The following is a 56,983-nucleotide window of genomic DNA, read 5'->3' on the forward strand; positions in this document are numbered from 1 at the left end:
GATCCGGCGGGCACACCCCGAGGTGTGGCTGTCGGTCTCGGTGACCACCCGCAAGCCCCGGCCCGGCGAGAGCCACGGGGTCGAGTACTTCTTCGCCGACGACGCCGAGTTCGACCGGCTCGTCGCCGAAGGCGAGCTGCTGGAGTGGGCCGAGTTCGCCGGCAACCGCTACGGCACCCCGCGCCGTCCCGTCGCCGAGCGGCTGGCCGCCGGCGCCCCCGTCCTGCTGGAGATCGACCTCCAGGGCGCCCGCCAGGTACGGCGGAGCATGCCAGAGGCCCTGCTGGTCTTCCTCGCCCCGCCCTCGTGGGAGGAGCTGGAGAAGCGGCTGCGCGGCCGCGGCACCGAGCCGGAGGACGTGATCGCCCGCCGCCTGGCCGCCGGCCGGATCGAGATGGCCGCCGAGCCCGAGTTCGACACGACCCTGGTCAACACGAACGTCCATGACGTGTGCCTGCGGCTGATAGCCTTGATGACTGACCCTCAGGGGGTCACCCCAGTTTCCAACCGAGAGGTCTGACTGACGTGGCTGGCATTGCCCCGTCGGCGGAGGGCATCACCCACCCGCCGATCGACACGCTGCTCGACATCGTCGACAGCAAGTACTCATTGGTGATCATGGGCTCGAAGCGGGCGCGCCAGATCAACGCCTACTACTCCCAGCTCGGCGAGGGCCTGCTGGAGTACGTCGGCCCGCTCGTCGAGACGCACGCCCAGGAGAAGCCGCTCTCGATCGCGCTGCGCGAGATCTCCGAGGGCCTGCTCAACGCCGAGCCCATCGAAGGCGCGGTCTGAGCCGTCCGTGAACGTCGTCCTGGGGGTCGGCGCGGGCATCGCCGCCTACAAAGCGTGCGAGCTGCTCCGGCTCTTCACGGAGTCCGGGCACATCGTCCGCGTGGTGCCCACCCGCGACGCCCTGCGCTTCGTCGGTGAACCCACCTGGGCGGCGCTCTCCGGAAACCCGGTCACGACCGACGTGTGGGACTCGGTGCACGAGGTCCCGCACGTCCGGATCGGCCAGAACGCCGATCTCGTGGTGGTCGCCCCGGCGACCGCCGACATCCTCGCCAAGGCCGCGCACGGCCTGGCCGGTGACCTGCTCACCAACACCCTGCTCACCGCCCGGTGTCCCGTGGTGTTCGCTCCCGCGATGCACACCGAGATGTGGGAGCACCCCGCCACCCGCGCCAACGTCGAGACCTTGCGCGCGCGGGGCTCGATCGTCATCGACCCGGCCGTCGGCCGGCTGACCGGCGCCGACACCGGACCCGGGCGGCTGCCCGACCCCGCCGAGATCTTCGCCGTCTGCGCGCGGGTGCTGCGCGGCCGGCCCCGCGACCTGGCCGGGCGCACCGTCGTCGTCTCCGCGGGCGGCACCCGCGAGGCGATCGACCCGGTGCGCTACCTCGGCAACCGCTCCTCGGGGCTGCAGGGCTACGCCCTCGCCCGGACCGCGGTCGCCCGGGGGGCCGAGGTCGTGCTCGTCTCCGCCAACGCCGCGCTGCCCGACCCCGCCGGGGCCAAGGTGGTGCGGGTGGAGTCGGCCGTCGAGCTGCGCGAGGCAGTGCTGGCCGCCGCCGGGTCGGCCGACGTCGTGGTGATGGCCGCGGCCGTCGCCGACTTCCGGCCCGCCACGGCGCTGGAGTCGAAGATCAAGAAGACTGACGACGCCCCCGCCGCGATCTCGCTGGTCAAGAACCCCGACATCCTCGCCGAGCTCGGCGAGCGCCGCCGCTCCGGGGTGGCCGGGCCGTCGGTGATCGTGGGCTTCGCCGCCGAGACCGACGACGTGCTGGCCAACGGGCAGGCCAAGCTGGCACGAAAGGGCTGCGACCTGCTCGTGGTCAACCAGGTCGGGCGCGGCCTGGCCTTCGGCACCCCGGACAACGCGGCCACCGTGCTGGTCGCCGGGGGCGCGCCGGTCGAGGTGCCCCGTGGTCCCAAGGAAGACGTGGCCGACGCGGTCTGGGACCTGGTCGCCCCCCGCCTGCCCTGACCCTCCCCGGCGAGCCGGCCATACGGGATATACGGCTTGTCTGATCACCTGTTGCGACATTTGGTGTGGCTGCGGATACTGGCCCCACATGGGGGGAGTACGTGCATGCCGTTGAGTTCGACCGTTCGTGACCGCTGCCGGATCCTGCTCGGCGAGGACGAGAGCATCCGCTACGTCTTCCCCGCCCTGTCGGTGGGCCCGCCGGGCGTCGCCAACTTCCTCATCGTCGTCACCGACCGGGCGATCCGGGTGCTGGCCACCAGGATGTTGCGCAGCGATCGCCCCGTGTCGATCTACGCGACCTACCCCCGGGCCACCCGCCTGGGGCCGATCATGTACGGGCCGGGTCCCCTCATCGAGCTGGGCTCCATGACGCTGGAGTTCGACGAGGAGTACGCTGCCGTGGTCTCGGCGGCCGACGCCGAGGTCTTCGCGCCGGAGACCCTGCCACCCGACCCGCTGCCCGACCTGTGATCAGTATGTGAACGATTTCGCTACCTGGACACGGGTAGGGCTAGACTTCGGCGAAGCCTGCCGAGAGGCCGTCGCAAACCCCGCCGCAGGCGGATACACCGTCAGCAGCCGCTGCATAGGAGCCACTGAGTTGTCACGTCGCTTGTTCACCTCCGAGTCGGTCACCGAAGGCCACCCGGACAAGATCGCCGACCAGATCAGTGACGCGATTCTCGACGCCATGCTCAAGGACGACCCCAAGAGCCGGGTCGCCGTCGAGACGCTGATCACCACGGGCCAGGTCCACGTCGCGGGCGAGGTGACGACCGAGACCTACGTCGACATCCCCGCGCTCATCCGCGAGAAGATCCTCGAGATCGGTTACGACGCCTCCCACAAGGGCTTCGACGGCGCCTCCTGTGGTGTGTCGGTCTCCATCGGCGCGCAGTCGCCCGACATCGCGCAGGGCGTCGACGACGCCTACGAGCACCGCGTCGCCGGCGACACCGACGAGCTCGACCGGCAGGGCGCCGGCGACCAGGGCCTCATGTTCGGCTACGCCACGAACGAGACGCCCGAGCTCATGCCGCTGCCGATCCTGCTGGCGCACAAGCTCGCCCGCCGGCTGTCGGAGGTCCGCAAGTCCGGCACGGTGCCCTACCTGCGTCCCGACGGCAAGACCCAGGTGACCATCGAGTACGACGGCGACAAGCCGGTCCGCCTCGACACGGTCGTGGTCTCCACGCAGCACGCGGCCGAGATCGACCTGGCCGAGATGCTCACCCCCGACATCAAGGAGCACGTGGTCGACCCCGTGCTCGCCGGGCTCGAGCTCGACACCGACGGCTACCGCCTGCTGGTCAACCCGACCGGCCGCTTCGAGATCGGCGGCCCGATGGGCGACGCCGGCCTCACCGGCCGCAAGATCATCGTCGACACCTACGGCGGCATGGCCCGCCACGGCGGCGGCGCCTTCTCCGGCAAGGACCCGTCGAAGGTGGACCGCTCGGCCGCCTACGCCATGCGCTGGGTCGCCAAGAACGTCGTCGCGGCCGGCCTCGCCGACCGCTGCGAGGTCCAGGTCGCCTACGCCATCGGCAAGGCCCAGCCGGTCGGCCTGTTCGTCGAGACCTTCGGCACCGAGAAGGTCGCGGTGGAGAAGATCCAGGAGTCCGTGCTCGCGGTCTTCGACCTCCGCCCGGCCGCGATCATCCGCGACCTCGACCTGCTGCGGCCGATCTACTCCGAGACCGCCGCCTACGGGCACTTCGGCCGCGACGGGTTCTCCTGGGAGTCCACCGACCGCGCCGCCGCCCTGCGCCAGGCCGCCGGCCTGTAGGTCAGCTTCCGGACGGGCCGCACCCCCACTGGGGGGTGCGGCCCTTTCCGAGGTTTCCGGTACGGCAGGCGTGGCGTCCGGGGTGGTGCCGTCGTCCTGGCAATCGATCATGAGCGGTTCTGGTAGACCTGTGGCGTGACCGACGACGCCCTCCTCCCGCTCGACGCCGTCCGGGGGAAAACCCCTGGCAGGAGCGCCAAAGGTGCGCCGGTCGCCGCTCCTTCGCAGCCGGTCGCGCGGGTCGCGGTGGACACGCCGTTGCCGCATCTCGACCGGCTCTTCGACTACCTTGTGCCCGAGCAGTTCCACGACAGCGCGGTGCCCGGGGTGCGGGTGCGGGTGCGGTTCGCGGGCAAGCTCGTGGACGGGTTCCTGCTCGGCCGGGCCGAGCGCAGCGAGCACGAGGGGCGGCTCACGCCGCTCGAACGGGTGGTCTCGGCCGAGCCGGTGCTGACCGAGGAGGTCGCCGGGCTCGCCCGGGCCGTCGCCGACCGGTACGCGGGCACGCTGGCCGATGTCCTGCGCCTGGCCGTCCCGCCCCGCCACGCCAAGGTCGAGGCCGAACCCCGCCCCGAAACCCCCGAACCCCGCCCCGAAACCCCCGAACCCCGCCCCGAGACCCCCGAACCCCGCCCCGAGACCCCCGAACCCCGCCCCGAGACCCCCGAGCCCGCCTCCGCCCAGCCGGAGGGCTCCCCTTCTTCCGATGCCCAGCGCGATCCCGCCTTGCTGCCGGACGCCGCACCCGAAGAGACCACCGGTGCCTGGGCCGACTACCCCATGGGTCCGTCGTTCCTCGACGCCCTGGAGCACGGCCGCGCCCCCCGGGCGGTGTGGAGCGCCCTCCCCGGAACCGCGTGGACCGGCCCGATGGCCCAGGCGGTGGCCGCGACGCTGGCCGGCGGCCGGGGCGCGGTGGTGGTGGTCCCCGACGGCAAGGACGTCGAACTGCTCGACCAGGCCCTGCTCGCCCACCTCGGCCCCGGCCGGCACGTGGCCATCACCGCCGGCCTGGGCCCGTCCGAGCGCTACCGCCGCTGGCTGAAGGTCCTCAGAGGCGAGGTGCGAGCCGTCGCCGGCACCAGGGCCGCGATGTTCGCCCCCGTGCGCGAGCTCGGCCTGGTGGCGATCTGGGACGACGGCGACGACCTGCACGCCGAGCGCCTGGCCCCCTATCCGCACGCCCGCGAGGTGCTGGCCCTGCGCGCGCACCGCACCGGCGCCGCCATGCTGATCGGCTCGCACGGCCGTACCGCCGAGGCGACGCAGCTCATCGCCTCGGGCTGGGCCCGGCCGATCCTGGCCAGGCGCGAGACGATCCGCGCGGTGGCCCCCCGGGTGCGCCCGGCGGGGGAGGACGCCGAACTGGCCAAGGACCAGGCGGCGCGCGCGGCCCGGCTGCCGAGCATCGCCTGGCGGGTGCTAAAGGAGGGGCTGGAGCACGGGCCGGTACTGATCCAGGTGCCCCGGCGCGGCTACGTGCCGGTGATCGCCTGCCAGAACTGCCGGGAGCCGGCGCGCTGCGCCCTGCCGCCGACCCGCTCGGTCCCGGCGTCCGGTCCGGGGGAGAGCGGGCCGCAGGCGAGCATGGAAGGGATGATGCTGGAGCCGCCCGCCCGCGCGCTGACCGACCTGGTGTGCCACGGGCCGCTCGCGTTGCGTTCCGGGCATGCCGCGCCGTACTGCCGCTGGTGCGGGCGGGTGGACGCGGCCTGGCGGTGCCCGTCCTGCGGCGGCGGCCGGGTGCGGGCGGTGGTGATCGGCGCCCGCCGTACCGCGGAGGAGCTGGGCCGGGCCTTCCCCTCGACGCGGGTCAAGACCTCCGGCCGCGACGGCGTGCTGGCGACGGTCGGCGGCAAGCCCGCGCTGGTGGTCGCCACGCCCGGGGCGGAGCCGGTGGCAGAAGGCGGCTACGCGGCGGCGGTGCTGCTCGACGGCTGGGCGCTCCTGGGCCGCGCCGACCTGCGCGCGGCCGAGGAGGCGCTGCGCCGGTGGATGAACGCCGCCGCCCTGCTCAGACCCGCCGCCGAGCTGGTCGTGCTGGCCGACGGCGCGCTCCCGGTGGTGCAGGCGCTGCTGCGCTGGGACCCGGTGACCCACGCCGAGCGCGAGCTGGCCGAACGCGCCGAACTGGGCTTCCCGCCCGCGGTGCGGATGGCGACGCTGACCGGCGCGCCGGCGGCGGTCCGGCAGGTGCTGGAGGAGGTACGGCTGCCGCCGTCCGCCCAGGTGCTGGGCCCGGTGCCGGTGGGCGACGGGGGCCAGGAGCGGGCGATGGTGCGCGTCCCGAGGCCCGACGGCGCGGCGCTGGCCGCTGCGCTCAAGGGGGCCAGCGGGGTGCGTGCGGCGCGTAAGGCGCCGGATATCGTGCGGGTGAGTGTCGACCCGCTCGACCTGATTTAGCCCATTTCCCCGATTCGCGGGGCTGCCTGTAACCCGTTAGCGTGCCTCTGTGTCCATCGATTGGGTGAACCAGGCCATAGACGACCTACGTTCCTGGGGCCGTGCGGAGCACGTCGAGGTGGATGCCGACGAGATCCGCCTGCTGTGCGACTACGCCAGCGACTACCTCGGCGTGAGCCGGGTGGGCGAGTTCACCCCGGACGTCTTCGACGAACTGCTGCTGTCGATCTACCCACGCCGGGTCATCACGCCCCCGGAGAGCGCCGCCGAGACCGTCGCGGCGGCCCGCACGCTCGTCGCCTACCTGCGCGCGATCGGCGAGGTGAGCGCCGAGACCGCGGCGGAGATGGACGAGCGGCTGGCGGGCCTGGCCGGGAAGATGGCCGAGGCGCTGGCCGACCCGGGCAACTTCAGCATGACCAAGAGCCTGTTCAGCTCGATCGGGCCCGAGTCGCTGGAGCAGCCGGTCTCGATCCCGTCGGGGGAGCGGCAGCCGTCGGCGCCGGCCGACGAGGCCATGTGCGACTGCCCGGGCTGCTCACCGCTGCCCGCCGTACGGCTGGCTCCGCCGGAGGAGCTGGCGGCGGCGGTCGCGGAGGTGCCGCTGCTGGCCGGCAAGCTGCCGCCGGGCCTCGACCGGCTGCTGGCCGAGCGCGGCGACGACCCGCTCGACCGGTGGGCGGCGACGGTGGAGTGGCTGCTGGAGCACGACACCGGCGGCGAGATCACCGGCAGCCCGCAGGCCGACGCCGAGCTGTTCGACCTGTTCGACATGCTCTTCCGGCTGCAGCTCCCGGTGCCCGTGGCGCTGGTGGCCGAGTACCTGGAGGAGATCGTCGAGGCCGGGCCGGTGGAGCTCGACCGGGCGGTCGGCGGCCTGGAGTACGCCGGGCTGGTCGAGGTGGCCGGCGACACCGTGACGCTCACCCCGCTGGCGATCTGGGGACTGCGCGAACTCTACCTGGAGCGCGGGCTGCACTCCCCGCAGGCCCCCGACCTGGCCGACGCCGACGCGATGGGCCTGATCGAGGGGCTGCTGCAGGGCATCCCGACCGAGCTGGCCGAGGAGGACATCCGGCGCTGGCTGGAGGGCCGCACCTCCGCCGAGGCCGCCGCCGAGCTGCTCGGCACCGCCTCCGGCGCGCCCGCGGTGGCCCGCGGCATCGCGATCACCATCGTCGACCGCCTCGACGCCGGCGCCGAACCGGCCGTCCGCGCCTGCCTCGACGACCCCGAGCTGCGCCCGCACGCCATCCACTGGCTGACCGCCCGCCGCCTGCCCGCCCCCGCGCTGACCCAGGCCGAGCTGCTGTGGGTGAGCGTCGACATGCTCGCCCTGGCGATGCCCGCGGCCGAGGACGACCCCGAGATGTTCGCCGAGAACATGGCGGCCTCCGGACCGCCCGCGCATCTGATCGAGGAGATGTGGCGGGTGGACCACCCCGACGTGGTCGAGGTGCTCGAACTGCTCGGCCGCTCGCTGCCCGACGGTACCCTCGCCAAGGCCGCCCGCAAGGCCGCCTTCAAGGCCCGGTCCCGCGCGATCGGGTGAAGCTGGGACTGGTGTGCAGTAAGTTTCCTGAGTGGCAAACAACGTCATCGATCTGAGACCCCCCGGGCAGTCCTGCGGCTGCCCGGCCTGCGAACGGCTGAGCTTCCCCCCGGTGGCGCTGGCCGCCGACGCCGAGCTGGCCGCCCGGGTCCCCACGGTGCCGCTGGTGGCCGACGCGGTCGCGCTGGCCGCCTGGACCGGCTCGCGGGCGGTCGACGCGCAGGCGATGCTGGAGCCCGCCGACGCCGCGGCGGCGGTGGCCGAGCTGGGGCTGCGCCCCGAGCGGCTGCGCCTGCTGTGGATCGTCGCGGTCAACGGCGGCCTGCTGCGCATCACGCGGGAGCGCGCCGAGCCCGGGCCCTTCACCTTCGAGCGCGGCGTGGAGTCCACGCTGGAGTTCTGGGACGGCGTGGTCATGGACGTCCTCGACCGCGCCGACGCCGAGGGCCTGACCGGCTCGGCGGTGCTCGACGAGCACCTCGCCGAGACGCTGGCCACCGTCTACTCCGTACGCTCCGGCGTCTCGGCCGCCACCCTCGCCAAGGGCATCCTGCAGTCGCACGAGGTCGCCTGCGGCCCGCACACCGGCGGCCCGATCCTGACCGAGCTCGAAGCCGCGCTGGAACTGCTCGCCTACTGCGGCCTGGTCGAACGCACCGCGCACGGCGGCGTGCGGCTGACCCCGCTCGGCGTCTGGGCCATCCGCCAGGACCTGCGCCGCGAGGGCCACGACGCGCCCAGCGCCGCCCAGGTCGAGGTCTTCGCCGAGCTCGACGCCGCCGAACTGGTCGCCGCCATGGTCGCCGGCGGCGTCACGCCGAGCGCGGTCGGCACCTGGCTGGAACGCCACCACCCGGTCGAGGCGGCGTGGGCGCTGACCAGGATCGCCGCCGCCGGCAACGCGGGCGAGCGCGGCGCCTGCGGCACCGTCCTCGACGAGCTCGGCCCGGTCGCCGAGCCCGCCCTGCGCGCGGCGCTGAGCGAGCCGCTGCTGTGGCGCTACGCCGCCTCCTGGCTGCACATCCGCGACCTCGACGCGCCCCCGCTCACCCCGGCCGACCACGCCTGGATCGCCGTGGACACCCTCGCCGCGCTGCTCTACCTCTCCGACGCGCCCGGCACCCTGCCCAGCCTCGACGAGGACCTCAACGGCCTGGTCGGGCAGATGCAGCAGGTTGACCACCCCGACACCGTCGCGGTCCTTGAGCTGCTCGCCGCCCACCACGACGACGCCACGGTCGCCAAGGCGGCGCGCAAGGCGGCGATGAAGGCCAGATCGCTCGCGGCGCGTAATCTGTAGGACATCCCCTAACGCACGACGGAGAGGTTCACCTTGGCGATCCAGGCGATCAGGTTGTTCGGCGACCCGGTGTTGCGAACGCCCGCGGCACCCGTGGTCGACTTCGACAAGGAGCTGCGCAAGCTGGTCAAGGACCTCACCGACACGATGATGGACGCGCCGGGCGCCGGCCTGGCCGCCCCGCAGATCGGCGTCGGCCTGCGGGTGTTCACCTACTACGTCGACGACCAGCTCGGCCACCTGATCAACCCCGACCTCGACCTGTCGAGCGAGCTCGACGAGGAGGGCGAGGAGGGCTGCCTGTCCTTCCCCGGCCTGAGCTACCCCACCCCGCGCGCCGTGCGCGCGGTGGCCAAGGGCTTCGACATGTACGGCGAGCCGGTCGTGCTGGAGGGCACCGACCTGATGGCGCGCTGCTTCCAGCACGAGACCGACCACCTCGACGGCATCCTGTTCATCGACCGCATGGACATCAAGCAGCGCAAGCTGGCCATGAAGGCGATCCGCGAGGCGGAGTGGTCCGGGCTCCAGGCGCCCACCGTCCGCTTCTCGCCGCACGCGACCGGCGGGAAGGCCCTGTGAGACTCGTCTTCGCCGGCACGCCCGAGACGGCGCTGCCCTCGCTGCGTGCCCTGCTCGACTCGCCCCGGCACGAGGTCGTCGCCGTCGTCACCCGGCCCGACGCCCAGTCAGGCCGCGGGCGCAAGGTCCACCCCTCGCCGGTGGCCCAGCTCGCCGAGGAGGCCGGGATCGAGGTGCTGCGGCCGGCCAAGGCGGGCGACCCCGAGTTCCTCGCCAGGCTGACCGAGCTGGCCCCCGACTGCTGCCCGGTCGTCGCCTACGGCGCGCTGCTGCCGCAGTCGGCGCTCGACATCCCCCGCTTCGGGTGGATCAACCTGCACTTCTCCCTCCTGCCGGCGTGGCGGGGGGCCGCTCCCGTGCAGCACTCCATCCTGCACGGGGACGAGATCACCGGGGCGTGCACCTTCCAGATCGTCAAGGAGCTCGACGCCGGGCCGGTCTACGGCGTGCTCACCGAGGCCGTCCGGCCCGACGACACCAGCGGGGCTCTGCTGGAGCGGCTGGCGCAGTCGGGGGCCGGGCTGCTCGCCGCCACCCTCGACGGGGTCGAGGACGGCGCGCTGGAGGCCCGCCCGCAGCCGCTCGACGGCGTCTCCTACGCGGCCAAGCTCACCGTGGACGACGCGCGGGTCGACTGGAGCGCGCCCGCCATGCGGGTCGACCGCCTCGTGCGCGCCTGCACCCCGGCGCCCGGGCCCTGGACCGAGTTCCGTGGGCAGCGGGTCAAGCTGGGGCCGGTACGGCTTGCGCCGGAGGGTGGTCCGCTGGCGCCTGGTGAGGTGTCGGCGTCCAAGACCGCCGTCCTCGTCGGCACCGCCACCCACCCGGTCGAGCTGGGTGAGGTGCAGCCGCAGGGCAAGCGGCTGATGAGCGCGGTGGACTGGGCGCGCGGCGTGCGCCTCACGGCTGAGGATCGGCTCGTCTGATGCGCGAGGGGGGACACCAGGGGGGTTCTGGCGACCGCCGCTCGGGCGGCACGGGTCGTAGTGCGGGCGGTTCGGGTGGGTCCGGGCGGGCGTCTAGCGGTGCTGGGCGTGGCTCGGGGCGGGGGCCGGGGCGGCCGGTCAAGGACGAGGCGCGGCAGGCGGCCTACGACCTGCTCCGGGCCGTCGACGAGCGCGACGCCTACGCGAACCTGCTGATGCCACGGTTGCTGCGCGAGCGCGGGCTGGGCGGCCGGGACGCCGCCCTCGCCACCGAGCTGGCCTACGGCACCCTGCGCGGCCTCGGCACCTACGACGCGATCATCGACCTGTGCGTCGACCGCCGCCCCGACCCGGAGGTGCTCGACGCGCTCCGGCTGGGCGCGCACCAGCTCCTGCGCATGCGCGTCCCGCCGCACGCGGCCGTCGGCACCACCGTCGACCTCGTACGGCTCCGCATCGGCCCCGGCCCGGCGAAGTTCGCCAACGCGGTGCTCCGCAAGATCTCCGGGCGGACCGCCGAGGAGTGGATCGCCATCGCCGCCCCGCCCGCCGACCAGGACCCCCTCGGCCACCTGGCGGTCGCGCACAGCCACCCCCGCTGGATCGTCGGCGCCTTCGCCGACGCCCTCGGCCGGGCCGAGCTGCCCGACCTCCTGGCGGCCGACAACGCCCGCCCCGTGGTGACCCTGGTCGCCCGCCCGGGCCGCAGCGACGTGGCCGAGCTGCAGGAGTGGGGGGCCGAGCCGGCCCGCTTCTCGCCCTACGGCGCGTACCTGCCCGAGGGCGACCCAGGCAAGATCCGGCCGGTGGCCGACTACCGCGCCGCCGTCCAGGACGAGGCCAGCCAGCTCGTCGCCCTCGCCCTCACCCGCGTGCCGATCGAGGGCCGGGACGAGTTCTGGCTGGACATGTGCGCCGGCCCAGGCGGCAAGGCCGGCCTCCTCGACGGCATCGCCGCCTATGGCGACGAAGCCGGCTTGGCCGCCCAGACCGCCTCGGGCTCCTCTGAGGGCTCGGTCGGTGCGGGGGAGTCGGCTGACGTGGTTGGCCGGGATGGTGGGGCCCGGGCTGAGGCAGGGCCGGGGGTTGCTGGCCGTACGTTCGCCTTCCCTGGTGGGGCGCATCTGCTGGCGGCGGACGTGCAGGTGCACCGGGCCCGTCTGGTGTGGGAGACCACCCGGGAGGCCGCGGTGATCACGGCGGACGGGACGCGGCCCGCGTGGCGGGCTGAGGCGTTCGACCGGATCATGCTGGACGCCCCCTGCACCGGCCTGGGCGCGTTGCGGCGGAGGCCGGAGGCGCGGTGGCGGCGGGATGCCCGCAGCGTGCCGGACCTCACCAAGTTGCAGCGCAGCCTGGTGGACACCGCGGTCGAGGCCCTGCGCCCCGGTGGTGTGCTGGCGTACGTGACGTGCTCGCCCCACCTGGCCGAGACCCAGGTGATCGTGGCCGACGCGCTGAAGAACCACCCCGAGCTGGAGCAGCTCGACGCACGAGAGTATCTGCCTGAGATGTCCGGTCTCGGGGAGGGTCCGCACGCGCAGTTCTGGCCGCACCGGCACGGGACGGACGCGATGTTCCTGGCTCTGCTGCGCAAGCGCGGCTGAGGCGGGTGAGCGGCCCGTCCGGCCTGGTGCTGGACGGGCCACGGGCGAGCGGTCAAGCTGTGGGTGATCAACCACGACAGCGAAGACGAGGTGCTCGTGGACATCACCGTCGAGGACCCCGGGCCTGACCTCGGCCCACCCCACACCCGCTGGCTCGGCTCCACCGCCCCGCCCACCCCGCCGGCCACCCCCGTCTCGGCCGCCCGCGGTCGGCCGCCGGTGGTGCGCGGGCGGCAGGTTCGGGTGCCGCGTGTCCTGGAAGTGGTGCCCGGATGACGGGGGTGGGTGGAGCTGGTGAGTGGCTGGGGGAGTGGCTCGGGCGGGCGGTAAGGGCGGTCGGGGCGTGGGAGGAGCGGTTCGGCGGCTATGTCCGGCATCCGGCGCTGGCCGTCGGCGGCGGGGAACTCGAGTCGGCGTTCGAGCGGCTGGTGGAGCGGCTGAGCGGGAACTATCCCTTCTTCCACCCCCGCTACGCCGGACAGATGCTGAAGCCCCCACACCCGGCCGCCATCCTGGGCTACGTCACGGCGATGCTGATCAATCCCAACAACCACGCCCTCGACGGCGGGCCGCCGACGGCGCACATGGAGCGGGAGGCGGTCGCCCGGCTGGCGGACATGTTCGGGTACGGCACGCACCTGGGCCACCTGACCAGCAGCGGCACGATCGCCAACCTGGAGGCGCTGTTCGTCGCCCGCGAGCTGCACCCCGGCCAGGGCATCGCCTACAGCGCCGAGGCGCACTACACCCACGCCCGGATGTGCCGCGTCCTCGGCGTCGAGGGCCACGCCGTACCGGCTGACCAGCGCGGGCGCATCGACCTGGACGCGCTGGAGGACCTGCTGCGCACCGGCCGGATCGGCACGGTCGTGCTCACCGCCGGAACCACCGGGCTCGGCGCCGTCGACCCGATCCACGAGGCGCTGGGGATCTGCCGCCGGTACGGCACGCGCATCCACGTGGACGCCGCCTACGGCGGCTTCTTCACGCTGCTGGCCGGGCAGGAGCTCGACCCGGCGCCGTGGCGGGCGATAGCCGAGTGCGACTCCGTGGTGGTCGATCCGCACAAGCACGGGCTCCAGCCGTACGGGTGCGGCGCGGTGCTCTTCCGCGACCCGGCGGTGGGCCGCTTCTACGTGCACGACTCGCCGTACACCTATTTCACCAGCGACGAGCTGCACCTGGGGGAGATCAGCCTGGAGTGCTCGCGGGCGGGGGCCGCGGCGGCGGCGCTGTGGTTCACCTTCGAGCTGCTGCCGCCGACCCGGCAGGGGCTGGGAGAGGTGCTCGCGGCGGGACGGCGGGCGGCGCTGGCGTGGGCGGGGCTGCTGGAGAAGTCGCCGGTGGTGGGGCTGTACCAGCGGCCTGAGCTCGACATCGTGGCCTACTTCCCGAACCTGCCGTCGCTTTCGGAGATCGACCGGAAGTCGGCGGAGATGATGGAACGCGGCATGACGGACGACCCGGCCCGGGCCGTTTACCTCAGCACCTTCCAGGTCGCCGCTCCGGCCCTGGTCGCCCGCCATCCCGGTGTGCATGCCGATGCGCCCGGCGGGCGGGTGCTGCGGAGCGTGCTGATGAAGCCCGAGTCCGAACACGCCGTGGAACACCTGCATGCCCGCGTCGAGGAGCTGGCGGCCGGGATCTAGACTCTGGGGCATCATGGCCGTTCAGATCTCGCCCAGCATCCTGTCCGCCGACTTCGCCCGGCTCGCCGACGAGGCCGCCCGCGTGCCCAATGCCGACTGGCTGCACGTGGATGTCATGGACAACCACTTCGTCCCCAACCTCACCCTCGGCCTGCCGGTCGTCGAAGCCCTGCGCAAGGCGACCAGCACGCCGCTCGACTGCCACCTCATGATCGAGGACCCCGACCGGTGGGCCCCGGCCTACGCCGAGGCGGGGGCCGGGAGCGTCACCATCCACGCCGAGGCCGCCAAGGCGCCGGTCCGGACCCTACGGCAGATCCGGTCGCTGGGGGCTCGGGCTGGGTTCGCGCTCAATCCGGGGACGGCTGTGGAGCCGTATGCGGGGTTGCTGGGGGAGATCGACATGTTGTTGATCATGACCGTGGAGCCCGGGTTCGGGGGGCAGCGGTTTTTGGACCTGGTGTTGCCGAAGGTTCGGGCGGCTCGGGAGCTGATCTCTCGGCATGGGGGGGAGGTTTGGCTTCAGGTGGATGGTGGGGTTTCTGGGGAGACCATCGAGCGTTGTGCTGCTGCGGGGGCGGATGTGTTCGTGGCGGGGAATGCGGTTTATGGGGCTGAGGATCCGGGGGCGGCCATTGACCATCTTCGGGGGCTTGCTGGGGGGGTTTCCAGGTAGTCGGTGGGGTTGGCGGCTGTGCAGGGGCATGTGCCTCTGCGGGGGTGCTCGCCGCATAGGTGGGTGGGGTGGGCTGGGGTTTCGTGGGAGCCGTCTCGGCTCCCCTTCCTCCGGCCCGCTCGAGTCCGCCCGCTCCAGTTCGTCCGCCCGCCGGAGCTCGGCCGCCCGGCCGCGGTTCGCCCGCGCTCGCCGGACTCCGGGCGTCCGCTCGCCCCCGGGTCCGTCCGTGCTCGCTCCTGTGCTTCCGACTCGCGCCCGCTTGGTCCCGGTCTTCTATGCGGTGGGAAGTTGTGAAGGCGGGCATGATCCTGTGTGGCGGGTGGGGCCTATCCGGGGAACAACTTGAAGGCTTAACATGAGAAGCGCTCACGTTGCCCCCAAAGGAGGCGTCGATGTCGCAGTTCCCCCCGTCGTTCGTGTGGGGCGTGTCCACCGCTGCCTTCCAGATCGAGGGCGCCACCAAGGAAGACGGCCGCGGCCAGTCCGTCTGGGACACGTTCACCGCCCGCGAGGGGACCGTCCGTGACGGGCACACCGCGGAGCAGGCGTGCGACCACTACCACCGGCACCGTGAAGACGTGGCGCTGATGGCGGAGCTGGGGCTGACCGGGTACCGGTTCTCGATCGCGTGGCCCCGGGTGCAGCCGGAGGGCAAGGGGACGCCCAACCCCAAGGGGCTGGCGTTCTACGACCGGCTGGTGGACGAGCTGCTGGAGCACGGGATCGCCCCCACCCCGACGTTGTTCCACTGGGACCTGCCGCAGGCGCTGGAGGACGAGGGCGGCTGGATGGCCCGCGACACCGCGCTGCGCTTCGCGGAGTACGCGGCGATCGTCGGCGAGGCGCTGGGCGACCGGGTCCGGCGGTGGATCACGCTGAACGAGCCGTTCATCCACATGGCCTGGGGCTACGGCACCGGCGAGCACGCTCCGGGCCGGACGCTGCTGTTCGACTGCCTCCCGGTCGCCCACCACCAGCTCCTCGGGCACGGCCTCGCCGTACGGGCGCTGCGGGAGCACGGCGCGGCCGAGGTGATGATCTCCAACAACTGCACCCCGGTGCGGGCCTTCTCCAGCGAGGCCGCCGACCAGGAGGCCGCGCGCCAGTACGACATCCTGCACAACCGGCTGTTCACCGACCCGATCCTGCTGGGCGCCTACCCCGACCTGAGCGCCTACGGCTCGACGGAGGGGGTGGTGCGCGACGGCGACATGGAGATCATCGCCACCCCGCTCGACGCGATCGGGATCAACTACTACAACCCCACCCTGATCGCCGCCCCCGCCGAGCCCGGTTTCCTGCCCTTCGAGGAGCGGCCGATCGAGGGCGTGCCGCGCACCGCCTTCGGCTGGCCGGTCGTCCCAAACGGTCTGCGCGAGCTGCTGACCGGCCTGAAGGCCCGCTATCCGAACCTGCCGCCGGTCTACATCACCGAGAACGGCTGCTCCACGGCCGAGGGCCTGGACGACCAGGAGCGCATCGCCTTCCTCGACGGCCATCTCGCCGCCGTGGCGAGGGCCGTCGAGGAGGGCGTGGACGTGCGCGGGTACTACACCTGGACGCTCATGGACAACTTCGAGTGGGCCCAGGGCTACCACCAGCGCTTCGGCCTGGTCCACGTCGACCACGAGACGCAGGTCCGCACGCCGCGCGCCTCCTTCGCCTGGTACCGCGACTACATCGCCGCCCGGCGCGGCTAGTGCCGCAGGGCGGGGTCGAGCACCACGTCCCGCCCGTGCACGGTCGGCGCCTCGGGGAAGTGGCAGGCGGTCAGGTGGCCGTCGTCGTTGCCGGGCGTGCGCACCAGCGGCGGCTCCTCGGTGGCGCACCGCTCCTTCGCCTTCCAGCACCGGGTGCGGAAGCGGCAGCCGGAGGGCGGATCCACCGGGGAGGGCACGTCGCCGGCCAGCCGGATGCGCTCGCGCGGCGGCGCGTCCACGTCGGCGTCCGGCACGGCCGACAGCAGCGCGTGCGTGTAGGGGTGGCGCGGCCGTTCGTACAGCGACACGCGGTCGCCGATCTCGACGATCTTGCCGAGGTACATGACCGCCACCCGCTGGGAGAAGTGCCGCACCACCGCCAGGTCGTGCGCGATGAACAGGAAGGCGATGCCCAGGTCACGCTGGAGCCGCTGGAGCAGGTTCAGGACCTGAGCCTGGATGGAGACGTCCAGCGCCGAGACCGGCTCGTCGGCGATGATCAGCCGCGGTTCGAGTGCCAGCGCCCGCGCCACGCCGATGCGCTGGCGCTGGCCGCCGGAGAACTCGTGCGGGAAGCGGTTGATGTGCTCCGGGTTGAGCCCCACGATGTCCAGGAGCTCGCGGATCCGGTCGTCGGTCGGCTTGAGCCCGTTGACCTCCATCGGCCCGCGGATGATCGCGCCGACGGTGTGCCGGGGGTTCAGCGACGAGTACGGGTCCTGGAAGATCATCTGGATCTGCGCGCGGACCGGCTTCAGCGCCCGCCGGGAGGCGTGCGTGATGTCCTGGCCCTCGTACAGGATGCGGCCCGCGGTCGGCTCCAGCAGCCGCGCCGCCAGCCGCCCGGTGGTCGACTTGCCGCAGCCCGACTCGCCGACCAGCCCCAGCGTCTCGCCCGCGCCCACGCTCAGGTCCACCCCGTCCACGGCCCGTACGGCCAGCCCCCGGCGCAGCGGGAAGTGTTTGGTCACGCCCTGCAGGGTGATCATCGCAGTGCCGCCTTCTGGGTCAGGGTCAGGTAACAGGCGTCGGCGTGCCCCCGGTGCGGCGACAGCTCCGGCCGCTCCCCGGCACACATCCCCGGTACGGCCAGCGACACGAAGTCGCACCGCGGGTGGAAGGCGCATCCCTCCGGCACGTCGGCCAGGCTCGGCGGCGTCCCGCGCACCGGCTGCAGCGGCTCCTCCAGCGGCGAGTGCAGCCGGGGCAGCGAGTTGAGCAGCCCCCAGGTGTAGGGGTGGCGCGGCGAGCCGAGCACCTCCCGGGTGGTGCCGCGCTCGACCGCCCGGCCGGCGTACATGACCAGCACGTCGTCGGCGGTGGAGGCGACCACGCCCAGGTCGTGCGTGATGAGGATGATGGCCGTGCCGTACTGCTGCTGGATGTCCTTGAGCAGGTCGAGGATCTGGGCCTGGACGGTCACGTCGAGCGCGGTGGTGGGCTCGTCGGCGATGAGCAGGGCCGGGTCGCAGACCAGCGCCATCGCGATCATCGCGCGCTGGCGCATGCCGCCGGAGAACTCGTGCGGGTAGGCGTTCACCCGCAGCTCGGGCCGCGGGATGCCGACCCGCTGCAGCAGGTCGATCGCCCGTTCGCGCGCCTCGCGCTTGGAGGCGCCGGTGTGCTTGACGAACGACTCGCCGATCTGCCGCCCGATGGTGTGGAAGGGCGACAGCGAGCTGAGCGAGTCCTGGAACACCATGGCCACGCGCCGGCCGCGGATGCGTTCCATCCGCGGCTCGGGCAGGGTCAGCAGGTCCTCGTCCTCCAGCCAGATCTGGCCGGACAGGGTGGTGTAGCGGGGGTCGTGCAGGCCGAGGACGGCCAGGCTGGTGACGGACTTGCCCGACCCGGACTCGCCGACGATGCCGAGGGTGCGGCCTCGCTCCAGGTCGAAGGACAGGCCGTTGACCGCGTGCACCACACCGTCCTCGGTGGCGAAGCGCACGTGCAGGTCGCAGACCGACAGGAAGCTCATGAAGGTCCTTTCACGCCAGCCGTACGCGGGGGTCGATCACGGCGTAGAGGGCGTCGACCACCAGGTTGGCCAGCACGATCGCGCCGGCGCCGATGACGGTGACGCCGAGCAGCATCGGCAGGTCGGTGTTGACGAAGGCCTGGACGGTCAGCTCGCCGAGGCCGTGGAAGCCGAAGGTGGACTCGGTGATGACCGCGCCGGTGAGCAGGACGCCGAGGTCGATGCCGACCTGCGTGACGATCGGGATCATCGCCCCGCGCCAGGCGAAGCGGAAGAAGCTCGCGCGCCTGGACAGGCCCTTGGCGCGTGCCGTACGGACGTAGTCCTCGCCGAGCTGCTCCAGCAGCATGGACCGGGTCAGCCGGGTGTAGTTGGCGTAGAAGATGATGGACAGCGCGAGCCAGGGGATGAGCAGCCCGACGAACCACTTGCCGGGACTGGCGGTGATGTCGGTGTAGGTGGGCCGGGGCAGGATGCCCAGGGTGTCGGAGAGCACGTAGACCAGCAGCGGGCCGACGAAGAAGATCTGCATCGCGCCGCCGACGTTGGAGGTGGAGGTGGCCACCGAGTCGAGCCAGGTGCCCCGGCGCGCGGCGGCCAGCATGCCCGCGCCCACGCCGACGGTCAGGATGATGATGATCGCGCCGGCGGTCAGCGAGACGGTCACCGGCAGCCGGTCGACGATGGTCTCCCGGATGAACTCCCCCTTGGCGAAGGAGTAGCCGAAGCACGGCGCCTCGCAGCGCCCGATGTCCGGGATGTCGCGCCCGGCGAAGATGCCCTGGATCCAGACCAGGAACTGCTGCCAGACCGGCAGGTCCATGCCCATCTGGTGGCGCAGGATGGCCAGGTTCTCCGGCAGGCAGAGCCGGCCGCAGAAGGCGCGGGCCGGGTCGCGGGGCAGGGCGTAGAAGAGCTGGAAGACCACGGCGGTGACGACCGTGACGATCACGGCCGCGCTGATCAGCCGGCGGATGAGGAAACGGATCACGAAGGCGCTCCGGTAAGGGAGGTCCCGGGGCACGCGGCCCCGGGACCGGCCTGTCAGGTCACTCGGCGACGAAGGCGGTCTTCAGGTTGGTGGAGCCCCACCAGTTGTCCATCTCCGCCCAGACCTTGGAGCCGCGAAGGTCGAGGTAGGTGAGGTAGAAGCCGGGGATGACCGCGGCCTGCTTGATCACCTGCTCGTCGATCTTGGACCAGGCCTCGCCGCGGGCCTCCGGGTCGGTGAGCTTGTTGGCCTCGTCGATCGCGGAGTTGACCGCCGGGTCGTTGAACTGCGAGTAGTTCGTCGAGCCCTCGGCGATGAGCCGGCCGTCGAACAGCGGCGCCATCACCGTGGAGCCGTCGGCCCAGTCGGCCGCCCAGCCGGAGCGGAAGACGTCGAAGCCGTTGTCGAGCTGGCCGACGGAGTCGTACCAGGTGCCGCTGTCGATCTTCTTGCCGACGTACTTGAAGCCCGCCTTGGTCAGCGCCTCCTGCACCAGCAGCGCGACCTTGCCGGGCAACGGCGTGGAGCCGTAGGCGTACACGATGGTCGGGTTGGGCTCGCCGGACTCCGCCAGCAGCTTCTTGGCCGCCTCGATGTCGCCCTCGGGGTTGTCGAGCTGGCCCCAGACGTCGAACTTGCGGAAGCCGGGCACCGTCGGGCTCATCATGGTGGAGGCGCGGTGGCCCCAGCCGGCGTCGCCGCCGCTGAGCTTGTGGATGGCCTCGATCGGCCAGGCCTTGATCAGCGCCTCGCGGACCTTCGGGTTCTTCACCCGGGAGGTGTTGATCACCCAGTAGTCGGTGAACGGGGTGTAGCCGGAGATCGAGCGCTTCATCAGCTCGCCGTCGGCGACCACCTCGGGGATGCGCTCCGAGCCCAGGCCGTTAATGCTGATCGTGGTCTGGTCGTCGCCGCTGTCGGCGATGAGCCGGTCGGTGGACTGCTGGGCGGTCACCCCGAACTCGAAGCGCCACTTGTCGGGGTAGGCGTTGCGGATCGGGTCGGTGGCCGGGTCCCAGTGCGGGTTGCGCTCCAGGTCCATCGACTTGTCACCGATGTGCGAGACGACCCGGTAGGGGCCGGAGGCGACCGGCTTCTTGTCGTAGTCCTTCTGCTTGGACTTGTCCATGGTGTGCTTCTTGGGCACGATGCCGTAGCCCGACATGGCCAGCGCCATGTTGAAGTCGGGGTGGGCGCTCTTCAGGTTGAAGACGACGGTCTTGGCGTCGGGCGTCTCGATGGTGTCCAGCCGCTTGCCGCTGTAGGCGCCCGGATAGGTCTTGCGGTAGTCGCCGTCGACCAGCCACTGCTGCACGTAGGTCGGGCCCTGGTTGATGATCGGGTCGTAGAGGCGCTCGAAGCTCCACTTGACGTCCTCGGAGGTGACGGGCTCGCCGTCCTCCCACTTGACGCCGTCCTTTAGCTTGAAGGTCCAGGTCTTGCCGCCGTCGGTGGTCGTGCCGGTGTCGGCCGACAGGTCGCCGACGACCAGCACGTCGCCGTTGCGGAGCTGCTTGTAGCCCATCAGGCCGCGGTTGATCAGCTCGCTGGCCTGGGCGTTGTTGGAGACGTAGATCTGGCCCGGGTCGAGGTGGGAGAAGTCGCTGGAGGCGATCACCCGCACCGTGCCGCCCTTCTTGCTCCCTGGCACCTCGATGGCCGGTCCCTGCGAGTCCTGGGGGGTGCCGGCCTTGACCTTCGCCTGCTTGGACTCGCCGGCCTGCGTCGGCATCGCCACGGAGGGGGACTGCGAGGCCTGCCCCGGTGCGGACCCGCCCGCACCTCCCTTGGCACAGCCCGTCAGCACTAACGCGCCGGCGGCGAGCACCGCCAGGGCTCGTCGATTCACCGTCATGATGTCCTTCCGGATTTCGGGTCGAGAGCGTCGCGGACGGCGTCGCCCATGAGGTTGAAGGAGATGATGAAGATCACCATGGCGAGTCCCGGCCACAGCAGGTACGGGAAGTCCAGGTGGTAGTACTGCACGCCCTCCTGGAACATGCGCCCCCAGTCGGGCACGTCCGGGCCCAGGCCGACGCCGAGGAAGCCGAGCCCGGCCTCCACCCCGACCAGCGCCGGCAGGATGCCCGTGGCCAGCACGATGATCGGCGACCACAGGTTGGGCATGATCTCGCGGAAGATGATCCGCCTCGGTGAGGCCCCGCTCACCTTCGCGGCCTCCACGAACTCCCGCTCGCGCATCGAGAGCACCTGCGAGCGCAGGATGCGGGCCGATCCCATCCAGCCCAGCGCGATCAGCACGATGCACAGGGTGGTGAAGCGGAGCGAGTTGGGCGTGGCCTCCTCCGGATCCACCAGCATCGCGTCCACCACCGGCACCAGCGCGATGAGGAAGAGCTGCCCCGGGAAGGCGAGCAGCACGTCGATCACCCGGCTGATCCAGTAGTCGGTCCTGCCGCCGACGTAGCCGGCCGTGATGCCCAGGGTGATGCCCATGAGCATCACGCCCAGCGTCGCGATCAGCGCGATCGTCAGCGAGGTCCGGATGCCGAACACGAGTTGCATGAACACGTCACGGCCGAGCCCCGGTTCGATCCCGAGCCAGAATTCCGCGCTCATTCCGCCGGTCGGCGGCGGCGGATATCCGCTCGCGTCGAGCAGTTTGTAGCCGTAGCGTTCCTCGGCGTTCTTGCCGTAGAGCCACGAAATCAGCGGCGCTCCGGCGGCGATCAGGAAATAGCACGCGACCACTAATGAGCAGGCGACGCCGACCTTGTTGCGTTTGAAGCGGCGCCAGGCGATCTGGCCGGGTGAGCGTCCGGCCAGGGGAACGGTAGCCATCGAGCTCCCTGCGGGAAAAGGGGAATGCATCGCACGATGGCATTCGGCGCCGACCGCTGACAATAGCGCCGAATTTTCGTTGTAGAAGGTGGATCGAAATGTTCTGCGCGCGGCGTTGACCCGGGAATGCCGATGAATCAGGATGTGCGGGAGTCGGGTTTTGTGTTTCACGGATTCGTGACACACCCATTACCTGCCCAAGGCAACGTCCGCGTTCTGTGACGCTACGCGGATCGTAGTGTGATCTGGCGCGGGACGGGGTAGACCCTCCTCGTGGACCACGGTCTGTTCGGCCCGGGATCGATCACCTGGCGGGTGATGGGGGAGCCGATCCTGGTCGTCGGCGGCTTCCGCGCCCTGCTCATGCAGGGCCTGCACCCCCTGGCCATGCGCGGCGTCCTGCAGAACTCCTCCTTCATGGACCCACGGGAGGCCTGGTCGCGCTTCGTGCGCACCACCGAGTTCGTCCGCGTCCGCACGTACGGCACGCGGGCCGAGGTCGAGGAGGCCGGCCGCCGGGTGCGCCGGATCCACGCGACGCTCACCTTCACCGACCCCGACACCGGCCGCACCCACCGCCTGGACGAGCCCGAGGCGCTGCGCTGGGTGCACGTCGGCGAGGTCGACTCCTACCTGTCGGTCGCCCGCCGGGCCGGCGTCCGGCTCACCGACGCCGAGGCCGACCGCTTCGTGCTGGAGTGGCAGGCCGCCGCCGAGGTCGTCGGCCTCGATCCCGGCTCGGTGCCGGCCAGCGTGGCCGAGCTCCGGGCCTGCATCGACGCCTACCGGCCCGGCCTGCGCCTGGTCCCCGAGGCCGAGCATCCGCTGCGCCTGGCGCTCAGCGCGCCGCTCCCCCTCCGGTTGACGCCGCTGCGCCCCCTGCTGCCCGCGGTGACCGTGCTCGCCTTCGCCACCCTGCCGCGCTGGGCCCGCCGCCGGTACGGCCTGCCCGCCACCCCGGTCGGCGACCTGTGGGCGAGCGCCACCCTGCGCACGCTGCACGCGGGGCTGCATCTCGTGCCCGCCCAGATGCGCTACAGCCCCGACGCCCGCCGGGCCCGCCGGCTCACCGCCGCTTGACCAAGTTACCGCTTGGTAGCAACAATGGGCAGGGTGGTCACGACCGGCTTTCGCGGCGTGGCACACTGGTAGGAAGAACAGAGCTAGCGTGCTCCGGGGTCGGTGAAAGTCCGAACCGGCGGTGACAGTCCGCGACCCGGCCGATGCCATCGGCCGGTTGACCCGGTGGAATTCCGGGACCGACGGTTAAAGTCCGGATGGGAGGAAGCGCGCGGGTGTCCGGGCTGTCCTAGGCCGGGCGCCTCTGTGGTGCGTACGCGCCTGCCGTAAAACCCCCGGGGCTGCTCCTTGCGAACGAGGAGGTCCACGGGGTGCACCCGCCGGACGCCGCCCACATGGCCAGGGCCGTCGAACTCGCCGCGCTCGGCCGCGGCCGCACCAGCCCCAACCCGGTCGTCGGCTGCGTCGTCCTCGACGCCTCCGGCCAGGTCGCCGGCGAGGGATTCCACGCCAAGGCCGGCGGCCCGCACGCCGAGATCGCCGCCCTCGCCGCCGCCGGACCCCGCGCCCGGGGCGGCACCGCCTACGTCACCCTCGAACCCTGCGCGCACACCGGGCGCACCGGGCCCTGCGCCGGCGCCCTGATCGAGGCGGGGCTGGCCCGGGTCGTCTACGCCGTGCCCGACCCCAACCCCCGGGCGGCCGGCGGCGCGGCACGGCTCCGCTCGCACGGCCTCGCCGTCGAGTCCGGCCTGCTCGCCGAGGCCGCCGAGGCGGTGAACCGGGAGTGGCTCACCTTCGCCCGGCTCGGCCGCCCGCACGTCACCTGGAAGTACGCCGCCACCCTCGACGGCCGCTCCGCCGCCGCCGACGGCACCAGCCAGTGGATCACCTCGCCCGAGGCCCGGGCCGACGTCCACCGGCTGCGCGCCGCCTCCGACGCCGTCGTCGCCGGCATCGGCACCGTCCTCGCCGACGACCCCCGCCTCACCGCCCGCCCCGCCACCCCGCTGGACGGGACGCCGCCGTTGCGGGTGGTCGTCGACTCCAGCGCCAAGACCCCGCCGGCCGCCCGCGTGCTGGACGGCGAGGCCCCGACCCTGCTCGCGGTCGCCCGCGACGCCGACACCGCCGCCCTGCCGGGCGGCACCGACCTCGTCCGGATCCCGCGCGCCGAGGGCGGCCTCGACCTGCCCGCGCTCCTGCGTGAGCTGGCCCGCCGCGAGATCGTCACCGTCTTCCTGGAAGGCGGAGCGACCCTCGCCGGTTCCTTCCTGAGGCAAGGGCTGATCGACCGGGTCGTCGCCTACCTGGCGCCGGCGTTCCTGGGAGCGGGAGCGGCGGCACTGGGGGAGGCGGGCGTGGCGACGATCGCCGAGGCGCACCGCTGGAGCTTCACCGACTGCACCCCCCTCGGCCCCGACCTGCGGATCACCGCGGAGCCGGCGGCCCACCGACCCGCAACCCCGCACCACCCCAAGGAGCGCTGATGTTCACCGGCATAGTCGAGGAGCAGGGCGAACTGGTCGCCCTCGAACCCCTGGGCGACTCCGCCCGCCTGACCGTCCGCGGAAAACTGGTCACCGAGGACGCCGGGCACGGCGACTCGATCGCGGTCAACGGCGTCTGCCTGACCGTGGTCACCATCGAGGGCGAGGAGTTCACGGTCGACGTGATGAGGGAGACCCTGGAGCGCAGCTCCCTGGGCTCGCTCGAGACCGGCTCCAAGGTCAACCTGGAGCGTGCCGTACGGGCCGACCAGCGCCTGGGCGGCCACATCATGCAGGGCCACGTGGACGGGGTGGGCACGATCGTGCACCGCGTCCCCGGCGAGCGGTGGGAGGACGTGCGCATCTCCCTGCCGCCGCAGTTGAACCGCTATGTCGTGGAGAAGGGATCGATCGCCGTCGACGGGGTCAGCCTGACCGTCACCACGGTCGACGAGGACGGCTTCGGCGTCAGCCTCATCCCCACGACGCTCGCCCTGACCACACTGGGCGCCCGGCAGCCCGGCGACCCGGTCAACCTGGAGGTCGACGTGATCGCGAAGTATGTCGAGAAGCTGGTGACCCGATGAACTGGGCGGAGGCGGGCTTCCACCTGTTCGGCGTGAAGGTCCTCTGGACCGACCTCGTCGGCAGCCTGGCGGCGCTGGTGCCGGTGTTCCTGGCCATGCGCAAGTCCATCTGGAACTGGCCCATCCAGTTCGTGGGCGCGATCCTGCTGCTCATCGCCTACGCCAACGCCCACCTGACCGGCAGCGCGCTGAAGAACGCGATGATGGCCATCCTGGCGATCTACGGCTGGTGGAAGTGGCACCAGGGCACCCAGGGCGACCAGGAGCTGGTGATCCGCCAGGCCACGCCGCGCGAGCGGACCGGGCTGATCGCCGCGGTGGTCGGCGGGACGGCGGTCTTCGGCGTCTTCCTCTACCTGACCGGCCTGTCGTGGGGCGCGCACGCCCCGGCGCCGGAGAGCTACTTCCTGGTCGCCGCGGACGCCTACATCTTCGTCGGCGGCGCGGTGGCGACCTACGCGATGAGCAAGGCCCTGGTCGACTTCTGGATCATCTGGCTGCTCGTCGACCTGGTCGGCGTGCCGCTGGCCTTCAAGTCCGGCCTGTACTTCAACGGCTCGGTGTACGCGATCTTCTTCGTGATGGTCCTGTACGGCTTCGCCAACTGGCGCAAGCAGTCGCGCCTGACCCAGGAGGCGGTGGCCAAGTGAGCGCCGACCCGATCCGGCTCGACTCCATCGAGCGCGCCATCGCCGACATCCGCGACGGCCGCCCGGTCATCGTGGTCGACGACGAGAACCGCGAGAACGAGGGCGACATCGTCTTCGCCGCCGCCAAAGCCACCCCGGAGCTGCTGGCCTTCACCATCCGGCACACCAGCGGGGTGATCTGCGTGCCGATGGAGGGCCGCGAGCTCGACCGCCTCGGCCTGCCGCTCATGGTCCACCAGAACCGCGAGCGGCTGCGCACCGCCTACACGATCAGCGTGGACGCCCGCGACGGCGTCACCACCGGCATCTCGGCCGGCGACCGCGCCCGGACCATCCGCGCCCTGGCCGACTCGGCCACCGAGCCGCAGGAGCTGATCCGCCCCGGCCACATCTTCCCGCTGCGCTACCAGCCGGGCGGGGTGCTGGTCCGGCGCGGCCACACCGAGGCCGCGGTGGACCTGGCCAGGCTCGCCGGGCTGAGCCCGGCCGGCGCGATCGCCGAGATCGTCAACGACGACGGCACCATGGCCCGGCTGCCGGAGCTGCGCGTCTTCGCCGACGAGCACGGCCTGGCGCTGGTCTCCATCGAGCAGCTCGTCGACCACCGCCGGCGCACCGAGCAGATGGTCACCCGCGTCGCCCGGACGCGGCTGCCGAACCGGCACGGCACCTGGCAGGCCTACGGCTACGCCAGCGCCCTCGACGGCGGCGAGCACGTCGCCCTGGTGCTCGGCGACCTGGAGGGCGGCGAGAACATCCTGGTCCGCGCGCACTCCGAATGCCTGACCGGCGACGTCTTCGGCTCGCTGCGCTGCGACTGCGGCGTGCAACTGGAACACGCCATGGCGGCCATCGCCGCCGAGGGCCAGGGCGTGGTCGTCTACCTGCGCGGCCACGAGGGCCGGGGCATCGGCCTGCTGGCCAAGCTCCGGGCCTACAGCCTCCAGGACACCGGCAGCGACACCGTCGACGCCAACCTGGAGCTCGGCCTGCCGGTCGACGCCCGCGAGTTCTCCAACGCCGCCCAGATCCTGGCCGACCTGGGCGTCAAGTCGATCCGGCTGCTCACCAACAACCCGGCCAAGCTGCGCGGCATGGACGGCTACGGCATCAAGGTGCTGGGCCGCGAGCCGATGCCGGTGGCCGTCAACCCGTACAACGAGAAGTACCTGGCCGCCAAGCGCGAACGATTGGGGCACCACACATGAGCGGAGCAGGACGGCCGGCCGCCGCGGCGGTCGAGGCCGAGGGGCTGAGCGTCGGCATCGTGGCCGCCTCCTGGCACGCCGAGATCACCGACCAGCTCGTCGCGCGTGCCGTACAGGCGTGTGCCGACAGCGGCGCCACCGCCACGGTGGTGCGGGTGCCGGGGTCGCTGGAGATCCCGGTGGTCGCGCAGGCGCTGGCCCGCACGCACGACGCCGTGGTCGCGCTGGGCGCGGTGATCCGGGGGGAGACGGCCCACTTCGACTACGTCTGCGACTCGGTCACCTCGGGGCTGACCCGCGTCTCGCTCGACGAGCGCAAGCCGGTCGGCAACGGCGTGCTCACCTGCGAGAGCATGGAGCAGGCGGTGGCCCGTTCCGGCGTGCCGGGCAGCAGCGAGGACAAGGGGTACGAGTCGGCCGTCGCCGCGCTGGAGACCGCCCTGGTCCTGCGGGGTCTGGGGGCGGTGGCCGCCACCGGCCCCGGCCCGCGCACCCTGTAGGTTTGCCTGCGTGAGAGCTCCCGAGCTGCCGGTCACCTGGCGCCCGCGCCGCACCCGGCTGGTCGCGTACGGCTTCGCCGTCGTGATCATGGCGGGCGCGGTGGTGCTGGCCCTGCTGATGGGCGAACCCTGGACCTGGGGCGACCGGATCGCGCTGATCGTCTTCGCCGCCCTGGTCTGCGGTCTGCTGCACCTGCTCGCCCGGGTCCGGATCGTCGCCGACCGGCAGGGCCTCACCCTGGTCAACGCGGTCCGCACCCACCGCCGCTCCTGGGCCGAGGTGGTCGACGTCGGCATGGCCGAGGGCGACCCCTGGCCCAAGATCGACTTCTCCGACGGCACGACCGTCGGCGCGATGGGCATCCAGGGCTCGGAGAAGGCCGCGGCCCACCGCGCGCTGGCCGAGCTGGAGGCGCTCATCCACCAGCACGCCGAGGCCCCTGGCGGCCCGGACGACATCCCTCCGCACGACACCAAGGAAGACCCCGCATGAGCAACTCCCTCGACCTGTCCGCCTGGCCCCTGGTCCAGGCCGCCCAGGCCGGGCGCATGACGCTGGACGACGCGGCCGAGCTGGAGACGGGCATGCGCGCCCTGCTCGCCCGCGCCCAGGCCGAGAACCGCCGCTTCGCCCTCGTCGTCGACCAGCGCGAGCGCCGTGCCCCGGAGAAGGGCGCCCTGGAGGGCGTGCACGCCTTCTGGGACGCGCACGCCGAGGAGATCGCCACCTGGTGCCTGGCCTACGCCAGCGTCGTGGCCACCCCCGACCTGGCCGCCCTCGTCGTCAACCCGGGCCCCGGCGGCCTGGTGGTCTTCGGCACCACCGACCACGAGGAAGCCGTCTCCTGGGCCAAGGAGCGCCTGGCCGCCTGACCCCGCCCCTGCGAGCCCGCCGGGCGTGGAACCTGGCGCTCCGGGCTCGCACAGCGGACAATCAGGGCGATGGACATCGAGTCGCCGAAGCAGCTCGCCGAACACCTCGACCGGCACGCCTACCTGGCCGACGCGGGACTGGCCACCGCGGCCTTCCTCGCCCTGCGCATGGGCCGCCCGCTCTTCCTGGAGGGCGAGGCCGGGGTCGGCAAGACCGAGCTGGCCAAGGCGATGGCCGCCCTGCTGGAAGCCCCCCTGATCAGGCTGCAGTGCTACGAGGGCATCGACGCCGCCCAGGCCCTCTACGACTGGGACTTCGCCCGCCAGCTCCTCCACCTCAAGGCCGCCGAAGCGGCGGGCCGGCACGACGTGGGGGCGCTGGAGGCGGAGGTGTACGACCGGCGCTTCCTGATCGCCCGGCCGCTGCTGAAGGCGATCGAGACCCAGCCGAGTGTGCTGCTGGTCGACGAGGTGGACCGCGCCGACGACGAGTTCGAGGCGTTCCTGCTGGAGGTGCTGTCCGACTTCACCATCTCCATCCCCGAGCTCGGCACGATCCGCGCCGCGGCGCCGCCGGTGGTGGTGGTGACCTCCAACCGCACCCGCGAGGTGCACGACGCGCTCAAGCGCCGCTGCCTCTACCACTGGCTGGAGCATCCCGGCTTCGACCGGGAGGTGGCGATCCTGCTGCGCCGGGTGCCCGGCTGCGCCGAGCGGCTGGCCGAGCAGGTGGCGCGGGCGGCGGGACGGATGCGCGCGGCCGACCTGGTGAAACCGCCGGGGATCGCCGAGACGATCGACTGGGCCGAGGCGCTGCTCACCCTCGGGGCGCGCGACCTCGACCCGGATCTGGCCGCGGCGACGCTGGGCGCGGCGCTGAAGTATCGCGAGGACGTGCGCGCGGTGCTCGACTCGGGGCTGCTGGCCGGATGAGCCTCGCCGCGACGCTCGTCGGCTTCGCCCGCACGCTGCGGGCGGCGGGGGTCGCGGCCGACCACGAACGCACCCAGAACCTGCTGCGGGCCATGGCCTGCCTGGACGCGACCGACCCCGAGCAGGTCTACTGGGCCGGCCGCCTCACCCTGTGCGCCACCCGCGACGACCTGCCGCGCTACGACCGCTGCTTCGCCGCCTACTTCGCCGGGCGGCGGGCGAGCCGTACCGCGGCCAAGGTCACCCGCGCGAGCGTGACCGCGGCCGAGACCGGCGACGGCGAGGGGGAGGGGCGGGCGCTGCAGGTCAGCGCCAGCCGCCTGGAGGTGCTGCGGCAGCGCGACGTGACCCGGCTCAGCGCGCGGGAGCGCGCCGAGGTGCACCGGATGCTCTCGCTGCTGGCCGCCGGACGCGCCCAGCGCCGCTCCAGGAGATTCCGTACGGCTCGCAGAGGCGCCCTGGACCGGCAGCGCACCATCCGGGCGGCGCTCAAGCGCGGAGAGGTGGCCAGGCTGCTGCACCGCCGGCACGCCACCCGCCCCCGGCCGGCCGTGCTCCTGGTGGACGTGAGCGGCTCGATGAGCGGCTACGCCGAGACGCTGCTGCGCTTCGCCCACGCGATGGTGCGCCGCGAACCCAGGGCGACGCGGGTGTTCTCGGTCGGCACGCGGCTGACCGAGCTCACCGCCGGGCTCCGGCACCGCGATCCCGGCACCGCGCTGGCCGAGGTCTCCAGGACCATCCCCGACTGGAGCGGCGGCACCCGGCTGGGCGAGGAACTGCGCCACTTCCTGCGCCGGCACAGCGCCCGTGGCGCGATCGTGGTGATCGCCTCGGACGGCTGGGAGCGCGGCGACCCAGCCCTGCTGGGCGAGCAGGCGGCCCGGCTGGCCCGGCAGGCGCACCGGGTGATCTGGGTCAACCCGCACAAGGGGCACGAGGGGTTCCAGCCGCTCACCGGGGGGATGCGCGCGGCTCTGCCGTACGTGGACGATCTGGTCGCCGGGCACAGCCTGGCGGCCTACGAGGAGCTCGCCGGGAGGTTGGCGCATGCGTGACGTGCTGCCCGAGATCATGCGGTGGTGGCGCTCGGGGCTCAGGTTCGGCCTGGCCACGGTCGTGAGCACCTTCAGCAGCGCCCCCAGGCCGCCGGGCGCGGCCATGGCGGTGCGCGGGGACGAGGTGGTGGGCAGCGTCTCGGGCGGCTGCGTCGAGGGGGCGGTGTTCGAGCTGGCCACGGAGGTGGACACGCCGCTGCTGCAACGCTTCGGGGTGAGCGACGACGACGCCTTCGCGGTGGGGCTGACCTGCGGCGGGATTATCGACATCCTCATCGAACCCATCTCGATCGAGACTTATCCGGAAATGGGGGAGATCTACGCCTCGGTGCAGCGCCACGAACCGGTCGCCGTGGCGACGATCCTCGACGGCCCCGGCCGGCGCGGCGCCCGCCGGGTGATCTGGCCCGACCGCGTCTCCGGCTCGCTCGGCGTGGACCGCCTGGACGCCGCGGTGGACGACGACGCGCGCGGCATGCTCGCCCAGGGCGCGACCGGCGTGCGGCACTACGGCGGGCACGGCGAGCGCCGCCTGGACGAGCTCTCGGTCTTCGTGCAGTCCTTCGCGCCGCCGCCGCGCATGCTGGTCTTCGGGGCCATCGACTTCGCCGCCGCGGTGGCGCGGATCGGCAAGTTCCTCGGCTACCACGTCACCGTCTGCGACGCCCGGCCGGTCTTCGCCACCGCCAAACGCTTCCCCGACGCCGACCAGGTCGTGGTGAAGTGGCCGCACGACTACCTGGCCGCCACGCCCGTGGACGAGCGCACGGTGATCTGCGTGCTCACCCACGACCCCAAGTTCGACGTGCCGCTGCTCCAGGTCGCGCTGAAGACCCCGGCCGCCTACGTCGGCGCGATGGGCTCCCGGCGCACGCACGAGGACCGGCTGGCCCGGCTGCGCGAGGCGGGGATGCCGGAGGCGGAACTGGCCAGGCTGCGCTCCCCGATCGGCCTCGACCTGGGGGCGCGTACGCCGGAGGAGACCGCGGTGTCGATCGCGGCCGAGCTGATCCAGCTCCGGTGGGGCGGCAGCGGGCGGCCCCTGGCCCAGACCGAGGGCCGCATCCACGGCGAGACGTGACCGCGGATCCGGACGGAGAGGGGCCGGCAGGTTTCCCGCCGGAGAGGGGAGGAGAACACGAAGGGCATGAGAAACGACGGCGTGGCCGGCCTGCTGCTGGCCGCGGGGGCGGGGACCCGCCTGGGCGCCCCCAAGGCGACCCTGGAGCTCGACGGCGAGCGCCTGGTGGACCGCGGGGTGCGGATGCTGGAGGAGGGCGGCTGCCACCCGGTGGTGGTCGTGCTGGGCGCGGCGACCCTCCAGGTGCGTGGCGCGATCACCGTGCGCAACCCCGACTGGCGCAGCGGGATGGGCTCCTCCCTGCGGGTCGGCCTGGCGGCCCTTCCGCCGCAGGCCCAAGCGGTGGTCATCGCCCTGGTGGACCAGCCGTTCGTCGAGGCCGAGGCGGTCCGGCTGCTGATCGCCAGCGGCGCGTCCGTGGCCGTCGCCTCGTACGGCGGGCAGCCCCGCAACCCCGTGCTGATCGCCCGCGAGCACTTCGAGGCGGTCGCCGAGCAGGCCGTGGGCGACGTCGGAGCGCGGCCGTTCCTGCGCGCCTACCCCGAGCTGGTCACCGAGGTGCCGGTGCCGGGCGATCCCGCCGACATCGACACGCCCGACGACCTGCGCCGCCTGCAGCCTCACTAAGCATGTTCAGATGCGCAGCCCGGCGATCGCGGCGCGGTGGTCGCTGCCCATCGCCGGGGCCACGCCGGCGCTGACCGCGGTCATGCCACGGTAGAGGATGTGGTCGGGCCGGGTCACCGGGAAGCTCGACGGCCAGGTGAAACCGAACCCGTCGCCGGCCTCGGTCTGCGCGTTGAGCAGCGGCGGCGTCAGCCCCGACAGCCCGCGGTCGGTGGTGGCGGTGTTGAGGTCGCCGAGGACCAGGATGCGCTTGCTGGTGTCGGCGTCGATCAGCTTGCGCAGGGTCGCGAGGGAACGGTCGCGCTGCTCGGTGTGCCCGGGGCGGGCCGAGCCCAGGTGCACCACGTAGACGGTCACCTCGCCCTTGGGCGTGCGCAGCACCGCCCGCAGGCCGCGCTTCCAGCCGAGGCCGGGGTCGATGCCCTTCCAGCTCACGATCGGGAAGCGGCTCCACAGCCCGACGGTGGAGCTGGTCGCGGGTTCGCGGTCGAACATCGCGTTGAGCTGCTTGGCCGCCGGCCCGCCCGGGGTGAGCTCCTGGGCGGCCAGCACGTCGAGGTTCGCGGCGACGGTCTTGACCGCCAGGCCGGAGGAGTTGTTGACCACGCCCACGTTGACCGTGCCGACGCGCAGGTCGGCCTGCCCGCCGGGGGAGGAGGCCAGCGCGGTCGGGCCGAACATCGCCGCCCACACCACGCCCGGCACCAGCGCGGCGACGATCGCCGGGACCGACCGGGAGATCAGCGCCACCACCAGCAGGATCGGCACCAGCCAGCCGAACCAGGGCAGCACGCTCTCCAGGATGGTGGTGGCCCCGCCCAGCGGGGGCAGCAGGCCGTGTCCTGCCAGGACCGCGGCCAGCAGGACGGAGACGATGACCACAGCCCGGCTCAGCATCCTGCCAGGCTATTATGCGAAGCGGCAGAACAAGGTTCGGTTTCAAGGGGCGGCGCATGCGAATCGGGATGGCACTGAACTATTCGGGCGGTTTCAAGGAGACCGTCGCGGAACTGGCCGACTACGAGAAGGCCGGGCTGGAGATCGTCTTCGTGGCCGAGGCCTACAGCTTCGACGCGGTCAGCCAGCTCGGGTACATCGCCGCGCGCACCGAGCGGCTCCAGATCGCCTCCGGCATCCTGCCGATCTACTCCCGCACGCCCACGCTGCTGGCGATGACCGCGGCCGGGCTCGACTACGTCTCCGACGGGCGCTTCACGCTCGGCCTGGGGGCCTCGGGGCCGCAGGTGATCGAGGGCTTCCACGGCGTGCCGTACACCGCTCCGCTGGGCCGTACCCGCGAGGTCATCGAGATCTGCCGCAAGGTCTGGGCCCGGGAGAAGGTCACCTACGAGGGCCGCCACTACACGCTGCCGCTGCCGGTGGAGCGCGGGACCGGGCTGGGCAAGCCGCTCAAGCTGATCAACCACCCCGTCCGCGAGAACATCCCGGTCCTGATCGCCGCGATCGGCCCGAAGAACGTCGAGCTGGCCGCCGAGATCGCGAACTCCTGGCAGCCGATCTTCTACCTGCCGGAGAAGGCCGCCGACGTCTGGGGCGGCTCCCTGGCCGCCGGCAAGGCCAAGCGCGATCCGGCCCTGGGCGAGCTCGACACCGTCGGCCAGGCGTTCCTGGCCATCGGCAGCCCCGACGAGGTGCGCCCCTACGTCGAGCTCGGCCGTCCGACGGCCGCGCTCTACATCGGCGGCATGGGCGCGAAGGGCAAGAACTTCTACAACGACCTGGCCCGCCGCTACGGCTTCGAGAAGGAGGCCGAGCAGATCCAGGAGCTCTACCTGGCGGGCAAGAAGCAGGAGGCCGCCGCGCTGGTGCCGCAGGAGCTGATCGAGGGCATGTCGCTGATCGGCGACGAGGCCTTCGTGCGCGACCGCATCCAGGCCATGCGCGAGTCCGGGATCACCACCCTCAACGTCACGCCGCTGGGCCGGACGCACGAGGAGCGGCTCCGCCTGATCGAGCAGGTCCGCGAACTGTCGTCCTGATGATCGTTTATCCCGGTGTGGTGTGAATCACACCGGGATGTCGGAATATGCGTGCAGTGCCCGGATGTTGGCAACGCTCGTGAGGTATTTCGTGAAGGTCGTGTGGCTCGTGGAGCGGCTGCACATCGACCTGTGCCGCGCCACCGGCGCCACTCTCTGTCGCTGAATCCCCTTCTCGCGGACCCCCTTTCACCTCACGCATGGCCGACGGTTTCGGCATGCCGTACTTCCGGAGCACACCTCCCGTGAAGAGATTCAGCTTCTCTCTGCAACTTCTGCTCGGCCTGGCCGCCGGCGTCGTCCTCGGCCTCGTCGCCCGCACCTGGGACCTGACCTGGCTGGCGACCACGCTGACCGAGGTCGGCAAGATCTTCGTCCAGTTCCTCAAGCTCGCCGTGCCGCCCCTGGTCTTCACCGCGATCGTGGTGAGCATCGCCAACCTGCGCAACGTCGGCGGCGCCGCCCGGCTGGCCGGCAAGACCCTCTTCTGGTTCCTGATCACCGCGCTGGCCGCCGTGGTCGTCGGCATCGCGCTCGGCCTGATCCTCAACCCCGGCCAGGGCGTCACCCTCGACCTGACCAAGGCCGAGGCGGTCGACCTCGAAGGCCGCGGCACCTGGTTCGACTTCCTCGTCGGCATCATCCCGACCAACATCTTCACCGCCTTCTCCGAGCCCAACGTCCTCCAGATCGTCTTCCTGGGAGTCGTCTTCGGAGCGGCGGCGATCGCGGTCGGCGAGAAGGCCGAGCCCTTCCTCAACCTCACCCGCTCCGTCCTCGAACTGGTGCAGAAGGCCCTGTGGTGGGTCATCCGGCTGGCGCCCATCGGCACCGCCGCGCTGATCGGCAAGTCCATCGCCAACTACGGCTGGGACCTGCTCGCCCCCTTCGCCAAGCTGACCGCCGGCGTCTACATCGGCTGCGCCATCGTGCTGGTCGTGATCTACCCGGCGCTGCTCGCGCTGGTCGGCAAGGTCAACCCGCTCACCTTCTACCGCAACGCCTGGCCCGCCTTCGAGCTGGCCTTCGTCTCCCGCTCGTCGGTCGGCACCCTGCCGCTGACCCAGCGGGTGGCCGTCGAGCGCCTCGGCGTCGACCGTGACTACGCCTCCTTCTCGGTGCCCTTCGGCGCCACCACCAAGATGGACGGCTGCGCCTCGATCTACCCCGCGCTCGCCGCGATCTTCATCGCGCAGATCTACAACGTGCCGCTCGGCGTGGGCGACTACCTGCTCATCGCGCTCGTCTCCGTCATCGGCTCGGCGGCCACCGCCGGACTGACCGGCGCGATCGTGATGCTCAGCCTCACGCTGACCACCCTGGGCCTGCCCCTGGAGGGCGTCGGCCTGCTCCTCGCGATCGACCCCATCCTGGACATGATCCGCACCGCGACCAACGTCACGGGGCAGCTCGTCGTGCCGGTGCTGGTCGGCCGCTCGGAGAACAAGCTGGACGAGGCCGTCTTCAACGCCCCGCCCCAGCCCCTCGACTCGGCCCCGGCCGAGCGCCCGGCCGACCAGCGCCCGCTGGAACCGGCCACCGTCTGACGCGCGCACTGAAAGGGTGGGAAGCCGGCCGGCTTCCCACCCTTTCGTCGTTTCGGGCAGGACCACTTCGGTCCTCTGCCGGGTGCCCAGGCGCCTTCTCCCCCGAAGGCTACGAGCGGCCTAGTCGCTGATCTTCTTGGCCCACAACGTCACCCACTCCGCCGTGGACGAGCGCCGGCCGGCAGCCGGTGCCTGCCGGGTCACCACCCAGTTCCGGTCCCACATCTGGAACCGGCTCTTCCCCGTCGCGTCCCGATCCCGGATCAGGAAGAACCCCTTCTCCTGAAGGAAGTCCTGCGCCTCCTGCAAGTTCATCCCCACCACGTTCGGCATCACCACCTGCGGGGCCTCCGCGGCCGCGCTCGGCTTCGGCGTGGGGGTTTTCCTCGGCCGCGCGGTCTTCGTGACCGTGACCACCACCTCGGGCTCCTCCGTAGCGGGGGCGGAGGGGGGCGGCGCGGACGACTGCCCAGCCACACTGGTGCGGTCCCGGCTGTCGCCGCCGGCGGCCACCACGATCGCCACGCACCCGCCCAGCAGCAGAAGGGGCAGCCCGATCACCAACCCGAGGATGAGCGGCAGGTTGCTGCGCCGCCGCGGCGGCCCGTACCCGGGGTGAGGGTGCTGCCCGTACGGCTGCTGCGGGTACCCCATGGTCGTCTCCTCGTCACCGGTGGGACTCGTGAGACGTGTGCGATCTTGTGACGGTTTACCAACCAGCCGTGTCCGCATCCGGACACCCGCAGACGGCACCGCACAGGTTGACCGACCGGCTTCGCCGGCAGGCGATGCGTCGCCGATGCCGCCGCGGGGGCCTGCGGGCATGGTCACTCCGAGGTCAGGCCGTTGTCTCGGCCTGTAACCCCGGCGCTTCCCGCGGCGCCGATGCTTGTGAAGAAGCAGGCGAGTACGGCGGAGCCTTTATGGTTTCTGGTGTGACTGATGGTGAAATGCCGGACCAGCTCCTCGGCGGGCGTTACCGGCTCGACGAGCGGATCGCCCACGGACCGCTGGGCGAGGTGTGGCGGGCCTACGACCAGCAGGCCGACTGGCCGGTCGCGGTCCGGACCGTCGAGCCGGGCGTGGACGCCGTCACCCGGGGGCGCGTCACCCGGCGGGCCCGCACGCTGGCCGCGGTGCTGCACCCGAACGTGGTGACCGTCCTGGACGTGGGCGAGCGGTACGTGGTGATGGAGCACCTGTCCGGCGAGAGCCTGGCCGAGGTGGGGGCGCCGTTGCCGGCCGAGCAGGCCAGGGCGATCCTGCTGCAGCTCGTCGCGGGGCTCGACGCGGCGCACCGGGGTGGGGTCGTGCACGGGGACCTCAAGCCTGCCGACGTGCGCAAGGCGGGGAGCGGGGTTTTCAAGATCACCGGGTTCGGGCTGGCGGGGGATGGGCTGCCGCTGCCGGACGAGCTTGCCGCGCCTGAGAGCCCCTACCAGGCTCCGGAGCAGCGGGGTGGGGACACCGGGCGGGCTGCGGACCTGTATGCCCTGGGCGCCATCGCGTTCGAGCTTCTCACCGGTCAGCCTCCGGCCGGGCGAAGCGCCGGTTCCTCCGCCGGGGTTCCTTCCACCGGGGATCGGGCGGTTCCGGCGGGTTCCGGGGATCTGGCCGGAGTGCCGGTGGAGTTGCGGAGGCTGGTGCTGGCACTGCTGGCTGCCGATCCCACGGCTCGGCCCAGTCTCGCGGCGGTGCGGCAGGCGCTGGCGCCTCATCAGGACACGGCGGTGCTGCCTCAGCTCGGCACCGGCGTGCACAGCGGGGCGGGGGGTACTACGCCGCTTTCGCAGACGGCGATCTTCGACTCCGAGCCCGCGGACCCGGTGGATCGGCCGGATCGGCGGATGCTGGTCCAGCTCGGCATCGCTCTGGCCCTCATCGTCGTGGCCACCGCGGTCTTCGCGCTGTGGCCACGTGGTGGGGATGGTCAGGAGGCTCTGCCCGAGCCGACGCCCACGGCCGAGGTGACCCCGACCGAGACGGCCGAGCCGACGCCGACCCCCACGCCGACGCCAACGCCTTCGTCCACGCCGGCCACCACGCCGGACAGTCCGGTGCAGCAGATTCCCGCTCAGCTTCAGGACGGTCCGCCCGGTGGCTGGGGCGAGTTCGTGGGGCGGTTGCACGAGGCGGTCGGGATCCACGAGGGGCGGGGTGAGATCGATCCGCGGGTGGCGGACAAGGCGCACCGGGGGTTCGACAAGGCCATGGAACGGCTGCGTGAGGGGCGGACGGACAAGGGGGTGGCGGAGTTGCAGAAGACCGCTGCCGAGCTGGCCAAGGCTCGTGACCGCGGTGAGGTGCCGCCGACCGGTCCGCTGGCCGACCTCCTGGACCGCTTCGGTCTTTGGTAACCGGCTCCTCGGACGGGCCTGCCCCAAGCGGCGAAAGGCGAAGGCCCCCCTCAAAGGCGAAGGCCCCCCTCAAAGGCGAAGGCCCCCCTCAAAGGGGAAGGCCCCCTCGGTGGATCCGAGGGGGCCGTGCCGTACACCGGGGAACCCCGGGGTCAGTCCTTGGACATCAGGGTGAGCGCGTAGAAGGCGATCGCCGCGAAGTCGTCGGCAGGCTCGGAGGCCTGCCAGGACCGCACGTCGTCAACGAACCGGCTCCCGTGCCCGGTGAACTCCGCGTACCGGTCCACGTCGTCGGCCGGGCACTTGGGCATCTCCTCGAAGTGCCCGCCGAGCCCGCCCTCGAAGAGCGAGGCGCTGTTGGGCCCGTTCACGACCGCGCCGACCGCGGGCCGGCCGGTGATGTTGGACATCTGGTAGTGCGGGCACTTGATCGAGTTCTCGCCCACCTCGGCCACGAACGACACGCCCCACGGGTTGCCGCCCAGCGCCCAGTTGCGCTGTGCCGTACCGAAGGCGTCGTAGCTGCGGTCGCCGGTCACCTGGCGGTAGAGGCGCGAGGTGGCGGCCAGGCCGAAGGTGCGCGGCACGGAGTCGAACTCGTCGTAGCGCGCCCCGGCGCGGAAGGGGTCGGCGGCGGCGCGGGCGGCGCCGATGTCGAGCTGGGCCTTGAGCCCGGCCAGCAGGGCCTTCTCGTCCACCGCCAGCCCGGTGGCCCCGGACTTGCGCAGCGCCTTGACCAGGTCCGCGTGCGCCAGCGCGCTGACGTCGTACAGGTTGAGCGTGTCACCGGAGTCCTGGGCCATGTACTCGCCCGCCCAGCGAGCCGCCTGCGCGATCCAGCCGGAGGCGCGCGAGTCGCCCAGGCGCAGCGCGGCCAGCGCCAGTTCGGCGCCGCCCAGCTCCATGTCGTCGCGCCAGACGCTCTCGGGGTAGAAGGCGTGCGGGAGGGAGGTCACGAGCTGGCCGACGTTCTCGGTCTTGGCCATGGCGTAGATCGAGGCGGCCTGGTCGAGGTACTGCTGGGCGCGCCAGCGCGAGGGCTCCACCTGGGCGGCCAGCGCGAAGGCGGCGGCGGTGCGGCCGGCCAGGTTGGGGCTGATCGGCTCGCCGGGGGCGGCGGCGCGGAAGACCGGCCGGTTGCGGATGTACTGGTGGCCTTCGGCCTGGTCGCCGTCGTCGGCCTCGGGCAGGCGCCAGATGTCGTGGTCGCCGACGAAGGTGCCCTCGGCGTTGCCCGCGCCGATGCCGACCTGGATGTAGAGCGTCTTGGTCTTCTCGTCCCACATCTTGTCGAGGTACTTCAGCCCGTGGGCGGCCTCGCGGCGCAGGCGCGGGTCGGGGGAGCCGTCGCGCTTGGCCGCCCAGAGCAGGGTGTCCACGTAGGCCAGGATGTGGGTGAACTTGAGGTAGTCGCCGGCGTCGAACCAGCCGCCCTCCACGTCCACCGGGCCGCCGACCTTGGTCAGGTCGCCCTTGATCTGGTCGGTGTCCGGGCCGGTGAAGGTGGGCCAGTCGTAGACGGAGGCGGCCCGGTCGTTGAGGTGGCTGGCCCGGCGCAGCGCCTCGGAGCCGTCGCGCTGGCCGCCGAAGAAGGTCACCACCTTGGCCGCGGGCAGGGCCAGCAGGGCGGCGGGCGCCACCTTGAACTCGGCCGAGGTGAGCGTGCCCACCTTGATCCGGTAGCTGCCCGGCCGGTTGAGCTTGGACAGGTCGAGGTCGTAGACGTGCGGGTACTTGGCGTTCCATTCGCCCAGGTCGCGGCCGGCCGTACCGCCGAGGACCTCGCGGCCGCGGTGGTCGACGACGGAGAAGCGCGCGCCCGGCGCGCCCGAGGCGGACATCAGGTAGGCGTGCTTGGCCTCGGCGGGCGCGAAGCCCACCTGGTCGACGCGGATGAATCCGGTGGTGCTGGGCTGGGCCATGGCGGGTGCTCCCATGGTCAGTACGGCTAGCGCGACGGCGGCAGCGGCGACCCTCATGCTGGCTCCAAGCGGTCGGCGGGGACAAGGGGTGTGTCATCAAGTTAGGAAAGTTTCCTAACGTTGCTCGGACGCTAGCCGTGGCACCGGGGGCAGGTCAATACGCGTAGATTGGCCAAATGACCGAGATTGCGGATTACGCGCGACGGCGCGCCGAGCTCGCCCGCATCCTGCCCGGCGTGCCCGCCCTGCTCGTCACCAGCCCGGTGAACGTGCGCTACCTCACCGGCCTGGACAGCTCCAACGCCGCGGTCCTGGTCTGGGCGGACGGCGCGGCCACGCTGGCCACCGACTCACGCTACATCGAGCTGACCCGCGGCCTGGACCTCGAGGTCGTCGAGGACCGCGACGTGGTCGGCCGCCTGGCCGCGCAGGGCGTCGGCATCGAGGCCGCCCACATGACGGTGGCCACCTTCAGCCGGCTGAACGGCGTCGTCCCGACCGACCCGCTGGTGGAGAAGCTGCGCCAGGTCAAGGACGAGCACGAGCTCGCGCTGCTGCGCACCGCCTGCGAGATCACCGACCAGGCCTTCGCCGACGTGCTGCCCGCCGTACGGCCCGGCCTGACCGAGCGCGAGCTGGCCCGGCTGCTGGAGACCAGGATGGCCGAGCTCGGCGCGGACAAGCCCGCCTTCGACACCATCGTCGCGTCCGGCGAGAACGGCGCGGTCCCCCACCACTCGCCGACCGACCGGCCGATCCGCGCGGGCGACCTGGTCACCGTCGACTTCGGCGCCCGCTACCGCGGCTACCACGCCGACATGACCCGCACCTTCGCCCTCGGGCACACCGCCGCCTGGCAGGACGACCTGTACGCGCTGGTGCACGCCGCGCAGAGCGCCGGTCTGGCCGCCGTCGCGCCCGGCGCGGTCGCCGGCGATCTCGACGCAGCCGCCCGCTCCCTGATCGAGGCGGCCGGCTTCGGCGAGCACTTCCGGCACGGCCTCGGACACGGCGTCGGCCTGGAGATCCACGAGGACCCGTTCCTGGGCCCCTCCCGGACCGGTAAACTAGAGGATCGAGTTCCGGTCACCGTCGAACCCGGGGTCTACCTCCCCGGCCGCGGCGGCATCCGCATCGAGGACACGCTCGTCACTCGGGACGCGGGCCCGGAGCTCTTCACCAAGACGACCAAGGAGCTGCTCGTCCTCTAGGGGAGCGGCCGCACCCGGGAGATGTACGAGTGGCGACGACCAACGACCTGAAGAACGGCATGGTGCTGAAGCTCGACGGCGGTGAGCTCTGGGCCGTTGTCGAATTCCAGCACGTCAAGCCGGGCAAGGGCGGCGCCTTCGTGCGCACCAAGCTGAAGAACGTGCTGTCCGGCAAGGTGGTCGACAAGACCTTCAACGCCGGCGTGAAGGTCGACGTGGCCAACGTCGACAAGCGCGAGATGCAGTTCTCCTACAAGGACGGCGACGACTTCGTCTTCATGGACACCGAGACCTACGACATGGTCAACGTCTCCGCCAAGACGGTCGGCGACGCCGCCAACTACATGCTGGAGAACACCAACGCGACCGTCGCCTTCAACGAGGGCGCCGCGCTCTACGTCGACCTGCCCGCCGCGGTCGAGCTCATCATCGCCAACACCGAGCCCGGCCTGCAGGGCGACCGCTCCACCGGCGGCACCAAGCCGGCCACCCTGGAGACCGGCGCCGAGATCAAGGTGCCGCTGTTCATCACCACCGGCGAGAAGGTCAAGGTCGACACCCGCAGCGGCGAGTACCTCGGCCGCGCCTGATGTCCGCACGCGGTAAAGCGCGCCGGCGTGCGCTCGACATCCTGTTCGAGGCCGAGCTCCGCGACAGCGACCCGCTGGCGATCCTCGCCGAGCGGGTCGAGCGCGCGGAGCCCCCGGTCAACGAGTACACCTCCGCCATCGTCGAGGGCGTCGTCCGGCACCGGGGGCGCATCGACGAGCTGATCACCACCTACGCCGAGGGGTGGACGCTGGAGCGCATGCCCGCCGTCGACCGCAACCTCCTGCGCGGCGGCACCTACGAGCTGCTCTGGATGCCCGACGTGCCCGAGGGCGTGGTCATCAGCGAGTGGGTGCACCTGGCCAGCGAACTGTCCACCGACGACTCGCCGCAGTTCATCAACGGGCTGCTGGCCCGGTTCAAGTCGCTCAAGCCGACCCTGGCGCTCTAGCGCCGGGCTCGGCCGGTCGTCGTCGCCTCCGGATCTGGTTCCCCTCCGGCGCCAGATCCGGCATGGCCCGCGCCGGCTGTGCGACGATCGGGGCGTGACGACCGAGGACGACGTCCGCCGCCTGGCCCTCGCCCTGCCCGAGACGGCCGAGAAGCCGATGTACGGCATGCCCGCCTTCTACGTGCGCGGCAAGTGGTTCGCCCGGATCCGCGAGGAGGGCGACGTCCTGGCCGTGCCGGTGGCGGCCGAGGAGGACAAGGCCGAGCTGGTCGCCGCGGAGCCGGCCAAGTTCTTCACCACCGCGCACTACGACGGGCACGCGGTCGTGCTGGTGCGGCTGCCCGAGGTGGGGGCCGCCGAGCTGGGGGAACTGCTCGCCGACGCGTGGCGGCTGCGCGCGCCCAAACGCCTGGCCGCCGGCTCCTGAGCCACACCCCACCCTCCGTTCCCCGCCACAGCCTGCTCCGCGGCCCTGGATGGCCCCTTACGGCCCTCTTCGTCCCCCCGGCGGCGATGTGCCGCCATACGCCCCGCCGTACCTGTATGACCCCTTCAGGCCTCGCGCAAGGCCGGGCCCGGGCTCGGCGGTGGCCCCACCGGGCGCCCTGCCGCTGGCATAGGCTGACTCCGAACCTGGAAACACACGAGGAGGCGGGCTTGCAAGGCGTCACGAGAGCTCCGGCGGTGCGCACGGCAGTGGTCTGGGACGCGCTGCGTGCGGTGCTGAGCGCCGCGGGCCGAGAGCGGCTCGACATCGTCGACGCCGGCGGCGGCACGGGCGGGTTCGCGGTGCCGCTGGCCGAACTGGGCCACGCGGTCACCGTGGTCGACCCCAGCCCCGACTCGCTGTTCGCGCTGGAGCGCCGGGCGGCCGAGGCCGGGGTCGCCGTGCGCGGCCTGCAGGGCGACGCGGCCGACCTGGCCGACATCCTGCCGCGCGACAGTGCCGACCTGGTGCTGTGCCACAGCGTGCTGGAGTACGTGGAGGACCCGCGCAGCGCGCTGGTGGCCGTCCACGGCCTGCTGCGCCCGGGCGGCACGGTCAGCGTGCTGGCCGCCAACCCGGTCGCCGCGGCGATCCACCGGGCGGTCGCCGGCCACTTCGACGAGGCCCGCGAGGCGCTGGCCACCGGCCGGTGGGGCGCGAAGGACCCGACGCCGCGCCGCTTCGACGCCGCCGCCCTCACCGCGCTCCTGGCCGAGGCCGGGTTCGGCGCGACGCAGGTGCACGGGGTGCGGGTCTTCGCCGACCTGGTGCCCAGCCGCCTGGTCGACGGCGAGCCGGGCGCGGCCGAGGCGCTGATCGCGCTGGAGCAGGCCGCGGCCACCCATCCGGTGCTGCGCGACATCGCCGCCCAGCTCCACGTGGTCGCGAATCGAACATAGAATCGAAGCGTGTCGCGCAAGCAGATCTCCGGGATCGGGCCGGTCACGGCCCGAACGGGCGGCCGGGCCGACGACGCCGGCTGCCCGATCCTGCACGTGGACATGGACGCCTTCTTCGCCAGCGTCGAGTTGCTGGAGCGCCCCGAGCTCCGGGGCCGCCCGGTGATCGTCGGCTCGCCCGCGGGCCGGGGGGTGGTGCTGAGCGCCACCTACGAGGCCCGCGCGTTCGGCGTGCACTCGGCCATGCCGATGAGCCGGGCCCGGCGGATCTGCCCGCAGGCCACGATCATCCCGCCGAGTCACGGCAAGTACGGCCAGGTCTCCAAGGGCGTGATGGAGATCTTCCACTCCGTCACCCCGCTGGTGGAGCCGATCGCCTCCGACGAGGCCTTCCTCGACGTGGGCGGCGCGCGCCGGCGGCTGGGCTCGCCTGCGGAGATCGCCGCGCTGATCCGGGGGCAGGTGCTGGAGCGGTACGGGATCACCTGCTCGGTCGGGGTGGCGAGCAGTAAATTCATCGCCAAACTCGCCTCAAAGCAGTGCAAACCGGACGGGATGCTCGTGGTGCCCGAGGCGGACATCGTCGCCTTCCTGCACCCGCTGCCCGTCTCGGCGCTGTGGGGCGTCGGCGAGCGCACCGAGCTGGCCCTGACCCGCCTGGGCATCCGCACCGTGGGCGACCTGGCCCAGGTGCCCGTGGCGACCCTCCAGCGCGAGCTGGGCGGCGCGGCGGGCGCCCACCTGGCCGCCCTGGCCTGGGGCCGCGACGAGCGCGCGGTGAGCCCGCACGTGCCGGACAAGAGCATCGGCAACGAGGAGACTTTCGCCACGGACGTGGACGATCCCGCGGTGATCCGCCGGGAGTTGCTCCGCCTGGCGGAAAAGGTGGCCGCCAGGATGCGTAAGAGCGGCTACGTGGGCAGGACAGTGAGTGTGAAGCTGCGCCGGGCCGACTTCTCGACGATCAGCCGGTCCAAGACCCTCCGGGAACCGACCGATGTCGCCCAGGAGATCTACGCCACGGCCTGCGCCCTCTTCGCCGCCTCCGGTCTCGAGCGGGTCCGCCTGCGCCTGATCGGGGTCCGCATGGAGCAGCTCGCCCCGGCCGAGGAGGCCGCGCACCAGCTCAGCCTGGGTGAGCGCGAGAGCGGATGGCGCGAGGCCGAACAGGCGATGGACAAGGCGGTACGGCGTTTCGGGCCCGATGCGGTGGTCCCGGCTTCACTGGTACGAGGACGACTTGATGAAATGGATGCATGATGGGGGCTAGTCAGCCGATGTCGGGACTCTTCCGGGGGGTGGGGGAATGATCGACGTGTCACCTCCGGTTTGGTCGGCGTTGGCCGTTTTCTTTCGCCTACGTCTACAGCCTCGTATTCTGGGGATAACCGACCGCGAGGTTCGGACACCCCGTGTCGTCCGTTGCCGTCTTCCCCGTTATGGGGCCGTCCTTGGGAGGCGCCGTGCCGCTCTCTGAGCACGAGCAGCGCTTGCTCGACCAGATCGAGCAGGCCCTCTACGCCGAGGACCCGAAGTGGGCCAACACCGTAAGGATCAGTGACCCACGCAACCATTACAAGCGACGTCTGATCAAGGCCTCCGTCGGCTTTGCGCTCGGCATCGTTCTGCTGATGGTCGGCGTGGTCATCAACCAGATCCCGCTCGGCGTCGGCGGTTTCGTGGTCATGCTCGCCGCGTGTCTGTGGGGCCTGTCGAGCTGGAAGCGTATGAGTGGAATAGGTGACGCACCCGCGCCCGGCACTCCGGTGCAGGGCAAAGGTCCGCGTCGCGGAAACCGTGGCTCCTTCATGGAGCGCATGGAGGAGCGCTGGCGCCGTCGACACGACGAGCGTTAGCAGGCCCCGCGTTCCGTCGAGGTGACGAGCGCGGGCGTGCGGAAGCGCCCCTGTACATGACTGTGGCCGCTCCCTGAAGGGGGAGCGGCCACCTCATCCGCTTACTTGCTCACGAGTTCCTTCTCGCGTGCCGTCCGGTCGCCGGGCCGGCGGAACCGGATGTTCTCCAGCCGGTCGAAGCCGTCCAGCACGCGCTCGCCCATGCCGCGGATCCGCCGCATGGTCGAGGGCGGCAGCAGCACCGCCCGCAGGCGCCGGCCCCGCGAGACCGTCTGCGCCAGCGCCCGCCGTACGATCTTGAGCTGCTTGCCGAGCGGCTCGGCCGTGCCCGGGTCGCGGGCGAACAGCACCCGCTCCACCGCCGTGGCGATCGTGGTGACCGCCGCCGCGGACTCGGCGTCGAACTCGTAGCGCTCGATCAGCCGCCGGGCCAGCGCCCGTGGCGTCTCGCTGAGCTCCCTGGACAGGCCGTAGTCGCACAGGACGTCGTCCAGCTCCGCCCAGGCCGCCGCCACCGGCACGCTGACTCGCGCCGCCCTGGCGGTCACGTCGTCGAGCGGCCCGGTGACCTTCCAGCTCAGCGTGCGGGCCCGCCGGCTCCTGGTCACCAGGCGGATCGCCGCCGGGATCAGCAGGAGCAGCACCAGCCCCAGCGCGCCGAGGCCGATCTTGGCCGCCAGCGGCATGGAGTCGTCGGCCGGGAGCCGGTTGAGCGCGTTGAGCTCCTCCAGCGCCTCCAGCTCGCGCAGCCCGCGCCGCGGCCCGATGCCGGGCGGCAGGTCGGAGGCCGACTCACCGCTCGCGCTGGGCGAGGCCGGGGTGTCGCTGCGCTCCGGCTGGGGCAGCGAGTAGGTCGGCACCCGGGCCGTCCCCTGCCCGTACGGCGAGGCCGAGGTGGGCGTGGGCTCGAAGGCCAGCCAGCCGACGCCCTCGAAGTACAGCTCGGGCCAGGCGTGCATGTCGGCCGTGCTGACCGCGAAGCCGTTGTCGGTCTTGGTCCCGCCGGTGTAGCCGATCGCCACCCGCGCCGGGATGCCCACCACGCGGGCCAGCACCGCCATCGCCGCCGCGTACTGCTCGCAGTACCCGGTCTTGCTGTGGATCAGGAAGTCGACCAGGGCCTCGTTGCTCTGCCCCTGGGTCTGCAGGCTGTAGGTGAAGTCGTTGCCCTTGAAGTAGTCCTGGATCTTCACCGCCGCCTGGTACGGCGTGTCGTTCTCGCTCACCAGGCCGGTCGCCAGCGTGGTGATCGAGTCCGGGAAGCCCTCCGGCAGCTCCAGGAAGCGCCGGTTCTGGTCGCTGGCCTCCACCGGCCGCGAGGCGTTGAGGATGGCCGGGTCGAGCTGCGGGTCGACGCTGGCGACCTCGTACTCCATCCCCGAGGCCTCCTCCTCGGTGGAGAAGACCATGAGCGAGTCGGTGTCGGCCCGCCAGTCGCCGTCGGCGCGCACCTCGGTGGCGGGGTAGGGCAACGGCAGGAAGTTGAGCCGCTTGACCTCCTCGCTGATGGTGATCGTGGTGGACACCTTCTTGACCGGGGTGGAGCCGCTCAGGCCGGGCGGCGGGGGCAGCGGCCCGTTGTCGACCCGGTTCTCCGGCCGCCCGTTGGGCTGCTCCAGCGTGAACTGCTCGCCGTTGAACAGGTTGAGCGAGTAGATCCGCAGGTAGCGGGCCTGGTTGTCGCTGTTGCGGTAGGTCAGGACGGTCCGCTTGTCCGGGAGCTGGAGCTGGCCCTTCAGTCCGGCGACCGGGTCGGGGATGCTGATCGAACTACCCGTGCCGCCCTTGCCGGAGCCGCCCACGCCGAAGGTGAACCAGGAGACCGGCTCCATCACCGGCAGCAGCGCCGGGGCCAGGACGGCCAGGCCGATCGCGGCGAACCCGATGCGCTTGCCCGACAGCCGCAGCCCGCCGGTGTCGACCGCGTCGCGGGGGCCGGTGGTGGCGTGCCGGGTGCGGCGCACGAGCACGGCGCGGCCCCAGTGGCCGATGCGCTCGCGGCCGTCGGCGATCAGCAGGCTGGTGAAGCCGAGCGCCGCCAGGATGAAGGTGGGCCAGTTGATCGGATCCGGCAGGATCGTCATCGGCACGCAGACCAGCGCCAGCAGCGGCAGCCCGGCCAGGGCCGCGTGCCGCAGCCGGGCGGCCAGGTGGTCCACCACGATCGCGATCACCGCCACGCCCGTCGCCACCAGCAGCGCGACCGGCGCGTCGGCCGGGACCGGCGCGGCGAAGCGCTGGATGTCGGCCCACCCGGTGGCGTAGAGCTTGCCGAGGTGGAGCAGCGACTCCTTGGTCGGCACCAGCAGACCCCAGGCCTTGCTCCCGCTGAAGGCCGCGGTGAAGTAGAACGCCGACGCCATGACGCTGAGGATGGGCGCCGCCCACGCGGGCAGGGCCAGCTTGCCCGCCAGCGCGCTCGCGCCGAAGACGACCGCCACCGCGCCCAGCGACGCCCAGAACCAGGCGCCGCCGTCGAGCAGCGGGTAGAGCACGATGGCGGCGGCGAAGGTGGCCACCGCCGAGGCCGCCGACAACCTCATGCCGCACCTCCCGTGAGGGTGAACCGGCCCTTGTTGGCCGCGTCGGGCCAGACCGTCGCGATGGACGCGCCGGCCGGCAGGCGCACGATCCGCCAGCCGAAGCCGGCCAGGATGCCCTGCGCCGTCTGGTACTGGTCGGCCGAGCCGTACTCGCGCACGTCCCAGGAGTCCACGTCGAGCAGCACCGCGACGCCGGTGACGCCGCCGTGCCTGAGCTTGGCCAGCTCCCTGGCCTCCTCCACCTCCAGCGCGCCCAGCACGGCCACGATCAGCCCGTCGCCGCCGCCCTGCCGCAGGGCGTTCACGCCCAGGGTGAGCGAGCGCTGCGGGCTGTTCTTGACCACCGCGAGCGTGTCGAGCAGGGAGTAGGACACGCCGGAGTCGGTGACGTGCTCGGCCCCCATGTCGGTGACCAGGCGCAGGCCCAGTCCCTCGTGCGCGAGGTGCACGCCGATCGAGGCCGCCGCCGAGACCGCCGTCTCGAAGGACGAGCGCGGGCCCTCACCGCGGTGGGCGTAGCGCCGGGTGTCGAGCAGGAGCGCGCCGCGGCTCTGCCACTGCTGCTCCTCGCGCCGCACCATCAGCTCGCCGTGGCGGGCCGTCGAGCGCCAGTGCACCCGCCGCAGGTCGTCGCCCTGGCGATACTCGCGGGGCGCGACGTCGTCGTCCCCCGCCGCCGCCACCGAGCGGGTACGGCTGTCGCCGCCGCCGGTCCACTCGCCCGACAGCCGGACGTGCGGGAGTGGGACGACCTGCGGGGTGACCACGAGCGTGTCGCTGATGGTGAACGCGCGGGTCAGCTCGACCAGCCCGAACGGGTCGGTGATGCGCACCGACAGCGGCCCGATCGTGAAGCGCCCGCGCAGGTCGGAGCGGACGCGGTAGTCGATCTCCCGCACGCCGCGCGCCTCCACCCGGTCGAGCACGAACCGCGGCCGCACGCCCAGGGCGTAGGGCACGGTGTCCTCGATGAGCAGCAGGCCGGTGGGCAGCCGGGTCACGTTCTCCAGCCGCAGGGTCACGGTGGTCTCGCCGCCGGCCTCCACCCGCGCCGGCGACAACCGGCGGGCGCAGGCCAGCCGGTAGCGGGTGCGCGCCACGACCATGGCCGCCAGCAGCGGCAGCGTGACGATCAGCACGCCCACCCGGACCAGGTCGTGCTCGCCCAGCACGATCGCCATGAACAGGGCCGCCAGCCCGGCCGCCAGGAACGAGCGGCCGCGCGAGGTCAGCGCCCGCAGGCCCGCCCTCACCGCGTGCCCCCCGGCCTGGCGCCGGCCGGCGGGCGGGCCGGCTTCGCCGTACGCGTGGGGGTCATCGCTCGCGGGTCTCCGGGACGGGCACCCGGCGGACCAGCTCGCCCACCACCTGCTCGGGCAGCCGGCGCTGGCCGTGCGCCTCGACGCTGGGCAGCAGCCGGTGCGCCAGCACCGGGATGGCCAGCTCCTGCAGGTCGTCCGGGATGACGTAGTCGCGGCCCGACAGCGCGGCGTGCGCCCGGGCGGCCCGCACGAGCTGCAGCGTGGAGCGAGGGGAGGCGCCGAGCCGCAGGTCGGGGGAGTGCCGGGTGGCGACCACCAGGTCGATGGCGTACTTGCGGACGGCCTGGGAGACGTAGACGCCCCGCACCGCCTCGATCAGCGCCCGCACCTCGTGCGTGGTGGCGACCGGCTCCAGCTTGTCCAGCGGCGAGGTGCCGCCGTGCACGTCGAGCATCTCCAGCTCGGCGGCGGGCTCGGGATAGCCCATCGCCACCCGCGCGGTGAAGCGGTCGCGCTGGGCCTCGGGCAGCGGGTAGGTGCCCTCCATCTCGATCGGGTTCTGGGTGGCGATCACCATGAACGGCGTCTCGAGCTCGTAGGTGACGCCGTCGACCGTGACGGTGTGCTCCTCCATGCACTCCAGCAGCGCCGACTGGGTCTTCGGCGAGGCGCGGTTGATCTCGTCGCCGACCACGATGTTGGCGAAGATCGGCCCGGGCTTGAACTCGAACTCGCGGGTCTGCTGGTTGTAGGCGCTGACCCCGGTGATGTCGCTGGGCAACAGGTCGGGGGTGAACTGCACGCGCCGGACCGGGCAGTCGATGGAGCGCGCCAAAGCCTTGGCCAGCATGGTCTTGCCGACCCCCGGCACGTCCTCGATCAGCAGGTGCCCCTCGGCCAGCAGCACCGTCAGGGTGAGGCGGACGGCATCGCTCTTGCCCTCGATGACCGACTCGATCGCCTGCCGGATCCGGTGGGCGGTGGAGACCAGATCCTCCAGCCGGTGAGGGACGTCATGGGTTACTGCCACCAGGCCTCCATGAGAGATGTGCAGGCTCTCCCGCGACGGGACGTTATTAGCGGGCGCCATACCATTCCTTTTCCATTGTGTGTACCGACCCTACGACTCCGAGGGTTCGCAAGCGACTTTTGAGGGACATTCCGCCAGAACACTCACAGGTTGGACGGTGACCCTGAGATAAGGACAGTGTTGGGGCGACCTGTCGCGTTCCGGTCCCGCCACCGTGCGAATCCCGTGACAGAAATCCCCCACCCTCCTCCACTCGCGCCCCGCCACCGGTCCGGCGGGCTCCATACGCCCTACCGAACCGGCATACCGACACGCCCACGCCCGGCCATGGGGCCCGCCCGGGCTCCCCTTTGCTCCACCCCGTTGACCTGCACAAACGCGAAACGATCAGACGTCTTTCGCGGTTGGAATCAGTTGACGGTGGGGAGAAGTGGAGTATGGTGGTGCGCAGTGGAGAGCCGGTGCGCCAGCGCCGACCCTTCACAAGGCACGGGAGGTGGGACCGATGTTTCTCGGCACCCATCAACCGCGTCTCGACGACAAGGGACGGCTGTTCCTGCCGGCTAAGTACCGCGAGGAGCTGGCGGAGGGTCTTGTGATCACCAAGGGCCAGGAGCGTTGCCTCTACGTCTTTCCTGTAGAGGAGTTCCAGCGCATTACCGAGGCGCTCCGGACCGCTCCGGTGACCGCCAAGGCGGTCCGCGACTACAGCCGCGTCCTGTTCGCCAGCGCTTCCGACGAGTCGCCGGACAAGCAGGGCCGCATCACGATTCCCCAGAGCCTCCGCCGCTACGCCGGCCTCGAACGCGACTGCGTGGTCATCGGGGCCAACACCCGGCTGGAGATCTGGGACGCCGAGGCCTGGGAGACCTACCTCAACGATCAGGAGCAGGCATTCGCCGATCTGTCGGAGGAGGTGCTGCCAGGGATCTTGTGAGTCCGGGCCCAGCGGGCCGGCCGTCGGTGATGTCGTTCGGCGAGGTCTCCAGCCGCAACCACGCGTTCTTTCAGCTGATGCACCTTCCCCGGTGTCAGGTGGAGAGATGTGAGCAGCGGATGCGGATGGGGACCTGGCCGGACGGCACCGGGCGGGGGATCACCGGCAGGGGCCGGTGACATCGACGGCTTCATCGACTTCAGCGGCCTTCCCGTGCCCACCGGCCTGAGCCGGGGCGCGGAGGCGGAAAAATCAACGCGTGAGAATTCGAACGCGACAAGCATTCGGCGCGTCAGACAGTGAGCGATCATCGGCGCGGGCGCTCTCCGTGAGCGACCCGTCCGTGACAGCTCGTACGGCAGGCGCGGCCCGCGCGGAGCGGAAGGGGGTGGCAGATGACTGAGAGCACGCATGTTCCCGTGCTGCTGGAGCGGGTGCTGGAGTTGCTGGCACCGGCTCTCGACGCGCCCGGCGCCGTCGTGGTCGACGCCAACCTCGGCCTCGGCGGCCACTCCGAGGCGCTGCTCGCCGCGCACCCCGGGCTGCACCTCATCGGCCTCGACCGCGACCCGTTCGCGATCGAGCACTCGACCCGCCGCCTGGCGCCCTACGCCGACCGGATCGACCTGGTCCACGCCACCTCCGACGAGCTGCCCGCGGTGCTCAAGAGCACCGGGCACCCGCAGATCCACGGCGTGCTGTTCGATCTGGGCGTCTCCTCGCCGCAGCTCGACGAGCGCGAGCGCGGCTTCGCCTACTCCTACGACGCGCCGCTCGACATGCGCATGGACTCCACGCAGGAGCTGACCGCCGGCGTGGTGGTCAATACCTACTCGGCTGCGGAGCTAACGCGCATCCTTCGTGAATACGGTGAGGAACGGTTCGCACAGCGTGTCGCGGGGCGAATAGTGCAGGAACGGGCCCGCGAGGCCATAACGTCGACCTTGCGGCTCGCGGAGATCGTTCGCGAGGCGATCCCCGCGGCGACGCGGCGCACCGGGGGCAACCCCGCGAAGAGGACTTTCCAAGCGCTGCGCATCGAGGTGAACGCGGAGCTGAGCGCCCTTGAGGCCGCACTGCCCGCCTCCCTCGACGCGCTGGCGCTGGGCGGGAGAGTCGTCGTGCTCTCCTACCACTCCCTCGAGGACCGGCTGACCAAGCAGGCCCTCGCGGCGCGAACCAAGGACAACAGCCCGCCAGGGCTGCCGGTGCCCCTCGCGGCGCACCAGCCGAGGTTCCGCCTCCTGACGAGGGGAGCCGAGCTCCCCACCGAGGAGGAGGTGGCCCGCAACCCGCGGGCGGCCTCAGCCCGGCTAAGGGCGGCAGAGAGGATCCGACTTGACGAGGACTGAGCAGGAGATCAGCCCCCGGAAGAGCACGCGTGCCCCGGGAGCTCCCCGGCCGCGCGTGGCCCGCCCCACCGGCGTGCCGCGGCCGCGTCCCGCCGGCGAGGTCCGGCGTGCGCCGGCGCCGGCGCGCCGGCCGGTGGCCGGCCGCAAGCAGCGGGGGCCCTTCGTGTTGCTCGTCGTCGGGCTCATGCTCGGCGGCCTCGTCTCGTTGTTGCTGCTCAACACCGTCCTGGCGCGTGACACGATCACGCGCGACCGGCTCAAGGCGCAGATCGCCGAGAACCAGGAGCGGACCGCCGAGCTGCAGCGCGAGGTCGAACTCGCCAAGCAGCCGGAGGAGCTCTACAAGCGGGGCAAGGGCCAGGGCATGACGGAGAACCAGCCTCCGCTGTGGCTTCCCGGCGGAGGCTCCGGCCAGTGAGAGACTCCGGCGGCCGGGGCCAGGGCCCCGGCCGTGGCACAGGCGGCGCCGGCTCTCCCGGAGGGTCAGGCGCCGCTCGTCGCGGGCCCGGCGGTCCGGGGCGGGCAGGTCGCCCGGGGAGCGGGGGGCCCGCCCGTTCCGGACCGCCCGGTGACGAGCCGAGGCGGCCGCTCGGGCCGTTCGAGCTGCCCTCCTTCGACTTCGACGCCCCGCGCAGCCGTGACCGCCGCAACCCGGTCGACGACCGCCGCCGCGACCAGCGCCCCGCCGACGACCGGCGCGGCGAGGACCGGCGTGCGGACGACCGGCGGGCCGACGAACGACGGGCCGACGAACGACGTGCAGAAGGGCGTGCCGACGAGCGACGGGCGGACGGTCGGGGCGACGAGCGCCGTCGTGAGCGCCTGGGCCAGGACGGGCCGTCGCGGCCGCGTGGCGACTACGGCAGGCCTGCCGTACCGCGGCCGAGAGGACCGAGGCCGGGCCCGGGACGCAAGCCTCCGCCACCGCCCCAGCCGCCGCGCCCGCCGATGGTGCTGCGCCTGGGCAACCCGCGCCGCCGCCTCAAGATCGGCGCGATCGGCATGGCCTTCGTGCTGTCCATCTTCGCCGGCCGGCTGATCCAGATGCAGGGCCTCGACTCCAAGGTCTACGAGGCGGCCGCCGCCGAGCAGCGCGTCCGCACCGAGAAGATCCAGGCCAAGCGCGGCCAGATCACCGACGTCAACGGCCACCCGCTGGCCCAGACGATCGAGGCGCGGGAGATCTCCGTCGACCCCAGCAAGATCGCGCCCCAGCAGCGCGAGAAGCTGGCCGGCATCCTCGCCCAGCACCTCGGCGTGCCGCAGCCCGAGGTCATGGCCAAGCTCTCCCGCACCAACCTGCGCTACCAGCTCATCGCCAAGGACGTCACGCCCTCGACCGCCGAGGCGCTGCTCAAGCTGAAACTGCCGACGGTCAGCGTCAAGAAGCACTACCGCCGCGACTACCCGGCCCGTGACCTGGCCGGCGGCGTGGTGGGCTTCGTCGGCAACGACGGCGGCGGTCTGGCCGGCATGGAGGCCGCGCACGACTCGCTGCTGGCCGGCCGCAACGGCGAGCTGAAGGTCGAGATCGGCCGCGACGGCCAGCGCATCCCGATGACGCGCAGCCAGAGCACCGCGCCCGTGGAGGGCCGCGACGTGCGGCTGACCATCGAACGCGACCTGCAGTGGGCCGCCCAGCAGGCGATCGCCCGCCAGGTCGAGGCCAGCCGCGCCGACAGCGGCACGGTGATCGTGATGGACGTCAAGACCGGCCAGATCATGGCCATGGCCAACGCGCCCGAGGTGGACCTGAGCAAGTGGCGCGAGTTCAAGCCGGAGCTGTACGTCAACCGCGCCGCCGCCGAGGTCTTCGAGCCCGGCAGCACCAACAAGGTCATCACCGCCGCCGCCGCGCTGGAGAGCGGGGTGCTGCGGCCCGAGACCGAGCTGACCGTGGCCGACAGCATCAAGTGCTACGACCGGGTGCTGCGCGACTCCCACCCGCACAAGACGGAGAAGATGACCTTCCAGGAGGCGATGGGGCAGTCCAGCAACACCGCCACCGTCCAGGCCGCGCGCAAGATCGGCAGCCAGAAGCTGTACGAGATGCTGCGGGCCTTCGGCTTCGGCGCCCGGCCGGGCGGCGGGGTGCCGGGCGAGGAGGCCGGGCTGCTGCCGGTGCACACCAAGTGGCAGGGCAGCCAGCACTGCACCATCGCCTACGGCCAGGGCGTGTCGGTGACCGCGCTGCAGATGGCCAGCGTCTACCAGACCATCGCCAACGGCGGCGTCCGGATCGAACCGCAGATCATCGCGGGGACGACCGACGTCAACGGCAGGTTCGTCACCGCCGCACCGGGAAAGCAGACCAGGGTGATCAGCGAACGCACCGCCAAGGAGCTGACCGCCATCCTGGAGACCGCGGTGAGCGCCGAGGGCACCGGGCAGGCCGCCGCGATCGACGGCTACCGGGTGGCCGGCAAGACCGGCACCGCCAACCGCTACGACTCCAAGCTGGGCGGCTACGACGGCTACACCGCCTCCTTCGCGGGGTTCAGCCCGGCCGACGCGCCCCAGGTCGTGGTGCTCGCCGTGCTGCAGAACCCCAAGGAAGGTCATTTCGGCGGGCAGATCGCCGCGCCGGTGTTCAAGGAAGTGATGACCTTCGCGATCAAGAGCAAGAAGATTCCACCGTCCGGCGCGACACGCGCCGGAGGGTGAGCGGGTTAGGTACGCTCTCGCCGTGCTCTCCCCGTCCGATCCCACTGTCGCCGGTCCCGCCGAAGCCGCCGGGACCGCGGCCCATGCCGCCGGCCAGGTCGTCATGCGACCGGCCGCGGCCGCCGCGCGCCCGCTGAGCGGCCTGGCCACCATGCTCGACGCCGCCGTCACGCGTACCCCGCACGCGGCGCTCACCGGAGTCACCATCGACTCCCGCACGGTGCGCCGCGGCGACCTGTACGTCGCCCTGCCCGGCAGCACCGCCCACGGCGCCGACTTCTCCGCCCAGGCGCTGGCCGCCGGCGCGGCCGCCATCCTCACCGACCCCGCGGGACGCGAGGCCGCCGCCGCGACCGGCCTGCCCGTGCTCGTGGTCGACGACCCGCGCGGCCTGCTCGGCCAGATCGCCTCCTGGGTGTACGGCCAGCCCGCCCACGACATCGCGGTGATCGGCGTGACCGGCACCAGCGGCAAGAGCACCACCACCTTCATGCTGGAGGCGGGCCTGCGCGCCGCCGGGCACAGCACCGGCCTGGTCGGCGGGGTGGAGATCCACGCCGGCGACCTGGTGTTCGTGCCGCGGCTGACCACGCCCGAGGCCTCCGAGTTGCACGGCCTGTTCGCGCTCATGCGCGAGCGCGGCGTGACCGCGGCGACCATGGAGGTCTCCAGCCACGCCCTGGCGCTGGGCCGGGTCGACGGCCTGTTCTACGACGTGGCGCTGTTCACCAACCTGTCGCAGGACCACCTCGACTTCCACCGCGACCTGGCCGACTACTTCGCCACCAAGGCCAAGCTCTTCCAGCCCGAGTTCAGCAGGACCGGGGTGACCAACCTCGACGACGAGCACGGGCGCGAGCTGCTCGGGGTGGCGAAGATCCCGATGACCACCTTCTCCGCGCTCGGCTCGCCCGAGGCCGACTGGCGGGCCGCCGACGTGCGCCTGGACTCCGAGGGCAGCAGCTTCCGCGTGCTGGGCCCCGGCGGCGTCGAGGCCGAGGTCGAGCTCGCGCTGCCGGGCCCGTTCAACGTCGCCAACGCGCTGGGCGCCATCGTGGCGCTGGTCGAGGCGGGCGTGCCGCTCCAGGCCGCGGTGCGCGGCGTGGGCGGGCTCAAGGGCGTGCCAGGCCGCATGGAGCGCGTCACCGCCGCCGGTGACCCCTTCCAGGCGATCGTGGACTACTCCCACAAGCCCGGCGCGGTGGAGTCGGTGCTGTCCGCCACCCGCCAGGTCACCGAGGGCCGGCTGACGGTCGTGCTCGGCTGCGGCGGCGACCGCGACAGCGGCAAGCGCCCCATCATGGGGGAACTGGCCGCCCGCCTGGCCGATGTGGCCATTTTCACCAGCGACAACCCCCGGTCGGAGGATCCGCTGGCCATCCTCGTTGCGATGATGGACGGGGCGCTGCGGGTCCCGCTCGCCGAGCGGGCCCACGTGATCGTCGAACCCGACCGCAGGGCCGCCATCGGGCTGGCGCTGGCCGGGGCCGGGCCGGGCGACGTGGTCGTCGTGGCGGGCAAGGGTCACGAGCAGGGCCAGTACGTCGCCGGCGAGGTGATCCCGTTCGACGACCGCGTGGTCGTCGCCGAAGAACTCAGGAAGGTCAAACCATGATCCCGATGCCGCTGGCGAGGATCGCCGAGATCGCCTCCGGCGCGCTGTCCGGCTCGGCCGACCCGCGCGCCGTCGTCCGCGGGCCCGTCGTGACCGACTCGCGGGCCGTGGAGCCGGGATCCCTGTTCGTGGCGATCCGGGGTGAGCGGGTCGACGGGCACGACTTCGCGGCGGAAGCCGTACGCGCCGGGGCCGTGGCGGTGCTGGCCTCGCGGCCGGTCGACGCGCCCGCCGTGATCGTCACCGACCCGGTGGCCGCCCTGGCCGAGCTCGCGACCGTGCTGGCCGGCTCGCTGCCCGCCGCGACGATCGTCGGCGTG

54 protein-coding genes and 1 riboswitch (2 of these 55 running past the window's edge) are annotated in these 56,983 nt (G+C 72.3%); of the genes, 43 read left to right on the forward strand and 11 right to left on the reverse strand.

Translation table 11 applies throughout. The features are described from left to right. The 15 genes from gmk to AB0I67_RS17755 all read left to right on the forward strand — a co-directional run. A protein-coding gene (gene gmk, locus AB0I67_RS17685) for a guanylate kinase (RefSeq protein ID WP_357924852.1) crosses the window boundary here: on the forward strand, window positions 1-520 show its 3' portion. 83 nt of this gene lie to the left of the window's left edge; 520 of the gene's 603 nt are visible here — the last part of the coding sequence; its start codon lies off the left edge, out of view; the stop codon is at window positions 518-520. Between the two features lie 5 nt (window positions 521-525). Next, window positions 526-795 (forward strand): DNA-directed RNA polymerase subunit omega, encoded by a 270-nt coding sequence (gene rpoZ / locus AB0I67_RS17690; RefSeq protein WP_357924279.1) that lies wholly within the window; start codon window positions 526-528, stop codon window positions 793-795. Between the two features lie 7 nt (window positions 796-802). Next, complete coding sequence (gene coaBC, locus AB0I67_RS17695) at window positions 803-1,996, forward strand: bifunctional phosphopantothenoylcysteine decarboxylase/phosphopantothenate--cysteine ligase CoaBC (RefSeq protein ID WP_357924281.1); 1,194 nt, start codon at window positions 803-805, stop codon at window positions 1,994-1,996. A 105-nt stretch (window positions 1,997-2,101) separates the two neighbouring features. Next, window positions 2,102-2,470, forward strand: coding sequence for a hypothetical protein (locus tag AB0I67_RS17700; RefSeq protein ID WP_357924283.1), 369 nt, complete (start codon window positions 2,102-2,104; stop codon window positions 2,468-2,470). Between the two features lie 130 nt (window positions 2,471-2,600). Then, on the forward strand, window positions 2,601-3,788 hold the full coding sequence (gene metK / locus AB0I67_RS17705) for a methionine adenosyltransferase (protein ID WP_357924285.1): 1,188 nt from the start codon (window positions 2,601-2,603) through the stop codon (window positions 3,786-3,788). Between the two features lie 135 nt (window positions 3,789-3,923). Beyond that, the gene (locus AB0I67_RS17710; RefSeq protein WP_357924287.1) at window positions 3,924-6,191 is read left to right on the forward strand and encodes a primosomal protein N'; all 2,268 of its coding nucleotides are present in this window, start codon (window positions 3,924-3,926) and stop codon (window positions 6,189-6,191) included. Between the two features lie 49 nt (window positions 6,192-6,240). Continuing rightward, complete coding sequence (locus tag AB0I67_RS17715; protein ID WP_357924289.1) at window positions 6,241-7,743, forward strand: hypothetical protein; 1,503 nt, start codon at window positions 6,241-6,243, stop codon at window positions 7,741-7,743. Window positions 7,744-7,774: 31 nt separating this feature from the next. Next, window positions 7,775-9,043, forward strand: a complete 1,269-nt coding sequence (locus tag AB0I67_RS17720; RefSeq protein WP_357924291.1) for a hypothetical protein — start codon at window positions 7,775-7,777, stop codon at window positions 9,041-9,043. Between the two features lie 33 nt (window positions 9,044-9,076). After that, complete coding sequence (gene def, locus AB0I67_RS17725; protein ID WP_357924293.1) at window positions 9,077-9,625, forward strand: peptide deformylase; 549 nt, start codon at window positions 9,077-9,079, stop codon at window positions 9,623-9,625. Then, complete coding sequence (fmt, locus tag AB0I67_RS17730; protein WP_357924295.1) at window positions 9,622-10,551, forward strand: methionyl-tRNA formyltransferase; 930 nt, start codon at window positions 9,622-9,624, stop codon at window positions 10,549-10,551. Before def ends, fmt begins: the two co-directional genes overlap by 4 nt. Beyond that, window positions 10,551-12,158 carry a transcription antitermination factor NusB gene (locus AB0I67_RS17735; protein ID WP_357924297.1) on the forward strand — a complete coding sequence of 536 codons (1,608 nt, stop codon included), beginning with the start codon at window positions 10,551-10,553 and terminating at the stop codon, window positions 12,156-12,158. The genes fmt and AB0I67_RS17735 overlap by 1 nt, the downstream gene beginning before the upstream one ends. 63 nt (window positions 12,159-12,221) lie before the next feature. Further along, window positions 12,222-12,434, forward strand: coding sequence for a hypothetical protein (locus tag AB0I67_RS17740; protein ID WP_357924299.1), 213 nt, complete (start codon window positions 12,222-12,224; stop codon window positions 12,432-12,434). Then, entirely contained in the window at window positions 12,431-13,807 is a 1,377-nt protein-coding gene (locus AB0I67_RS17745) for an aminotransferase class V-fold PLP-dependent enzyme (RefSeq protein ID WP_357924301.1), read from the forward strand. The genes AB0I67_RS17740 and AB0I67_RS17745 overlap by 4 nt, the downstream gene beginning before the upstream one ends. Before the next feature lie 13 nt (window positions 13,808-13,820). Beyond that, on the forward strand, window positions 13,821-14,483 hold the full coding sequence (gene rpe, locus AB0I67_RS17750; protein WP_357924303.1) for a ribulose-phosphate 3-epimerase: 663 nt from the start codon (window positions 13,821-13,823) through the stop codon (window positions 14,481-14,483). 392 nt (window positions 14,484-14,875) lie between these two features. Next, entirely contained in the window at window positions 14,876-16,183 is a 1,308-nt protein-coding gene (locus AB0I67_RS17755; RefSeq protein WP_357924305.1) for a GH1 family beta-glucosidase, read from the forward strand. On the opposite strand, the gene AB0I67_RS17760 is transcribed toward AB0I67_RS17755, so the two are convergent. From AB0I67_RS17760 to AB0I67_RS17780, 5 genes are read right to left on the reverse strand one after another with little or no spacing between them, the layout of a single operon-like run. After that, the gene (locus AB0I67_RS17760; RefSeq protein WP_357924307.1) at window positions 16,180-17,172 is read right to left on the reverse strand and encodes an ABC transporter ATP-binding protein; all 993 of its coding nucleotides are present in this window, start codon (window positions 17,170-17,172) and stop codon (window positions 16,180-16,182) included. The two genes, AB0I67_RS17755 and AB0I67_RS17760, sit on opposite strands and share 4 nt — an antisense overlap. Continuing rightward, window positions 17,169-18,161 (reverse strand): ABC transporter ATP-binding protein, encoded by a 993-nt coding sequence (locus AB0I67_RS17765; protein ID WP_357924309.1) that lies wholly within the window; start codon window positions 18,159-18,161, stop codon window positions 17,169-17,171. The genes AB0I67_RS17760 and AB0I67_RS17765 overlap by 4 nt, the downstream gene beginning before the upstream one ends. A 10-nt stretch (window positions 18,162-18,171) precedes the next feature. Further along, a complete protein-coding gene (locus AB0I67_RS17770) occupies window positions 18,172-19,152 on the reverse strand; it encodes an ABC transporter permease (RefSeq protein WP_357924311.1) in 981 nt (326 codons plus the stop codon). Window positions 19,153-19,210: 58 nt separating this feature from the next. Continuing rightward, a complete protein-coding gene (locus tag AB0I67_RS17775; protein WP_357924313.1) occupies window positions 19,211-21,007 on the reverse strand; it encodes an ABC transporter substrate-binding protein in 1,797 nt (598 codons plus the stop codon). Continuing rightward, a complete protein-coding gene (locus AB0I67_RS17780) occupies window positions 21,004-21,954 on the reverse strand; it encodes an ABC transporter permease (RefSeq protein WP_357924315.1) in 951 nt (316 codons plus the stop codon). The genes AB0I67_RS17775 and AB0I67_RS17780 overlap by 4 nt, the downstream gene beginning before the upstream one ends. A 273-nt stretch (window positions 21,955-22,227) precedes the next feature. On the opposite strand from AB0I67_RS17780, the gene AB0I67_RS17785 reads away from it, so the two are divergent. From AB0I67_RS17785 to AB0I67_RS17840, 12 genes are all read left to right on the forward strand, one after another. After that, a complete protein-coding gene (locus AB0I67_RS17785) occupies window positions 22,228-23,034 on the forward strand; it encodes an oxygenase MpaB family protein (RefSeq protein WP_357924317.1) in 807 nt (268 codons plus the stop codon). Between the two features lie 84 nt (window positions 23,035-23,118). Next, window positions 23,119-23,249, forward strand: a riboswitch (FMN riboswitch). Window positions 23,250-23,345: 96 nt separating this feature from the next. Next, on the forward strand, window positions 23,346-24,464 hold the full coding sequence (gene ribD / locus AB0I67_RS17790) for a bifunctional diaminohydroxyphosphoribosylaminopyrimidine deaminase/5-amino-6-(5-phosphoribosylamino)uracil reductase RibD (protein WP_357924318.1): 1,119 nt from the start codon (window positions 23,346-23,348) through the stop codon (window positions 24,462-24,464). Continuing rightward, window positions 24,464-25,051 carry a riboflavin synthase gene (locus AB0I67_RS17795; RefSeq protein ID WP_357924320.1) on the forward strand — a complete coding sequence of 196 codons (588 nt, stop codon included), beginning with the start codon at window positions 24,464-24,466 and terminating at the stop codon, window positions 25,049-25,051. Before ribD ends, AB0I67_RS17795 begins: the two co-directional genes overlap by 1 nt. After that, window positions 25,048-25,701 (forward strand): nicotinamide riboside transporter PnuC, encoded by a 654-nt coding sequence (gene pnuC, locus AB0I67_RS17800; protein ID WP_357924322.1) that lies wholly within the window; start codon window positions 25,048-25,050, stop codon window positions 25,699-25,701. The genes AB0I67_RS17795 and pnuC overlap by 4 nt, the downstream gene beginning before the upstream one ends. After that, on the forward strand, window positions 25,698-26,909 hold the full coding sequence (locus AB0I67_RS17805; RefSeq protein WP_357924324.1) for a bifunctional 3,4-dihydroxy-2-butanone-4-phosphate synthase/GTP cyclohydrolase II: 1,212 nt from the start codon (window positions 25,698-25,700) through the stop codon (window positions 26,907-26,909). The genes pnuC and AB0I67_RS17805 overlap by 4 nt, the downstream gene beginning before the upstream one ends. After that, window positions 26,906-27,409 carry a 6,7-dimethyl-8-ribityllumazine synthase gene (gene ribH / locus AB0I67_RS17810; protein ID WP_357924325.1) on the forward strand — a complete coding sequence of 168 codons (504 nt, stop codon included), beginning with the start codon at window positions 26,906-26,908 and terminating at the stop codon, window positions 27,407-27,409. Before AB0I67_RS17805 ends, ribH begins: the two co-directional genes overlap by 4 nt. A 10-nt stretch (window positions 27,410-27,419) precedes the next feature. After that, a complete protein-coding gene (locus AB0I67_RS17815) occupies window positions 27,420-27,902 on the forward strand; it encodes a PH domain-containing protein (RefSeq protein WP_357924327.1) in 483 nt (160 codons plus the stop codon). After that, a complete protein-coding gene (locus AB0I67_RS17820; protein ID WP_357924329.1) occupies window positions 27,899-28,282 on the forward strand; it encodes a hypothetical protein in 384 nt (127 codons plus the stop codon). Before AB0I67_RS17815 ends, AB0I67_RS17820 begins: the two co-directional genes overlap by 4 nt. 69 nt (window positions 28,283-28,351) lie before the next feature. Further along, on the forward strand, window positions 28,352-29,215 hold the full coding sequence (locus AB0I67_RS17825; protein WP_357924331.1) for a MoxR family ATPase: 864 nt from the start codon (window positions 28,352-28,354) through the stop codon (window positions 29,213-29,215). After that, window positions 29,212-30,273 carry a VWA domain-containing protein gene (locus tag AB0I67_RS17830; protein WP_357924333.1) on the forward strand — a complete coding sequence of 354 codons (1,062 nt, stop codon included), beginning with the start codon at window positions 29,212-29,214 and terminating at the stop codon, window positions 30,271-30,273. The genes AB0I67_RS17825 and AB0I67_RS17830 overlap by 4 nt, the downstream gene beginning before the upstream one ends. After that, window positions 30,266-31,354 carry an XdhC/CoxI family protein gene (locus AB0I67_RS17835; RefSeq protein ID WP_357924335.1) on the forward strand — a complete coding sequence of 363 codons (1,089 nt, stop codon included), beginning with the start codon at window positions 30,266-30,268 and terminating at the stop codon, window positions 31,352-31,354. The genes AB0I67_RS17830 and AB0I67_RS17835 overlap by 8 nt, the downstream gene beginning before the upstream one ends. Before the next feature lie 66 nt (window positions 31,355-31,420). After that, window positions 31,421-31,981: a nucleotidyltransferase family protein gene (locus AB0I67_RS17840; RefSeq protein ID WP_357924337.1), complete on the forward strand. Its 561-nt coding sequence runs from the start codon at window positions 31,421-31,423 to the stop codon at window positions 31,979-31,981. A 6-nt stretch (window positions 31,982-31,987) separates the two neighbouring features. On the opposite strand, the gene AB0I67_RS17845 is transcribed toward AB0I67_RS17840, so the two are convergent. Continuing rightward, a complete protein-coding gene (locus AB0I67_RS17845) occupies window positions 31,988-32,878 on the reverse strand; it encodes an endonuclease/exonuclease/phosphatase family protein (protein ID WP_357924338.1) in 891 nt (296 codons plus the stop codon). Window positions 32,879-32,934: 56 nt separating this feature from the next. Between AB0I67_RS17845 and AB0I67_RS17850 the strand changes: the two genes are divergently transcribed. Both AB0I67_RS17850 and AB0I67_RS17855 read left to right on the forward strand, forming a co-directional pair. Next, window positions 32,935-33,981 (forward strand): LLM class F420-dependent oxidoreductase, encoded by a 1,047-nt coding sequence (locus tag AB0I67_RS17850; RefSeq protein ID WP_357924340.1) that lies wholly within the window; start codon window positions 32,935-32,937, stop codon window positions 33,979-33,981. Window positions 33,982-34,226: 245 nt separating this feature from the next. After that, complete coding sequence (locus AB0I67_RS17855) at window positions 34,227-35,528, forward strand: dicarboxylate/amino acid:cation symporter (RefSeq protein WP_357924342.1); 1,302 nt, start codon at window positions 34,227-34,229, stop codon at window positions 35,526-35,528. A 120-nt stretch (window positions 35,529-35,648) separates the two neighbouring features. Here AB0I67_RS17855 and AB0I67_RS17860 read toward each other — a convergent pair whose 3' ends face one another. Next, window positions 35,649-36,182 (reverse strand): PASTA domain-containing protein, encoded by a 534-nt coding sequence (locus tag AB0I67_RS17860; RefSeq protein WP_357924344.1) that lies wholly within the window; start codon window positions 36,180-36,182, stop codon window positions 35,649-35,651. A 281-nt stretch (window positions 36,183-36,463) separates the two neighbouring features. On the opposite strand from AB0I67_RS17860, the gene AB0I67_RS17865 reads away from it, so the two are divergent. Further along, complete coding sequence (locus AB0I67_RS17865; RefSeq protein WP_357924346.1) at window positions 36,464-37,885, forward strand: serine/threonine-protein kinase; 1,422 nt, start codon at window positions 36,464-36,466, stop codon at window positions 37,883-37,885. Window positions 37,886-38,037: 152 nt separating this feature from the next. Here AB0I67_RS17865 and AB0I67_RS17870 read toward each other — a convergent pair whose 3' ends face one another. Further along, window positions 38,038-39,864, reverse strand: a complete 1,827-nt coding sequence (locus AB0I67_RS17870; RefSeq protein ID WP_357924348.1) for a glycoside hydrolase family 9 protein — start codon at window positions 39,862-39,864, stop codon at window positions 38,038-38,040. Window positions 39,865-39,983: 119 nt separating this feature from the next. Here AB0I67_RS17870 and AB0I67_RS17875 point away from each other — a divergent pair, with 119 nt between their 5' ends. From AB0I67_RS17875 to AB0I67_RS17905, 7 genes are all read left to right on the forward strand, one after another. Continuing rightward, complete coding sequence (locus AB0I67_RS17875) at window positions 39,984-41,018, forward strand: Xaa-Pro peptidase family protein (RefSeq protein WP_357924350.1); 1,035 nt, start codon at window positions 39,984-39,986, stop codon at window positions 41,016-41,018. Between the two features lie 29 nt (window positions 41,019-41,047). Then, entirely contained in the window at window positions 41,048-41,608 is a 561-nt protein-coding gene (gene efp, locus AB0I67_RS17880) for an elongation factor P (protein WP_357924352.1), read from the forward strand. Beyond that, window positions 41,608-42,018 carry a transcription antitermination factor NusB gene (gene nusB, locus AB0I67_RS17885; protein WP_357924354.1) on the forward strand — a complete coding sequence of 137 codons (411 nt, stop codon included), beginning with the start codon at window positions 41,608-41,610 and terminating at the stop codon, window positions 42,016-42,018. Before efp ends, nusB begins: the two co-directional genes overlap by 1 nt. 94 nt (window positions 42,019-42,112) lie before the next feature. Then, window positions 42,113-42,445, forward strand: coding sequence for an MmcQ/YjbR family DNA-binding protein (locus tag AB0I67_RS17890; protein ID WP_357924356.1), 333 nt, complete (start codon window positions 42,113-42,115; stop codon window positions 42,443-42,445). 230 nt (window positions 42,446-42,675) lie between these two features. Next, complete coding sequence (locus AB0I67_RS17895) at window positions 42,676-43,404, forward strand: methyltransferase domain-containing protein (RefSeq protein ID WP_357924358.1); 729 nt, start codon at window positions 42,676-42,678, stop codon at window positions 43,402-43,404. A gap of 9 nt (window positions 43,405-43,413) precedes the next feature. Continuing rightward, entirely contained in the window at window positions 43,414-44,664 is a 1,251-nt protein-coding gene (gene dinB / locus AB0I67_RS17900) for a DNA polymerase IV (RefSeq protein WP_357924360.1), read from the forward strand. Between the two features lie 203 nt (window positions 44,665-44,867). After that, entirely contained in the window at window positions 44,868-45,260 is a 393-nt protein-coding gene (locus tag AB0I67_RS17905; RefSeq protein WP_357924362.1) for a DUF3040 domain-containing protein, read from the forward strand. A gap of 101 nt (window positions 45,261-45,361) precedes the next feature. Here the strand turns inward: AB0I67_RS17905 and AB0I67_RS17910 are convergent, their stop codons facing one another. The 3 genes from AB0I67_RS17910 to AB0I67_RS17920 form a co-directional block, all read right to left on the reverse strand. Then, entirely contained in the window at window positions 45,362-47,803 is a 2,442-nt protein-coding gene (locus AB0I67_RS17910) for a DUF3488 and transglutaminase-like domain-containing protein (protein ID WP_357924364.1), read from the reverse strand. Then, window positions 47,800-49,056 (reverse strand): DUF58 domain-containing protein, encoded by a 1,257-nt coding sequence (locus AB0I67_RS17915; RefSeq protein ID WP_357924365.1) that lies wholly within the window; start codon window positions 49,054-49,056, stop codon window positions 47,800-47,802. The genes AB0I67_RS17910 and AB0I67_RS17915 overlap by 4 nt, the downstream gene beginning before the upstream one ends. A 61-nt stretch (window positions 49,057-49,117) precedes the next feature. Next, on the reverse strand, window positions 49,118-50,095 hold the full coding sequence (locus AB0I67_RS17920) for a MoxR family ATPase (protein ID WP_357924367.1): 978 nt from the start codon (window positions 50,093-50,095) through the stop codon (window positions 49,118-49,120). 505 nt (window positions 50,096-50,600) lie between these two features. Between AB0I67_RS17920 and mraZ the strand changes: the two genes are divergently transcribed. The 6 genes from mraZ to murF form a co-directional block, all read left to right on the forward strand. Further along, window positions 50,601-51,032, forward strand: a complete 432-nt coding sequence (gene mraZ, locus AB0I67_RS17925; protein WP_357924369.1) for a division/cell wall cluster transcriptional repressor MraZ — start codon at window positions 50,601-50,603, stop codon at window positions 51,030-51,032. Window positions 51,033-51,427: 395 nt separating this feature from the next. After that, on the forward strand, window positions 51,428-52,384 hold the full coding sequence (gene rsmH / locus AB0I67_RS17930) for a 16S rRNA (cytosine(1402)-N(4))-methyltransferase RsmH (RefSeq protein ID WP_357924371.1): 957 nt from the start codon (window positions 51,428-51,430) through the stop codon (window positions 52,382-52,384). Next, the gene (locus AB0I67_RS17935; protein WP_357924373.1) at window positions 52,371-52,802 is read left to right on the forward strand and encodes a hypothetical protein; all 432 of its coding nucleotides are present in this window, start codon (window positions 52,371-52,373) and stop codon (window positions 52,800-52,802) included. The genes rsmH and AB0I67_RS17935 overlap by 14 nt, the downstream gene beginning before the upstream one ends. 530 nt (window positions 52,803-53,332) lie before the next feature. Beyond that, a complete protein-coding gene (locus AB0I67_RS17940; RefSeq protein WP_357924375.1) occupies window positions 53,333-55,048 on the forward strand; it encodes a penicillin-binding protein 2 in 1,716 nt (571 codons plus the stop codon). A 103-nt stretch (window positions 55,049-55,151) separates the two neighbouring features. Then, on the forward strand, window positions 55,152-56,663 hold the full coding sequence (locus AB0I67_RS17945) for a UDP-N-acetylmuramoyl-L-alanyl-D-glutamate--2,6-diaminopimelate ligase (protein ID WP_357924855.1): 1,512 nt from the start codon (window positions 55,152-55,154) through the stop codon (window positions 56,661-56,663). Next, a protein-coding gene (gene murF / locus AB0I67_RS17950; protein WP_357924377.1) for a UDP-N-acetylmuramoyl-tripeptide--D-alanyl-D-alanine ligase crosses the window boundary here: on the forward strand, window positions 56,660-56,983 show its 5' end (the start). It continues 1,221 nt past the right edge of the window; only the first 324 of its 1,545 coding nucleotides appear in the window; it begins with the start codon at window positions 56,660-56,662; the stop codon falls past the right edge of the window. Before AB0I67_RS17945 ends, murF begins: the two co-directional genes overlap by 4 nt.

Source organism: Nonomuraea sp. NPDC050310 (assembly GCF_040655795.1).
Lineage (GTDB): Bacteria > Actinomycetota > Actinomycetes > Streptosporangiales > Streptosporangiaceae > Nonomuraea.

Coding starts and splice junctions, on each gene's coding strand:
- AB0I67_RS17700 (WP_357924283.1), top strand. CDS start 2,102: ATGCCGTTGAGTTCGACCGTTCGTGACCGCTGCCGGATCCTGCTCGGC.
- AB0I67_RS17735 (WP_357924297.1), top strand. CDS start 10,551: ATGCGCGAGGGGGGACACCAGGGGGGTTCTGGCGACCGCCGCTCGGGC.
- AB0I67_RS17745 (WP_357924301.1), top strand. CDS start 12,431: ATGACGGGGGTGGGTGGAGCTGGTGAGTGGCTGGGGGAGTGGCTCGGG.
- rpe (WP_357924303.1), top strand. CDS start 13,821: ATGGCCGTTCAGATCTCGCCCAGCATCCTGTCCGCCGACTTCGCCCGG.
- AB0I67_RS17755 (WP_357924305.1), top strand. CDS start 14,876: ATGTCGCAGTTCCCCCCGTCGTTCGTGTGGGGCGTGTCCACCGCTGCC.
- AB0I67_RS17760 (WP_357924307.1), bottom strand. CDS start 17,172: ATGATCACCCTGCAGGGCGTGACCAAACACTTCCCGCTGCGCCGGGGG.
- AB0I67_RS17765 (WP_357924309.1), bottom strand. CDS start 18,161: ATGAGCTTCCTGTCGGTCTGCGACCTGCACGTGCGCTTCGCCACCGAG.
- AB0I67_RS17775 (WP_357924313.1), bottom strand. CDS start 21,007: ATGACGGTGAATCGACGAGCCCTGGCGGTGCTCGCCGCCGGCGCGTTA.
- AB0I67_RS17780 (WP_357924315.1), bottom strand. CDS start 21,954: ATGGCTACCGTTCCCCTGGCCGGACGCTCACCCGGCCAGATCGCCTGG.
- AB0I67_RS17795 (WP_357924320.1), top strand. CDS start 24,464: ATGTTCACCGGCATAGTCGAGGAGCAGGGCGAACTGGTCGCCCTCGAA.
- pnuC (WP_357924322.1), top strand. CDS start 25,048: ATGAACTGGGCGGAGGCGGGCTTCCACCTGTTCGGCGTGAAGGTCCTC.
- ribH (WP_357924325.1), top strand. CDS start 26,906: ATGAGCGGAGCAGGACGGCCGGCCGCCGCGGCGGTCGAGGCCGAGGGG.
- AB0I67_RS17820 (WP_357924329.1), top strand. CDS start 27,899: ATGAGCAACTCCCTCGACCTGTCCGCCTGGCCCCTGGTCCAGGCCGCC.
- AB0I67_RS17825 (WP_357924331.1), top strand. CDS start 28,352: ATGGACATCGAGTCGCCGAAGCAGCTCGCCGAACACCTCGACCGGCAC.
- AB0I67_RS17830 (WP_357924333.1), top strand. CDS start 29,212: ATGAGCCTCGCCGCGACGCTCGTCGGCTTCGCCCGCACGCTGCGGGCG.
- AB0I67_RS17835 (WP_357924335.1), top strand. CDS start 30,266: ATGCGTGACGTGCTGCCCGAGATCATGCGGTGGTGGCGCTCGGGGCTC.
- AB0I67_RS17840 (WP_357924337.1), top strand. CDS start 31,421: ATGAGAAACGACGGCGTGGCCGGCCTGCTGCTGGCCGCGGGGGCGGGG.
- AB0I67_RS17845 (WP_357924338.1), bottom strand. CDS start 32,878: ATGCTGAGCCGGGCTGTGGTCATCGTCTCCGTCCTGCTGGCCGCGGTC.
- AB0I67_RS17850 (WP_357924340.1), top strand. CDS start 32,935: ATGCGAATCGGGATGGCACTGAACTATTCGGGCGGTTTCAAGGAGACC.
- AB0I67_RS17860 (WP_357924344.1), bottom strand. CDS start 36,182: ATGGGGTACCCGCAGCAGCCGTACGGGCAGCACCCTCACCCCGGGTAC.
- AB0I67_RS17870 (WP_357924348.1), bottom strand. CDS start 39,864: ATGAGGGTCGCCGCTGCCGCCGTCGCGCTAGCCGTACTGACCATGGGA.
- AB0I67_RS17875 (WP_357924350.1), top strand. CDS start 39,984: ATGACCGAGATTGCGGATTACGCGCGACGGCGCGCCGAGCTCGCCCGC.
- nusB (WP_357924354.1), top strand. CDS start 41,608: ATGTCCGCACGCGGTAAAGCGCGCCGGCGTGCGCTCGACATCCTGTTC.
- AB0I67_RS17910 (WP_357924364.1), bottom strand. CDS start 47,803: ATGAGGTTGTCGGCGGCCTCGGCGGTGGCCACCTTCGCCGCCGCCATC.
- mraZ (WP_357924369.1), top strand. CDS start 50,601: ATGTTTCTCGGCACCCATCAACCGCGTCTCGACGACAAGGGACGGCTG.
- rsmH (WP_357924371.1), top strand. CDS start 51,428: ATGACTGAGAGCACGCATGTTCCCGTGCTGCTGGAGCGGGTGCTGGAG.
- AB0I67_RS17940 (WP_357924375.1), top strand. CDS start 53,333: ATGGTGCTGCGCCTGGGCAACCCGCGCCGCCGCCTCAAGATCGGCGCG.
- AB0I67_RS17945 (WP_357924855.1), top strand. CDS start 55,152: ATGCGACCGGCCGCGGCCGCCGCGCGCCCGCTGAGCGGCCTGGCCACC.